This window comes from Coleofasciculus sp. G2-EDA-02, assembly GCF_040226375.1.
In the GTDB taxonomy this organism is placed as follows: Bacteria; Cyanobacteriota; Cyanobacteriia; order Cyanobacteriales; family Coleofasciculaceae; genus Coleofasciculus.
On record NZ_JAVKEW010000136.1, the window covers coordinates 57,672 to 114,413 of the forward strand.

Below are 56,742 nucleotides of genomic sequence, written 5' to 3' on the forward strand. Positions count from 1 at the left end.
GACGCGGGGACTACGTATTCATTAAATCCAAAGGTAACACCAGTAATAATAAAACTCAGTAATATTGCGGGTAGCACTAGGCGATAAATACTCACCCCACAGCTTCGCAAAGCAATCAATTCACTGTCACTAGAGAGACGGCTGTAGGTCAATAAAGTGGCTAAAAGGACAGATGTGGGAAAAGCATACGCCATGAACTGAGGTAAACTCAACAGCAGCACTTTCAGCACCAACGTAGCCGGTAGCCCTTCATCTACTGCTTTCCGCATCAAGTCAAATAAGCTACCAATGGTTACCCCCACCGATGAAAACATTCCCATACCAAATAAAAATGGGGGAATAAGTTCGGCGATAATATAACGATCCATCACCGATAAGCCAGGAATGAATGAGAAAAGAGGGAGAGATTTACGGACAGTCATGACTCCAGAAGTGTGCCAGACGCTTCAAAAGCGCGTCTGAGGATTATTGTTGAAACTCATCGCCCAAGTAATATTGCCGCACTAAGGGATTGTTGTAAAGTTCTTCAGCACTACCCGATGCCAGAATTTGTCCATCTCGCATGATATAGGCGCGATCGGTGATGGCTAGGGTTTCGCGAACATTATGATCTGTAATTAAAACTCCAATTTGGCGATCGCGCAATCGGGCAATAATTTTCTGAATCTCAGACACAGCAATCGGATCAACCCCCGCAAAGGGTTCATCTAAGAATAAAAACTTGGGTCCTTCTACGCCTGAAGCTAACGCTCTTGCCAATTCTGTGCGACGGCGTTCACCACCGGAGACACGTCTACCTATGGTATTCGCCGCTTTTTCTAAACCAAACTCTTCGATCAACGTTCGCAACCGCCAGCGCCATTCTTGACGCGGTACACCCGTCTGCTCTAGCACCAGTCGAATATTATCTCGAACCGTCAGATTACGAAAGATACTGGGTTCTTGTGCCAAATAGCCAATACCAAAACGCGCCCTCTGGTGCATCGGCTGCTTGGTGATGTCATTATCATCTAACCATACTGTCCCTTGATTGGGTTTTTCTATACCGATGGCAATGTAAAAGGTGGTCGTTTTTCCGGCACCATTGGGTCCTAGCAGCCCCACAACTTCCCCTTGTGCCACAGACAGATTGACACGGTTAACGATAGACTTCTTGTTATAGGATTTATGAATATTCTCTAAAACAATTTTCAAGAATAGCCACCTCATTTGGGGAGTTTTGATATGTACAGACGTAGCATGGTACCTCTGTAGGGGCGGGTTTGACTACTATCCTTTCTAATGACCCAGATGGAACTAAACCCGCCCCGATTAGTGTTCAGTTGAAGGGTACTGACTGGTATGCTGGTGGGCAATGCCAACCCTACGGTATCTCAAGGGTTTTGGCGCTAACGAATAACAAATTACAAATAACAATTATGGCTCACTTACTGGAGTTTTGAACACAGGTTTTGGATTAAAGGGAGGAGTTACAGGTGGTGAAACCGATTGGGTTGGGGCTTCTGGATCAGACACAAGATAGATTGATTCAACCTGTTGTTGGGTTTTCGGTAGGGCAACAAAGCGCCCTTCATCAATTAAATAGGTAATGGTTTCACCGCGCAGACTATTGCCTTGCTGCAAGACATAAACATTTCCCGTGAGCACAATGCGGCGTTCTCGACTAAAATATTGAGCTTGAGCCGCCGTTGCCTGAATTTGGCGAGCGGGATAATCAATCTGTACATTACCCCGTGCGGTGACAACACCAGTTTGGGAATTGGCTTCTTGAACATCTGCCCGAACCGTGATGGCACGTCCATCGCCAGTTTGGGCTTGGGCATCTTTGAGGGGAGTAGGAAGCGCCATCGCTCCCATAAGGCTAATTGGCAGTATCAGCGCTATGCCTAGACGCCGCTTCAGGTTAGCTATGTTAAATAAGCAGGACTTCATGGGTTTAGGAGTTAATAATACCAAAGTTCGCCATCTTGCTGTGGATAGTTTACGCCAAATATTCCTGGAAAGCCTAGAGGTTCTCCTGACTCGAAGACACCATCCTGGTTACGGAGGCGATTGGTCAACTCTGATGACGAGTCAGCACTCGTCAAAGTTTCAACTCTCTAGCTCAAAGCGTTGTAGCTTGATGCAGCTACCAGTGTTTTGTACTACCCACGTTCATCATATCGCCTCAGTTCATGCGATCGCCTTTGTGATTATACCAACTGGGTTGATTCCGGATTGAGCTACACTAATATGAAAAATCGGCTACAATTCGTTCTCCTGACTTAGTTGACAATATACAGCTTAAGCCTTTGCCGTTTATTATCTTAGTCTTTAGCCAGCGATGACAACTCAGCCTCATCGTCAAGATTCACCGTCACAGTCTCTTGATCCGTCTTTGCCCGTAGCTAATGTGCTGCAGTTTCCTCAGCCAGAGCCAACCTTTTACTACTTTGCCTATGGCTCCTGTATGTGTCCTGTTGATTTAAAGCGATCGCTAGGTGAAAGTACTCATGCTTTCGTCCTTGGTTCAGCCGTTCTCCAAGGATATCGACTGGGATTTAACCGCAAATCAGTACGGCGTAACTGTGGTGTACTCGATATCGTACCCGATGTTAACGCAACGGTTGAAGGAGTCTTATACCGCCTACCTGAGCGATTTAGTGATCCTCTAGATCACCGGGAAGAAGTACCCCATGGTGGCTATCGGCGAGAAACCGTAGAAGTTTCCTGTCAAGGGCGAGTCTATCCCGATGTCCGGACTTATGTAGTTGTGGAAAAATTAATGGAAGAATTAGCACCGAACGATTGGTATTTTAATGTTGTGCTTCGCGGAGCTATTACTTGTGGGCTCAGCGAAGCTTATTGCTGGCAACTTTTTAACCACATGCACCAGCTTCAACAGCGTCACTGGCAAACCCAATCCTTACGTTCTGCTTAGTCAGGCAATTCCTCACCTATAACTTACCCACAAAACCTGCCCCAGTGTCAAAAGTTATAACTTGACCCAATTAAGCGGGTTTAAGTTTAAATTAACTTTTCCTGGTAATCCCTCCAAAAAGAGACAGTTTCGCCTCAAGATGTTACCGTTTTTAAATAGGCGTACCCGACTACGTCTGTAACATCGCATTACTACTAGGCAAATCCCACTGTGATCGTCCTTCCAGGTTACCAGATTCTCGCCAAAATCTATGAAAGCTCTAATTCTCTAGTTTATCGGGGAATCCGACAGCTCGATACTCAACCTGTTATTCTGAAAGTCCTCAAATCCGACTACCCCACGTCTGAAGAACTGAACCGCTACAAAAGTGAATACGAAATTACTCATCACTGGCGATTAGAGGGCGTTATTCACTCATACGATTTACTCGCTTATCAGAATACCTGGGTTATCGTGTTTGAAGATATTGGCGGAGAATCATTAAAATTATTACTCAATAAAATAGAATTGTCTCTGTCCGATATTCTGGACATCGCGATTAAGATTACAGATGGCTTAGGTGAAATCCACGCCGCTAATACGATTCATAAAGATATTAACCCATCGAATATTATTTTTAATCCGGCGACTGGACAAATCAAAATTATTGATTTTGGTATTGCTATTCGCTTATCCAGAGAAAATTATCCGCCAAAACAATCGCCGAGTTTAGAGGGGACTTTAGCCTATTTATCACCAGAGCAAACTGGACGGATGGATTGTCCTCTCGATTACCGCACAGATTTTTATTCCTTAGGTGTCACTCTTTATGAACTATTAACCCATCATCTCCCTTTCGATAAAGATGAACCCATGGAGTTGATTTATTGCCATCTAGCTCAACAACCCCTCCCTCCTCATGTAACGTTGCAGTCAAAGGTAGTAGATGGGGAGGACAAGGGAGCAGAGGATCAGACGATCTGGGGAGCCGGGGAAGCCGAAAAAACTAACTTAAAACTCAAAACTCAAAACTTTCTCAATCGCCAATCTCTTTGTCCTAAAGCTATTTCCAATATTGTCATGAAACTCCTGGAAAAAATGCCACAAATGCGATACCAGAGTGCTACAGGACTCAAGGCTGATTTAGAGCATTGTCGAGAACAGTTAAAAACAACTGGAACAATTCAAGAATTCCCCCTTGGATGTCATGATCATGGAAAATCGTTGCCAATTTCCCAAAAACTTTATGGTCGAGAACGTGAGATTAAAACACTCCTCGCTGCTTTTTTTCGCCTAGCCTGTTTCCCCAAGAAGCAGGTATTAACGAATCACCCAAATAGACAACTTGAAATAATACTCCTCACTGGCTATGCTGGCGTTGGCAAATCATCCCTAGTTCATCAAGTACGTCGGGCTATTATCCAGCATGGAAGTTATTTTATTTCCGGAAAATTTGACCAATTTCAATGTAATATTCCTTACTCAGCTCTGGTTAATGCTTTTTCCAAATTAATTCGACAAATTTTAACTGAAAGTGAAGCAAAACTCAGACAATGGCGAGAGAAAATATTAGAATCCTTGGGTCGCAATGGAAAAATTATCATCGAGGTAATTCCGCAAGTCGAACTGATTATTGGGACTCAGCCTGAAGTCCCTGAATTAGGATTGGCTGAATCCCAAAATCGGTTTCATTTAGTATTTCAAGCCTTTATGGGGGTTTTTTGCCAACCTGAACATCCTCTAGTCATTTTTTTAGATGATTTACAATGGGCTGACGCGGCTACCCTCAAGTTGCTAGAATCCATTCTAACCGATGACCAAATCCACCATCTATTACTTATTGGTGCTTATCGAGACAATGAAGTTAATCCGAGTCATCCTTTAATGATCAGTTTGGATACAATTTGTAGTGTTGGCATTAGTATTAACCAGATTATCTTAAACCCCCTTAACCGAGAACAAGTTATCAGTTTAATTGCGGAAACATTACACCAGGATGAGCAAGATGTTACCCCTTTAGCTGAATTGGTATTGCGTAAAACCGCCGGAAATCCTTTTTTCATTAAAGAATTCATCAAAACCCTTGCCCAGGAAAATCTAATTTTATTTAGTCCTTCTCCCTGCGGAAAATCCGGTCAGTGGACTTGGGATATTGACCAGATTGAAGAAACAGCGATTACAGATAATGTAGTCAACTTGATGATTGAAAAGTTAAAAAAACTTCCTGAAACTACTCAGCAGGTTTTAGGTTTAGCCGCTTGTATGGGAAATTATTTTCCACTTGATTTAGTTGCCATAATTTATGAAAAAACACCCGATGAAACTTTTGGCGATTTAATTCCAGCACTTCATTTAGGATTAATTGAACCCAAGTCAAAGAATTCAGAAACAAATTTTAATTTAATTCAGTATTATAAATTCTCCCACGATCGCGTCCAACAGGCGGTCGATGCTTTAATGGATAAAGTGACGAAAGAAGCCGTCCATTGGAAAATTGGTCGGCTGTTGCTTGCTAATCTTTCCCCGTCTCAAAAGTATGAGCGAATTTTTGATATTGTCGATCATCTCAATTGGAAATGTCACGCTATCACCGATGATCAAGAAAGGCTTGAATTAACCCGGTTGAATTTAGCGGCTGCCAAAAAAGCTAAATTAGCAACAGCGTATATAGCTGCTAGAGATTATCTCAACTTAAGTCTACTGACTTTAACCAAAACGAGCTGGAATGACCAATACATATTAACATTTAAAATTCACAAAGAGTTGGCTGAAATTGAATATCTTAATGGCAACTTTGAACAGTCACATCATTTAATCAATCAAACCTTAATTAAAGCTTCTTCAACTGTTGAACAGGCTGAACTTTATAACCTACTCATTGTTCAGTATACCATGTTAGCTAACTATGAGGAAGCGATTAGAGTGGGAAGCCAAGCCCTAAAACAACTTGGAATTGATTTTCCAAGCGCCAACTGGAAAAGAGCCTTAGATAAAGAAGTCGCTGACTTAAAATTCTATTTAGGCGATCGCGAAATCGCTAGTTTAATTGATTTACCAGATATGACCGACGTCGTAAAAAAAGCGGCGGTAAAGCTACTGTTGAGTCTAGATCCTCCCACTTATTTCTTGGATCAAGATATTTATGCTTGGGTTACAGTAAAACTTGTTAATTTATCCCTCCAATATGGCAATGCTCCAGAATCCTCTAAAGGTTATTCTAATTATGGATTATTACTAGGTTCGCTTTGGGGAGATTATCAAGGGGGGTATGCCTTTGGCTTACTGGCTTGCCAATTAAGTAAAACCTATAATAATCCCGTTTATATAGGTCGAACTCATCATTTTATGGCGACATTTTTAAACGCCTGGATCAAGCCGATTCAATGTGCAGAATTCATTAATCGTGACGCTTATGAAGCGGGAATGGAAGCTGGGGATTTTCAATATGTTGGCTATACCTTAAACAATCAGTTGTATAATGCATTCAATCAGGGTTCAAACTTAACAAATGTACTCATTAAAACCCATAAAATTTTGCGCTTTAGCCGCAAAAGTCAAAACAAATGGGTAACGGATATGATTTTAGCCTGTCAACTACCTGTCTTTAACTTATCCGGAAAAACTGAAGATAAATGGGTATTTGATACGGATGAGATTAGTGAGGCACATTATTTAGACACCTGTCATACCCATCATACCTTTAGTGGTATTTGTACATTTTACAGTATTAAGGCTTGGGTTCTTTATTTATACAATACACCCGAAGCTGCGCTTACTTCTATTAAAAAAGCAGAAAAGTATCTGCCGTTTATTCTCGGCTTATTAACTCAAGCTGAATATAATTTTTATACATCACTGATCCTAACAGCACTCTATACCAAGGCTACGGATAGTCAGCAAACTGACTATTGGCAAACATTGATTGTCAATCAAAATCAGATGAGACACTGGGCAGAGAATTGCCCAGAAAACTTTTTGCATAAATATGTATTGATTGATGCAGAAATGGCACAGATTTCTGGTCAAACAGACAAAGCGATGGATCTTTATGATCGGGCTATTGCTTTAGCTAAAACCAATGGGTTTACTCACCATGAAGCCTTAGGAAATGAACTAGCCGCTAAGTTTTGGTTGAGCAAAGGCAAAGTAGACTTCGCTAAACTTTATATGCAAAAAGCCCGCCATGGGTATCAAAATTGGGGTGCCCAGCGAAAGGTTGAAGAGTTGGATAAAACCTATCCTCACTTGCTTACTGAAGCATTAGCCTCGGTTAAAATCAAAGACACGCTCACTCATTCACCTATGGACTCAGTTTCTGGGAATTATCTGGCAGCGGTGTTAGATGTTAGCACTATTGTGAAAACATTCCAAGCGCTTTCCAGTGAGATGGCGCTGGATAAATTGCTCAGTAGCTTAATGAAGATTTTAATAGAAAATGCTGGCGCTACCCAAGGTGTTTTAATATTGGATCGGGAGGAACAGTTACTGATTGAAGCAACCTATAGAGGGAATTTAGATAATATTACTGTCTTACAATCGATTCCCCTGGAAACTAGCCAAGATATTCCCACCGCGATTATTCATTATGTCAACCGGACTCAAGAACTGTTAGTGTTAAATGATGCCACCTCTGAGGATAAATTTATTACCGATGCCTACATTCAGCACAATCAACCGAAATCTCTAGTTTGTGCGCCACTGCTGAATCAAGGACAATTGATCGGACTCTTTTATCTAGAAAATAATTTAGCGACTGGTGCATTTACGCCAGAACGAGTTGAACTATTACATTTAATATCAGCCCAAGCTGCCATTTCGATTAAAAATGCTCGTCTGTGGCAAAAGCAAGCGGAACTCAATCGTTCATTACAGTCGGAAATTGCGGAACGGGAATGCACGGAAATAGCTTTACGCAAAAGTGAGGGACTTTATCGAACGCTGACGCGAAATTTTCCCAATGGCACGGTTTTATTATTTGATCAAAATTTACGCTTTTTGTTAGCAGAAGGGGAGGGGTTAAGGGCAGTCGGCTTTGAACCTGAACAGTTAAAAGGAAAAACTATTACAGACGTCTTATCCCCCGATGTTTGTAAAATAATCGAACCGCTGTATCAGTCAGCCTTAGCCGGAGAAACAAAGGTATCTGAAATGACGTTTGCCGATCGCACGCATCAATTGTATACTCTTCCGGTTAAAAATGAGCGGGGTGAAATTTTTGCTGGGATGGTGATGTCTCAAGATATAACCCTACAAAAACAAGCGGAACATGTCTTACAAAATGTGCGAGAAGAATTAGAACGGCAAGTTGAGGAACGAACCAAAGCCTTAATTGCCATGAATTCCGTCTTACAGGCGGAAATTGCTGAACGTCGCGATGCGGAAGTAAAACTCAAAGAACTGACTCAGGAATTGCAACGTTCTAATCAAGAATTGGAACAATTTGCCTATATCGCTTCTCACGATTTGCAAGAACCGTTACGCGCTGTGGCAAGTTACACACAACTATTACAACAAGACTACTTAGATCAACTCGATGAATCCGCCCAAGACTATATGGCGTTTATTATTGATGGCGCCACCCGAATGCGCCAGTTGATTCAAGCCTTGCTGATGTATTCTCGCCTAGGGACTCGTCCACCAGAGGGGAAACCCACAGACTGTAATGCTATACTACGTCAGGTAACTGAAAATTTGCAGGTCGCGATCGCAGAATGCCAAGCAACGATTACCTACGATTCTCTCCCCACGGTTCAGGCTGATCCGACTCAACTGATCCAACTGTTTCAAAATTTAATCGGAAATGCGATCAAATTCTGCCGCGAGTGCCCTCCCCACGTCCACATTGAGGCACAATTGATAGAGAATGCATGGCTGTTTCAGGTAAAGGATAATGGAATTGGGATTAAACCCAAATACCTCGACCGTATCTTTGTCATCTTCAAACGCCTCCATACCCGCCGCGAGTTTTCGGGTACGGGTATTGGTTTAGCCGTTTGTAAGAAAATTGTCGAACGCCACGGTGGACGGATTTGGGTGGAATCTCAGCCTGGAGTTGGTAGCACCTTTTTCTTTACCCTTCCCTGTTTGATATCCTCTAATGAGCAGCCGTTATAGATTTAGACCCATTCAAATTCTACTCGTTGAAGATTCCCCCAGTGACGCAAATCTCATCCGGATTAGCTTTAAGCAAGCTAAAATTGCCAACACCCTGCATTGGGTGGAAGATGGGGAAACCGCCCTAGAATACTTACTCCAGCAAGGGGATTATGAGAACACTCCCCGCCCGGATTTGATTGTGTTGGATCTCAATTTACCAGGAATGGATGGTCAAGAAGTATTAACCTCGGTCAAATCAGATCCCACGCTCAAACGGATTCCAGTGATTGTTCTCACCACCTCAGAGGATGAAGAGGATATACTCAAGTCTTATGAGCTTAATGCTAACTGCTATATTACCAAACCTATCGATATTCAACAGTTTATGCGAATGGTTCAGTTATTGGAAGAATTTTGGTTAGCGGCGGTTCAATTGCCCTCGGAGTGATACCAGTCCTATGGACAAACAACAAATTCATGTCCTATTAGTGGAGGATAGTCCCAGTGATGCTCGCTTGCAGCGTCACCGATTTTCACGCTTAAATCCGAACGAATGGCAACTGTATCATGTTGAACGACTGGCTGATGCAATTGAGAGTTGTACTAATCTTCCCATTGATGTGGTTTTGTTAGACCTGAATCTTCCTGATGCTGATGGCTTAGACACCGTTACTGAATTCCGAGAGGCGATTCCCCATCTTCCCATTGTTGTGTTAACGGGAAATAACGACGAAGAATTAGCTCTAGGGGCAATGGCGCATGGAGCGCAAGATTATTTGCTCAAGGATGATATTACGATTCCCCTATTAGTGAAAACAATTCGCTATGGGATTGAACGGGGACAAATTCTCAAAAAACTCCAGGACAGTGAACGACGTTTCCGGGGAATTTTTAATCAAACCTTTCAATCCATGATGTTGCTGACACCAGAAGGATTGATCGTGGATATTAATCAAACGGCATTAAATTCGAGTGGCTATAAATTAGATAATTTGCTAGGTTTACCCCTGTGGCAACTGGATTGTTGGAATCACTGTAAATCTCTACAACAGTGGTTGAAAACGGCGATAAAAAAGGCGGCTGACGGTGATTTGGTTCGCCAGGACATCCAGTTTCGGAAGCGGGAAAGCGTGATGGTTCGCATGGATGTTTCGCTTAAACCGTTAAAAGATGAGGAAGGAAGGGTTGTTTTAATCATTGCCGAAGGGCGATACATTAATGATTGACACTCGTCTTTCTAACATCTGTAGAGACGTAGCATGCTACGTCTCTACTTTGTTGGTGTTCTCGAAGATTCCCTGACCAGGAGTGAGGATATTTTGAGGATCAAGGGATGCTTTCTGCTGTTGAAACGCCTGCCAACTTTCGTCAAAATGTTGCACCCAGTCCTCTTTTGTAAATGGAAATGCACTAATTCGGTAGCTTTTACCTCCTTGGTTTCGTGCTTGTTCAAATAAAGCTCGGTTTGCGGTTACCATAGCATTCACCACAGTTGGATCGGGTGGAGCCGTCCGCAGAACACTAAAAAGATAAATGATATCGTCTTTGGGAGTTTTGATAAAAGGACGGGTTAACTTACTCCGGAGGAATGGATATAACAAAATTGGACCATTTACATCTGTGGGCGTTAGGTTTTGCAGTACGGCATTAATGTAAGATTTCACCTGGTTATTGGGAATGAAAAGATCAATCCAAGGATGGGGAAACTCCCAAACACCACTTGCTTGTAATTGCGCTACAACGGGTGCTAGGCGATTTTGCCAATCGAAATAGCTGAATTCACTAATTGTTGTGCCACTGTCAGGATTTAAGTTTTTGAGTAAGGCTGAATCACTGGGAACTTGAGGGGGTGTGTAGTAACTAGCCGCCTCAAGTAGATACGTCCATCCCGTACCTGATGGATTGGGAACTACTTGCCCCTCAAGATAGTTGAACTGACCCTCTTTCACAGCTCGATTTTGGTCGGTGAGATACTGGTTCAGGCTTGTATACGAGAGTTGATAAACTCTAGCATGGCTAGGGGCTGGAATCAGAGGTAAAGTGGCTTGTGTGATAATGCCAAACTGTCCCAAACCTCCAAGTAGTGAGTTAAAGAGACGAGGCTGTTTTGTTGAGGAACATACAGTCGGCAACCCTTTTCCTAGAATCGCCTGTACTTCTAATACATTATCGGCAAAAAAACCAAAATGTTGGGTGTGTCCTCCAATCCCGCCGACTTGCAAAAGCCCTCCTACAGATAGTCCCAAATAATCCGTAAATACCTTAAGAGTTAACCCTTGAGCTAAAGTCGCTTTCAAAAGATCGAGTAATAAGACTCCGGCATCAACAACGACTTTTTTTGAAGTAATGTGATGAATTTTGTTCAAGGTTTGGGAATCAATAACTACACCAGCCTTGACTTGAGCTTGACCATAGGTCGTATGACCTTGTCCTCGCATGGTAACGTTGATACCCATTCGATTGGCGTAACGGATTATTTTAGCGATATCCTCTTGGGAACGTGGTTTTAATACGGCAATAGGAGTTTTTTGAATGATATGCCCAAAGTCATCAGCTACAGCCGCTAAAGACTCAGGATCGAGTAAAAGTTGACCCTCTAAATTAGGAATGGCAATAGAATGATTTGACTGGGCTTTTGCGTCGGTAATCCATACTTTCCTCAACGGGTCAAAGGCGATAATTCCAATGTATGCAGCCGTTCCTACGAGTAGAGTTCGACGCTTGATGTTTCCCGGGTTCATACTTAATTAGCGTTTATAACGGGTAAAGGCAGACAGGATTAATGACAAATGATCAATTAGCAATGAGCCATAAAATCAAATAAGGCGTGGGCTAGCTCAAGTTTGTGGCACGGTTGAACCGACTTTTGACGTCCTTGTTTATCAATGAAAATAGCTTGATTCGTGTCGCTGGCGAATCCTACATTAGGCAGATCAATGGGATTAGCCGCGATCGCGTCTAAATTCTTGGCGTTTAATTTTTCTAAAGCAGGCTTGACAATATCGCCTGTTTGTGCTGCGAAGCCAATTAACTGTTGATGGGTTTGTTTACGCCGTCCGAGTTCTGCCAAAATATCGGGTACAGGTTCTAAATTTAAGGCAGTCGGAAGCTGGGCTTTGGGTAATTTCTCGGATGCATAATCGGCAGGTTTGACATCAGCTACGGCGGCTGCCATGATTACTAGATCGGCTTCTGGGAAATACGCTAATATTGCCTGACGCATTTCGGCAGCACTGACGACTGAAACTGCCTGAATATCCGGGGGAATAGGTTCAGTTAGGGGCGCATGGACTAAGGTAATGATCGCGCCGCGATCCTTGGCGGCTTGTGCCAATGCCAGTCCCATTTTACCCGTAGAGGGGTTACCAATGAAGCGCACGGGGTCTAAATGTTCTCTGGTGCCACCGGTACTAATTAAAACCTTTTTCCCGACTAAATCCCGCTTACCGCCTGTGTATAACAACGAATGAATGGAAGTAAGAATCTCTCTAGGTTCTGCCAATCGTCCTGCACCGACGCGATCGCACGCCAATCGTCCAGCACCGGGTCCTACGGTATGATACCTAGAATCGCTCAAAACTTCCTGCCAATTCCGCTGTACCGCCTGCTGTTCCCACATATCCGTATTCATTGCTGGGGCAAGGAGTATGGGACAATGAGAGGCGAGAACGGTATTGGTTAATAAATTATCGGCTAAACCGTGAGCTAACTTGCCCAAGGTGTTAGCGGTAAGCGGGGCGATCACGAATAAATCAGCCCATTCGCCCAACTCGATATGAACTGGGCGATCGTGAATTGGCTGCCAAAATACGCGATCGGTATAAGCCTGATGGCGCGATAGGGTGGAGATTGTCAGGGGTGTGATAAACTCTTCAGCCGCTTGGGTGAGAATAACCCGAACTTGCACCTGAGCCTGAAACAGAATAGAAATGACCTGACAAACTTTATAGGCGGCGATACCACCGCCTATACCTATCAATACTCGCCTAGACTCATTCACGCTTCATCATAGGCTTCTAGGTCTAGCAAGTAGAGGTAGGGTTCTGCTAACTCTGGACGTTGGAAGGCTAGCGCCCGCAGCAAATGCCAGTCATCTAGTCCCGCAAACGCATTGTCGTAATCGTCTCGTTCTAAACGTCCAGCTAATTCAGTAACATCCTGTTCCGTGAAAGCCGACAAATCACGCTGGGACATGGTTAACGTTGCCATTGCTCACGCCTCTCTTGAATCGGATTAATGTACAATGCGGAGAGCACTATTACTGCCGCGTTTCTATTATCGCCATTCAACAACAGAACTGGGGATTTTTTTTGTGAAGGCTTTGTAAGGTTTTTCGGATTGAATCATGAATCCCAAACCCAAGAATTAACCCTAGAGAAGTCAACGACCGCACCCACAAGGGGATGCGGCTTGCCTCTAGAGCCTAAGCTAAGCCCTGAAGCATCCGGCAGATTGACCGCTGCCTGTTCCACCGTCCCTATTTGGGTAGTGGAAAGAATGTAGTCGTCCCTGTGATTCTTCGCGGCATTCCAATCACAATGATCACGATTGCCACAGTTACGGCAGTGAAAACGAGACTTCGTGCGATTTGTTTTCCTGATGTGCTTACAGACATTGCACTTCTGGGATGTGTATCTCGGCTCTCCGAACGCTACACGCTTCCCTAGCGCCTCTGGATGGTACGCCAGAAACAAATCTTGCTGGTAGAACGACCAACTACCAAGCCATTTGTTCATCTTCTTTGGGCGCCTATTTTTGCCGATTCCAGACAAGTCTTCTAATACGAAAACAGCTACATCTGGAAGGCTTGCCAGTTTTTTCGTGACACAGTGATTCACATCGCCCATGAACCGCTTCTCACGTCCGCTCATCGCTTTGAGGCGACGTTTAGCAGAGCGAGTGCCTTTTTGCTGCAACGTTTTCCGGTTGTGTAAGTACCGTCGCTGTGTTGCACGAACCTGGCTACTTGAGAAGAATTTACCATCGGATGTCACAACCATGTGATACAACCCTCGGTCAATCCCCAAGACTTTACCCTGAGTTACTGTTTGCGGTGTTTGAGTCTCAAACACCAACCTCACCCAAAACTGTTTGCTGTGCTTTGAATAGGTTAGGGTAGCCGCGCAGAACTCCCAGGTCTCAAATATCTCTTTGAAGTGTTCCGGTACATTCAGAATGAGCTTTACCCGCTTGCCAATACATGAAAGGGTTAACTGATGCCCCCTCAGTGTCATGGTGCGTTTGTCATATCTCAATCCTGATGTCGGCTTCTTTTTGGGATGCCGCTTGAACTTAGTCGCCTTAACTGCCTCCATTGCGTTATCCCGAATCGTTTGCAACAGTGCTGATGGCACATCGGGATATTGCAGTCTGAGGTCGGCGTACAAAGCTTTGTGAGCCTTGTTTTTATTCCACGTCCGTTCCTTTAATGCCCAGTCAACGTGCTGATTGAAAATCTCAGCACAAAACCCCATGAGGGGCAAAAACCTCTCATGGGGTAAGTTGACGGGGATAGAAACAGTTCGCTTCATTTGAGATTGCTAAAACGATTAAGTCGATCTCTGCCGTTCAGATGTTTTGCGCGTTTCGTGACTTGAAGCATCGTAAGTTTTGGGGTTCTCGGATGTGGTTAGATGGCACTTACTATGGCAGTGTTGGACAGGTTTCAGAAGAAGCCGTTAGGAAGTACATCGAAACGCAAAAGCACAGAGGCTAACTGTCATCCCGATAGATTGTTGGAAGGCTCAGGGGTATTGAACCCCGTCGCATGCCTTGCCTCTCATCCCCACCCACTTTTGGGATGGGGTTTTACCGGCAAATTTTACAACATCTCTAGGGTCAACTTTTGCGATCGGAGCGGCGGGATTTGAACCCACGACCCCCACTACCCCAAAGTGGTGCGCTACCAAGCTGCGCTACGCCCCGCGAAACCTTTCCTAGATTATCATAAGATCTATCATTTTAACAACTTTAGATATTTTTCCCATTTATAGCCACGTCTAGAACCTCTCAAAATACTATTAGAGACTGAGCCGCTTGCAGTAAACCCGGAACAGCTGCGGCTTGCCAACTTCCCTCACAACGACGTTCCTGGTTCAAAATAAAGCGTAGCGTATAGGCACAAGGATAACCCTCCACTTCCATCCAGAGCCAATCACTTTCGGCTTCACAGGTGATTTTCTCCTCATCGACTAACTCATCAGCGATGTCTTCAATAGCTTGAGCAAGCTGTGCTAACAATCGACAAAAATCGTCTAACTCCGCCTGAGTCAGCTCAATTGCCCACTCATCGGTACCCACTAATCCCTGGTAGTGAGTTGCCTGAGGATTCCAACCTAGACGCCAACCTGATCCACTTTTGACAATTCGTTCCGTGGTCATTGGTCAAATATTCACAAAACGTAATATCCTTATCGGGAGCATCATTAGTTCCTTGGCGAATCTCGAATCATCTGAATTGTATAAGGAAATACACCCACCAACAGGGCAAAGGCTTCGTCAGGTATTTTGGCAATTGTTTCGGCATCAAAAAAGCCCTCAAACTGACTCAGAATCTTCTGGGCACGTTTGGCTGATGTGGGATGATTGGTTATCTGTATCGTTAGTTGCGCCCACTGGCGGCGAATTAAACAAGCACGTTTTCGCTCATCGGCTGATTCTGGAGTGAGCAACCTCATATCCCCCACAGGTATCACTAGCCGACAATCATGATCAAATATTCCACCGACGGCGGCACCAGGTCCAGCAAACTCGGCGTGATAACGTTTATAGATAATTAAACCATTCCGACGACACGGATCAACAATTGATAACTGATTATTTAACCCAAATTTTTCAGTCATTGATAATTTTGGCTTTTCGGATGGGATACCTAAAGCCGATGTCATTGATGATTTGGATGGTTCAGGCGAGACACCTGAATCTAATGTCTCTGTGCTTAGTTTGTCCGATTCCGGGGATAATTTAGGCGAATGATTCACTATCAAAGAATGATTGGAACTCTCCAGACCTGGATTTTTAGGCTGGTTCATTGTCACTAAGGCAGGGGTTTACTCCTGTTTTAACGCAATCGCCGTTGTGCTTATCTACAAACTCCTAATCGCTGCCAATTGAGCCAGGATTGCATCCTCAGTGTCATAGTCCAGCAATTCTGGTGCTGCTTCTGAGGAAACGGTTTCAGGCGGCTGAATTCTTTCCCACTCAATGGTACGCTGAGAGTGCTTTTGCTAAGAGGACTGGTTCTATATAATCCAATTCCTGGCGGATGCGGGTAGAATCGACCACCCAATACTGTTCTAAATTGTAGGGCAAACTCCAACTGTCTGGCATTAGGGATGGCGACGCAATCACGACTTCACCGTTCTATCCAGCCACTTGCCCAATGCGTCTAATCCGTTGTGCTTCCGTTGGAAATTGTGCCTCTGCTATATTGTAAACCTTACCAGTGGCTCGGTCATCGGTAATCGCCATGTATTGATTAACGAAGTATCAACATCAATGTGATAGCTGCCTCTTAAAAACTGTTCCCTGTTGTTTAAGGTAAATTTATAGTGGCATTTAGCACCCATTATCAACTATGCAACTGCTGTGCATCAGCAACGGTCACGGAGAAGATGTTATTGCTGTCCGAATTTTACAGGAACTCAACGCTCACTCAGATGCGCCGGAATTAGCAGCATTGCCATTAGTGGGTGAAGGTGCAGCCTATAGGCAATTGGATATTCCGATTGTCGGACCGGTGCAAACAATGCCCTCTGGTGGTTTTATCTATATGGAAGGGCGTCACCTGATGCGGGATTTGCAGAGTGGTTTGCTGCAATTGACATGGGCGCAATTGAAAGCTGTTCGCCGTTGGGCTAAACGCGGAGGGGTTATTTTAGCGGTGGGGGATATTGTACCGCTTTTGTTTGCCTGGTTGAGTGACGCCCCCTACGCCTTTGTCGGGACGGCTAAATCGGAGTATTATCTGCGGGATGAAGCGGGATGGTTACCGAATCGTCAGCGCCGGGAAGGATGGTCCGGTTCTGTGTATTTGCCGTGGGAACGTTGGTTGATGAGTCGCAAGCGCTGCAAGGCGGTGTTTCCTAGAGATAAACTAACGACAGAAATTTTGCAAAAATGGTCAATTCCGGCGTTGGATTTAGGGAACCCAATGATGGATGGGATTGAACCGGAACAGCCAGAACCGATATTCTATGAACTTGATGCTGAACGAAAAGAGATGCAGCGTCCTTTGGTGGTTACCTTATTGCCCGGTTCGAGAATGCCAGAGGCATACCAGAATTGGCAGAAAATCGCCCTAGCTGCGAATGGGTTATTAGATGCTTACCAGGAACGATCTGTGGTGTTTCTCGGCGCGATCGCACCTGCTTTAAGTCTTGAACCCCTACAAGAAACCTTGACAGGGTATGGCTGGCGTCAGCAGCCTATAGAAGACATAGAGGTGAACCTGAAGTTAAATGACCCAACCGCGATCGCGTTTACCCAAAAGAATGGCACATTGGTACTAACCCAAGAGGATTATAACCTTTGCCTGCTCAAAGCAGACTGCTGCATTGCCATGGCAGGAACCGCAACCGAACAATTTGTCGGATTAGGAAAACCTGCGATCGCGATTCCTGGAACGGGTCCTCAATACACCCCGGCTTTTGCCGAAGCCCAAACGCGACTATTAGGACCATCCTTAATTTTAGTCGAACAACCGGAGCGAGTTGTCCAAGTCCTACAGAAGTTGTTACGAGATCCTGATCGCTTGCAACTGATTGCTGAAAATGGACGCCGTCGTATGGGTCAATCTGGTGCAGCGCGGCGCATTGCTGATTGTTTGATGGAACGATTTGAGATATAATTCTAACCTTTGAAAGATGTGAGGTTGAGAGAAACTATTGTATCCCTGAACAGGAGATGCACTAAAAACACGATAAAACTCATGCCCAATCTCGTCGAGACTGCCATCAACGCTGGTTCGTTCAATACCCTAGTCAAGGCGGTTGAGGCTGCCAATTTAGTCGATATCCTCAAAAGTCCTGGTCCCTACACCGTTTTTGCACCTGTCGATGAGGCATTTGCTAAACTGCCAGAGGGAACCTTAGACACTCTATTGCAGGATATTCCCAAACTCAAGAAAATTCTTACCTATCATGTTGTCTCCGGAGATGTCAGAAGCGATAACCTGCTAGAGTTACAAGAAGTGCCAACTCTGGAAGGTTCAATATTAGTGATCGATACATCCAGTGGTTATAAAGTGAATCAGGCGATCGTGGTTAAACCGGATATCCTGGCGGATAACGGTGTCATTCATGTAATTGACTCAATCTTGATGCCAGCAATAATGTCCAGTTAATTTTTTTATGTTACGTACTCAGTCACTAATTTGTTAGCTTTAATACCCAAAACTATTCCTCAGTAAAGTTTTGGGTATCCTCTCAATATTTTCAGTTGTTATTAGTGGTGGTAAGCCGCCCTAATCTGCCTTCATTCGCTTACGTTTTGCCGCCAAGAAACCACCCAACCCAAATAGCCCTAATAATGTTGCAGGTTCTGGTACAGATGCGATATCAGATTCGTCACCAAATTCTCCCGGTGCAGCTATAGGCGGTTCTTCGGCAACAGGGGGTTCAGGATCAGGAGAGGGTTCAGAAGGTGCTTCTCCAACAGGGGGTTCAGGAGAGGGTTGTTCAGCAACAGGTGGTTCGGCTTCAAAATCAACAGGTAACAAAGCGATCGGTTCAGGTAAAGAGCCAATTGGAGTGATTGAAGTTTCTAAAGATACTAAACCTGGATCTACAGAACCGTCATCAACAATAGACATTGCTGTTTGGGTAAAACCGCCACTTACGCTCAGATTAACATCGCCAGGGAAAAGTACAGAGGCGGTGGTACTACCGTCAAACAGAATCCTACAGGTACTCTCTAGACAGCCTTGGATATCACCATAATTATAGTTACCTGCAACAATTTCATTATCCCGGAAAAAGATATCAAACTCAGATAGCAAATTGTTCTGGGAATCTAGAATAGAACCCTGCAGATTGATAAATGGTAAAAGGAAACTAGGTAGGAGTTCCTCCAAATAGTCCTCAACATGAGTAAGACCAAAAGTTAACTCTTCATCTTCGGCATCAGATAACCGACCATGGGCATTATCAACAATGATTGTACTCTCGAAATCTACCCTTTGTGGCTGAGCAATTAACTGTTGAAACTCTGGTGGTAAGAATTGTGATACAAATGGGTTAACGTTTACCTGAAAAGCCACAGATCCAGAAGAGTCTATTTGTGTCAAGCTAGCTGCCTCAGCGGGAGCCATTCCTACCACTCCGAGAGCGATAAATCCGGCTCCAGCAATTGCCATGGATAACTTGTTCATGTCGATTTTTTACTCTCCTGCTTAGATGTACGTGTTCCTTATTAATCTATGGGATGTAACAACTTATTTAGGTAAAGTTAACGTGAATGCATGTGAAGTTTTGATGAATATTATGGCGAGTCAAGTCCCTGTTAATGTGAAGACAACAAAAGAGCTAGATACAGCGCTTTTGGTAGTAAGTGAGCTACACAGACAGATCCCCAACTTCTTGGAGAAGTCGGGGATATTGCTTAGAAAATTGTACCTCATCAACCTGATATCTGCTGTAGCTCCCTTAAATGCCATATAATTTCTCTGATGAAAAATTTACTATTTTTTCTGCTTACGTTTGGCGGCAAACATTCCTCCCCCAGCTAATAAAGTTCCTAGTAAAAAGGAGGGTTCTGGAGCAGAGGGTACAGATGGAGGGTCTAGAGGGGTTGCTGTTTGGGTAACATTAAAATTCACACCAGCTAGCGCAACATTAGTCGAAATGGAACCTGTACCATTGATCATACATATACCATTCAGACAAGGTTTAATACGATTAAAGTCATAACCACCGATAATAACTTCATCCGTAACCTTATTGTAGGAGATGTCAAAACTAGAAAGGGATTGCTTCTGAATATCTAAAACTTCTCCGTTCAGGTTAATAGAACCGAGAGAAATTACTTGAGAAAATCTGGAAAACAAACCGGAAAAAATGTTAGACAAAGAGTTTTGGGCGTCGCTCAGGGGAAGGGTTAATTCAGTATCACCTGAGTCATGTAATCGACCACTGAGATTATCAATGATGATACTCTGTTCTACAGTGGCTGTAGCTTTGTTCTCATTAAACACAATACCCGGAAAACTGGGTAGTTCCCTCGCCAACAGTGGAATCACATTTGATTCCAAAGTGACCGTGCCACTATAATCAAGCCGTGTACAGTTAAGTTGAAGTTGTCTACAGGTATCAAGTGTCACTTGAGCTGCCTCAGCTGGAGCCGCACTAACTGCTCCGAGAGCCATAAATCCGGCTCCGATGATCGCCACGGATAACCTTGTCATATTGATTGTTCTCTAGCTGTAGATGTACGAACTCCCTCTTAATCTATGAGATGTTTATACCGGATCAGGTAAAGGAACCGTGAAGCTTATATGAAGTTTTGATGAAGTTTCTGGATCGTTACGTCGTGGGGAGGCGATCGCACAAAAAAAGAGGGACTTAACTCCCCCCAGATACGATACAAATCTTATAATTTGAGATTAACTATTTTTTCTGCTTGCGCTTGGCGGCAAACATTCCACCAGCCGCCAATAAGCTTCCTAGGACAAAGGAGGGTTCAGGTGCCTCTTCTACTTCTACATTAGTCGGTAGCTCAGGATCATATAGCCCTGTATGAGAGATCATATCCCCCTGCTCAATTAACCCAGATTCGGCGGCACTGAAGCTATAATGATACGAAGTCTCTCCATCATAGGTAATCTTGACCAGTTCAGCCGCCTGTACAGGTTTCCCTTGCAAGAAAACCGACAACAAATTTTTCTGTTGATCGGTTAAACCGTCAAAGATTAGGTCAACGGCATTAAAGTGCCCCGCTAGCCCAACTTCTAGAGATCCAGTCGTATCATTCATGTCAATGTAGGCAATATTTGGATCGCTGAATCGTTGAAATCCGCCGTTATCCCGGAATGCGTTGAAAAGATTCTCTTTACTATTGGGAATTTTGGGTATAAACAGGTTCGCTGTCCCTAACAGTTTATTATTGATACCATAGGACGTTAAAGCCGCCTCAAACCACTCATTCGCCAAATTCTTGGCTTTATAGCTAGTATTTAGGTCTTCCCCAAACCAATCCGTTGCCGTCAAACTGCTCAGGGTAATACTTTTGTCCCCAACATCACCCGTTAAGCTAGTAACCTTGTTGTAATTCAAAAATTCATCAAGGGATAGTCGTTCACTATTGGCAAATAATTCAACATTGCCCCCTGGTTCACCTTTTTTACAACTATTGCTGGGAATAAACGCTCCTCCAACCGAGCAACTTCCTTGCAGGACTGTTTCCAAATCGGCATCGTTGTTGAGTTTTGTAAAATCCGTGGTCGCTGTCAGATCTGGATTAGGGACGTATTCGTAGATCAAATAGTCCACTCCCTTCACGCCAGTCACTTTGGGGTTAGTCAGAGATGCCGCCAACGCTGGATTGGTGGCGCTCGCACTGACACCCATGGCAACGGATGCCCCGACGAGCAGTTTCTGGATATTAGTTTTCATTGCAGTATCTCCGTGACTTTATCGGTTGAGCCTTCTTTACAGCACATAGACAGGGTTAAGCTTTGGCTGACCCTCTTTTGGCTCTAATAACCTCTGGTCATCCCCTCACAGGCGATGTCTTTAGCCCTTAAGCTTTCATCGCTTGTACACAAATTTCCTCTTTTTAAAGTTTACATGAAGTTTCGCCAAAAATCGATAAAGTTTCGATGAAGTTGTAGTCATTTTGTTTTATATGTGCTAATAACCATTTAATTAAATATATATAAAAGAATCTATCAACCTGTATACCTTTGGTAACATTATGTAAACAACTGGTATGTTTCCACCGAAGTAGGGGTTTAAGGACTGTTTACAGAACTTAATATAGTTTGGTTTATTTCCACCAACCTACTGATGCGATCGCATAAATTCGGCTATTCGCGCCACGGCTGTTTCTAACACATCAGGTTCCCGCACCAAAGCAAAACGCACATATCCTTCCCCAGCCTTGCCAAAACCGGCTCCTGGTGATGCCGCCACTCCGGTTTGCTCAACTAACTGGGTGCAAAATTGGATCGAATTGTGATCCCAGGGTTCGGGTAATTTTGCCCAGACATACATAGTTGCTTGGGGAAGCGGCACCTGCCAACCGATATGGTGTAAAGCTTGCACAAAGGCATCCCGCCGTTTTTGAAACGTAGCCACCATGGTTTGAACACCATCTTGCTTCCCTTGCAGCGCCGCGATCGCACCGTTTAAAATTCCTCGGTACTGATTAAAATCCACCACCGCCTTGATTTGGCGCAACACCTTAATCAGTTGAGCATTTCCGATCGCATAACCAATGCGAAAGCCGCCCATATTATAGGATTTAGAAAAGGTAAAAAATTCAATCGAGATTTCTTTATGGGGGTCAGCTTGCAAAATTGAGGGTGCTAGGGCATTAAGATTGGCAGGTGCTGTACCGTTTTGGGAAAATACCAAATCAGCATAAGGGAAATCGTGAACCAGAACCAAGTCATGGTGGCGGCAAAAAGCAACCGCTTGCTGGAAAAAGGATAACGGTGCGATCGCGCTTGTGGGATTATGAGGATAGCTCAACACCATCATCCTAGCTTGGGCAAGGACAGAGGCGGGAATCTCTTCAAAAACAGGTAAAAACTGATTTTCTGCCAACAGAGGCATAGGATAAATTTGACCCCCCGCCAAGTAAACCCCACCCGCATGAGACGGATAACCTGGATCAAGCAATAAGGCAAAATCACCGGGGTTGAGAATCGCTAAGGGTAAATGCGCTGTTCCTTCTTGGGAACCAATCAGAGGCAGAACCTCCGTTTCTGGGTTCACTGGAATGCCAAATCGTTGGCTATACCAATTCGCTACAGCCTGACGAAACCCTTGCGTACCATGAAACAGTAAGTAACCATGAGTGCTAGGGTCATGTAGCGAGGTTTCAATAGCAGCAACGACATGATCAGATGCCGATAAATCAGAGGAACCTAAGGATAGGTCAATAATATCTTGACCCAAGGCTTTAGCTTTTGCCTTCGCCTGATCCATATCGGCAAACACATTGGCTTGCAGGGGTTGTAAACGTTGAGCAAACTGCATGGTTTAGTTAGTTGGAAAGCCGAGGTGTAGGGGCGAGTTTTACAGATAACATTTTGCCACAAACCAATAACTGGACTAAACCCGCCCTTCAATAATTCGTTAGAGAATAGGGAATTTAAAAACGTAATTTGTAATTCAGACGGGGCGGGTTTAGTGACATTTTGGCGGCAAAAAATGATAATGGTGAAACCCGCCCCTACCACCTTCAAGACTCAAAACTCTTGTCTATCATTTCTTGCAACTTTTGCTTACCAATAGCACCTTCGTATGATTGGGCAACCTCTCCATTTTTAAAGAGTAAGAGTGCGGGGACTCCTTCGACGTGATACTGCTTCACCGTAACGGGATTTGGATCAACTTCCATCTTGATCACTTTCAGGCGATCGCTATAATTTTGGGCGATCCAACTTACCGAGGGCGAGACGAGGCGGCAAGGTCCACACCAACTTGCCCACAGATACACTAGCACTGGCTTGTCGGCTTTTAAAACTTCGGTTTCAAATTCCTGATCGGTAATCTCAAGTACTTTGCTCACAACACCCTCCATAAACACAAATGACTACTTTATTATGTAGAGACGTTGCATGCAACGTCCCTACACGAGTCGGTAGTCTACCCAGATCTGGGGTAGCCGCGATCGGGCTGATCGACGGCTGATGCTTACAAATTGTCGATTTGCTTTCGCAGTTGTTCCAATTCGTCGTCAACTTCTGATTTTGGAGCAGTACCCGAGTCGGTTTTGTGCTCTGATACACCTTCTAAAACTGGCTGGGAGACGGAGCCTCCGGCTAACTGGGCTTTCATTGCTGTCAACTCATCATCAACATCACTGCCCGATTCCAGGGCGGCAAATTGATTTTCTAGGTCAGCACCACCCAACTCATGAGCCGCTTGGGAACGAGCTTCAAGTTCCAGCACTTTGTCTTCCATCCGCTCAAATGCCCCCATCGCCGAGCCAGTTCCCAAACGACCAATGGTGCTTTGTAACTGCTCATTTGCTTTGGCAGCGCTCACCCGTGCCTTGAGCATATCTTTCTTGGTCTTCGCCTCAGAAATTTTGCTTTCCAAGGCAATTAGGTTACGCTTCAGGGTTTGTACTTGAACTGTTTGCTGATCTAGCTGACCTTTGAGTACGGTTGCTGTTTCAGCGACTGTTTTCTTGCGCTGGAGTGCTTCCCGGGCTAGGTTTTCATCCCCTTTTTGCAGGGCAAGTTGGGCGCGTTGCTGCCAGGTATTGGCTTCGGATTGGTTTTTATTGTATTGTTGCTCGGTACGTTTTTGCGTAGCAATTGATCGGGCAACGGCTTGGCGCAGTTGTACCAGATCTTCTTGCATGTCAATAATGGCTTGCTCCAGAATTTTTTCTGGGTCTTCAGCCTTGCTAACCATATCATTGAGATTAGCTCTGACAACTCGGCTCAGGCGATCAAATAGTCCCATGACGCTGTTTATCCTCTCGGAATGTACAAACTAAGTATCAAGCAGGCTCTACGGTTGGGAATCTGCTTAGGGGGTCAACTTTATGGAATAGAGGCTCTCCTGCCTTTTGGAGAAAGCACTGCGTTAATGGAATCGAAACACTCATAACAATGGTATTCAGACAGGAGGCTTTTCATCTAGTGTAAAAACTTCTAGCGCAATATTGCTAGCTCTTGACATCCTCACCACGCCGTAGGGGGAAAGGTAACCAAACTCCTACGATCGCCGAATGGGGGTCACCGTTTTTGGTATTGGGGAGCGTGTTCAAGAAGTAGCAGGCTACTTCTTGGTGCAAGGGTTACAGAAACCGGAGGGTAGCACGCCCCGTGCGCCCGATTTAATCGCAAAATCTATTCCACCATTTTAGCTGTATCCCACCATTCCCCTAGTTTTTGACTGTTGACGCAAGCGCCAATTAGGATTTATCCAGATCCCAACGCAGTTTTTCCAATTCTGCCTCAATTTCCGCACTGCTACCCGATGCGGTTTGAGAGGAGGGTAATTTTGCCGATTCCGTTGTTGCACCTAGGTTTGCTTTCATCGAAGCTAATTCCATATCCACGTTATTGCCACTTGCTAGGGCATTAAATTTCTTTTCTAGTTCATCGCCACTAGAGAGTTCTGCGATCGCCTCTGATCGGGCTTCTAGTTCATGTACTCTGTCTTCCATGCGCTCAAAGGCACTCAGGGTACCGCCTGTGTTGAGATTTCCCAGCATCTGGTTAATTTTCTCTGAGGCTTGAGCCGAACGCGCTCTGGCAATATAAAGGTCTTTTTTCGTTTTTGCCTCCGAGATTTTACTCTCTAGAGTCAGCATGTCTTTTTTAAGTTTATTGACAATCTCACGTTGCTGCCCCAGTTGTGCTTGTAGAGCTTGAGCCGTTTGCTGATGAGTTTGTCGTCGAGTTAGGGCTTCTCGTGCCAAATTATCGTCCCCTTTTGACAGTGCCAGTTGAGCGCGTTTGTACCATTCTTGTGCCGTCGATTCAGCTTGGGAGGCTTGGCGTTCTGTACGTTTTTGGGACGCGATCGCTTGGGCGACAGCCTGCCGCATTTGGATTAAATCCTGCTGCATATCGTCCACAGCTTGTTCCAGAATTTTCTCTGGATCTTCGGCTTGTCCAATCAGGCTATTTAGGTTGGCGCGAATCACTCGCCCGATGCGCTCAATCAATCCCATAGCAGCTCTCCATTGTGGTTAGGGGTAGGGAAAACTTTATCACCATGGTATCTCAGGCTTCTTGGTCTTAGGTCTTAGATCTTATATCATTCTCTCTCTAGAGTTCCCCAATCACCGAGCCAGTTCATCGCCACTAGAGGGTTGTGCGATCGCCTCTAATCGAGCTTCCAGTTCCAGCAAGACGTTGCATGTAACGTCTCTACTAGATGTGTCCTAACCGCTATGGCGGTTGTTATATGTCATTCCCTGTTAAGAGTTCCCCAGTTACTAAGGGTTATAAATCGATGCAGAAAGTCCCTGTTGCTTAAGTTCCTCGACGAGGGTTTTGGCTTCCGACTCCCGTTTAAAAGCGCCCATAGCAATCCTTGTCCCTGCGGGTACATTCACCACGTAGGCGTCAGGGACGATAGTTTGGGCTTTCTCCAACACGCTACTATCGTTGGAGTTAATCAGCACGTAATAGAAACCCTTACTCAGGTTTGAGTTGGCGTTGTTTGAATTCGGTGCAGCCGAAGTCGGGGTTGATGGAGTGGGTGTGGATTTATTCGCCTGTTCTGAAGACTTGTTAGTCGATGATTCAGGTTGAGCGGGTGAGGAATTTGGTATCACCGATGGCGTAGCCATCTGAGGGGCGGTTCTGAGTGGGGTAGGAGGGGGTAAAAGGGCGGCTGGTAAATTTGAAGCCGGATTCGGTAACTGGGGTAAAGGAAATACTGAAGCCGTGGGTGGAGCCGCTTCTGGGAGAGGTGAATTGGGGATGGGGGCGATGGGTGAAATTGGATTGGGTGTTGGACTAGCTCTGAGTTCACTGAGGTTGTATATATTAATAGCTTCTGAGAATTCATCACTGGCGAGATTAGGTCTATTTACGCCGAGTAATTCATTTTCCCCGTTAACGGTTGTCGCTGCGGAATTCTCTGCCGTCGTGGGTGTCTCAGTCTCCAAGAAACGGTCAAGTCCTAGGCTAGTCCGAAAAATATAGGTCAATGTAGCACTAGAAACCAGCAACAGTAAAATCGAACCGACACCGAGGGGAGTGAGGATTCTATTGGTTAAGGGTTTTTGAGAATCCTTCGTTGTTTCTTGTTCGGCTAAAGTTTGACGTAGTTTTTCTGATGATTCTAAATAGTCTTCTGGTTGAGACTGATCAGTTGTCGGGACAACTAATTTCCCCTGCCTTTCTATGGATTCCTCTAGGTTTGGGAAGTCAGTAGGGTTTGGCTCCTGAGTCGTCGCCAAGGGCGCTTTCTGGCTAGGTAGGGGGGAAAACAAGGGTGGAGTGGGTTCAGTCTCTGTGGATTCCCTCTTTTCTGGTGTTGGAGAACCCCCCATTGGAGCGGATTGCTGATTTATGTCTACGGGAGGACTCGCCGGAGCGGCTGGGGCGATAGAAATATGAGATGCGGTTGTCGGCTCAAGCTGATTTACTGCGGGTTTGTGTCGGGGGTAATGTCCCGGCAGTTGGGGAGATGTGACAGAACGTCCCTGACGTTGGCGTCGATAGCGGGCTAATTCGGCTTCGAGTTGCACGTCTAGGCTTCCTAAAGCCGTCTGCAAAGCAGGGTTAATCGACAGGGGGGAGGAAGAAGTTGATGATTTAGCTGGGGTTTTCTGGCTCATGAAGGGAACTTCCGTTTAATCCGACTGGCTTGAGTGAGGCACTATCTGGGTGAGGACGAATGCAATAGCTTAGGATACTGTTTGTTTAAAATAGCTGTATAGGCACGCATAAATACTCATGCTGAAATCTCTTAATCATATAGTAACGGCGCTGGAAAATCAGTCATTTTGGCAAGGTCAACAGCAGTTTCAGTTGATCCGCGATTGTTGGACTGAAGTTGTGGGTGAAGATAGGGCGCAGCAGACAAGACCCCATTCCCTATCCCGGAATATTCTATATGTTGCCACGTCAAGTTCGGTTTGGACTCAAGAGCTGAGTTTAAATTGCCGTTCTATCTTGAAACAGATTAATGCTCGATTGTCAACCCCCATAGATAATATCCGCTTTTCGACAACGTGGTGGTACCAACACCAAACCTTACCCCAGACTGAGGAATCGGAACATCCTAGCCTTGTGGCTGAAGTGGAGGTTTCATCTCCTGCTGATCCGCCTATTGAAAAGCCTACACCCCAAACCACATTTGAACAGTGGGCGGCGAAAATTCAGGCGCGATCGCAGCATTTGCCCCTTTGTCCTCAATGTCATTGTCCCACACCCCTAGGAGAACTCAAACGCTGGCAAGTTTGTGGACTATGTGCGACCAAGCAGTGGCAAGGTTAGCTGTCCTGCTTATGAATGGTTTCCCGTCAGATCGGTTTAACTTATCATTCTCGTTTTAATTTCCCGATAAAATTTCGTATCTAACTATACATTGGCTTTCACTGTGGAGTTGATCCCCATGATGTTTCACAAAAAATTCACCAAGTTTTTGACCAAGCTTAACCGATTGTTTAGTTTCTTTACGAAAATGTGTTTATATATAAAGCAATTATAAAGAAATCATAAAATATTAATACTTTTAGTAAAAAATAATGGAAATTTAAAAAGTATAGACAGCTAATTAAAAGTTCATTTTTAATTACTCCAATGAAGACATTCAAATGCTCAACGTCCGCTTGTCAGTTTTGTCGCTATTACCAACTTGAAGGACGGCGCGGCGGTACGTGTCAGCAACTTGGCGTACCCGTTAAAGCCAATTGGAAAGCTTGTTCTTTAGCCCTCCCACCCTTTGCTCCCTCCTGGGAAAGTTTTGAGCAAATATGGCTTGATGATCAACACATGTTGAGAGAAGAGTTGGCTGTAACTTGCTCAAGGATCAATTCCCAGCCGACACACCAGGTAAAAGTCCCGGCATCAACGCCTGAAAAATTGACAACTCAAGTTGCTCTGGTGTGACTTCCCGTTTATAAAGCTCGGCTAGAAGGGCAGTTAATTACAGGTTACTTACAGCCTGCATCAATTTAACGCATTCAAATGAGTGAATGCATCAACCTTGCCCTTGAGTTTTATCGTTTTAGTGGATTCCTATTTAATTAATCTTTGATAACCAAATCTTAATCTTTGAGAAAATTTATGGAGGGGCGGGTTTTACCGTTATCGTTTCTGACCTCACCTAGATGCGACTAAACCCGCCTTTGTGTAGGGGCGGGTTTCACCATTATCGTTTCTGACCTCACAAAAGATGTGACTAAACCCGCCCCGACCGAGTGAAAGACCTAACAAACAGTGTCAAACTACGGTAACCAAGGATATTGACGGAAATCAGGAGGGCGCTTTTCCAGGAACGCTTGTTTCCCTTCTGCTCCCTCCTCAGTCATGTAATACAGTAACGTGGCATTTCCAGCCAGTTCTTGTAAACCCGCTTGACCATCACAGTCAGCGTTAAACGCCGCTTTTAAGCAACGGATAGCAATAGGACTTTTTTGTAAAATTTCTCTTGCCCATTGTATCCCCTCCGCTTCCAACTGGTCTACGGGGACAACAGTGTTCACCAAACCCATATCTAGCGCTTCTTGTGCCGTATACTGGCGACAGAGGAACCAAATTTCTCGGGCTTTCTTCTGACCCACGATTCTGGCGAGATAGCTAGCGCCAAATCCACCATCAAAGCTACCGACTTTGGGACCCGTTTGACCAAAGATGGCATTATCTGCTGCAATGGTTAGGTCACAGATAACGTGCAAGACATGACCGCCACCAATGGCATAACCTGCTACTAGAGCAATCACCACTTTGGGCATAGAACGAATCAGGCGTTGTAAGTCCAAGACATTTAAGCGAGGAACGCCATCATCGCCAACGTATCCCGCCTTATCCCGAACACTTTGATCCCCTCCAGAACAGAAGGCATATTTACCATCCGTGTGAGGACCCACCCCGGTTAATAAAACAACACCAATTCTTTGGTCTTCGCGGGCGTTACAAAAGGCGTCGTAGAGTTCAAAAACGGTTTTAGGGCGGAAGGCGTTGCGCTTGTGGGGGCGATTAATGGTGATTTTGGCGATACCGTCTGCTTTGTGATAAAGAATATCCTCATAGGTTTTGGCAGTTTGCCAGTCAATTGACATATCGGTATTTTCCCTTGGTTATAAAGACTCCAAGTACAACTTTGAGCTTGACATTACCTATCCTAAGACCCAATGGCACTAAAAATTTGCATTTTTGGATCGCCAAAACCATTGATATACCGTAGTACACTGGCAAGCTTAAAGTTGTGGGTAAAATTTTTTTGAATCGCTACTCTCACAAGGGTTTGGCGAAAATACTTGACCACCGTTTTAACCTTGCCGATGTAGTAGGGTGGGCAATGCCCACCCTACCCATTTAGATTGGCATTAAGGAATACCGCTAACGGTGGTGCAAAATTAAGTCAGATAGGGCGATTCCTGCACCGAGGACACCGCATCGTTTGAGAAACTCTCTGCGCTGGGGGTTGAGTGGGGAGTTATCACTGGCGGCTTTGTCGTAATCGGTGATCAACTTTTATCCGTTTACCATACTTTTAGTATGTTCAAAGACTCAGTTTTGCTCAACGACTGGCACGTTATTGCGGCGGCTGATAATGTTACTGCGGGTACGGTGCAGTCTATACGGTTGCTGGAACATGATTTAGTGATGTGGCATGATGGCGAAGATTTCGCGGTGGGGCAAGATCAGTGTCCGCACCGAGGGGCTGCTTTATCACGAGGAGTTGTTCGCTCAGGGAATTTGATCTGTCCTTATCACGGCTTGGCGTATGACCGAAAGGGAAACTGCATTCGCATTCCTGCTCATCCTCACCTGACACCACCAGCAAGCGCTAGTTTAACGACTTATCCCATTGTTAAACGTTACGGCTTAATTTGGACATCTCTGGGTCAACCCAAGGAGACACTTCCTTGTTTCCCAGAGTGGGATGACCCTAGTTATCGTAAAGTTCTCTGTGGTGCGTATTATTATCGCGCTAGCGCTTTTCGCGCCTTGGAAAATTTTCTGGATTTGGCTCATTTTCCCTTTGTCCATGAAGGATTACTGGGAGACGTGTGTCAAAGTGCGATCGCGGACTATCATGTCCAATCTACCCCAGATGAAATTATGATTAATAATATCCGCGTCTGGCAACCTGACCCCGATGGTACGGGTGAAGGCGGCTACGTAACCTATAATTATCGAATTTTGCGTCCGCTAACAGCTCATTTTATCAAAGAATCGACTCAAGGGAACTTGGCTATTTTTTTTACCGTCACGCCAGTCACGGAAACCGAATGTCTGGGCTGGATGGGGTTAGCGATGAATTATGCGTTTGATGTTCCTGAAGCTAAATTAAAAGCGTTTCAAGATCAAGTTGTGGCTCAAGATATTCCCATTGTTGAGTCACAACGTCCTCAATTATTGCCTTTAGATGTACAACGGGAGTGTCATTTCCCCAGTGATAAAGCCTCCCTAGCTTACCGTCGCTGGCTAAAACAAAAGAGGGTGACATTTGGCACGATATAAAGTAATACGTCCGTAGGGGCGGGTTTAGGGACAATTGTAGGGGCGGGTTTAGGGACAATTGTAGGGGCGGGTTTAGGGACAAAATTCAGATATTCACCGATAACGGAACAACTTGCACCCGCCCTCCCCACCGATAACGGAACAACTTGCACCCGCCCTCCCCACCGATAAATGAACAACTTGCACCCGCCCTCCCCACCGACAACGGAACAACTTGCACCCGCCCTCCCCACCGACAACGGAACAACTTGCACCCGCCCTCCCCACCGATAAATGAACAACTTGCACCCACCCTTTTCACTGAATAAATGAACAACAAAACCCGCCCTGATTCATAATTAATAAGTTCTACAGCCGTTTACCCCTGAATGAAGAACAAAAATTCATCTGTAATACCCCATTCCTCATCCTTGTTTTTCAGCGTTGTTATTCCCACATATAATCGCTTACCCATTCTACAAAAATGCCTAAAAGCCTTAGAACACCAACATCTCAGAGACAATACTGTTGTCGCTGGCTATGAAGTCGTCGTCGTGGATGATGGCTCAACAGATGGCACACTAGAGTGGCTAGATTCTCATCGTCATGAATTATCTAAAGTGCGATCGCTCTCTCAAAATCACCTGGGTCCAGCAGCAGCCCGTAATCTAGGCGTAGAGCAGGCTAAAGGTGATACGATTATCTTTATTGATAGCGATTTAGTCGTTACCGAGAATTTCCTGCAAGCCCATGCTGATGCATTGGTTCAGGGACAGCAGCAGTTAGGGAGCGATCGCGTCTTTACTTACGGCTGGGTGATTAATACCAACAATTTCGATAATCCCAGTTCAGAAGCCTATAAGATAACGGATTTCTCGGCGGCGTATTTTGCTACTGGGAATGTTGCGATCGCGCGGAAGTGGTTGGAGAAAGCGGGACTCTTTGACACGCGATTTCAACTCTATGGTTGGGAAGATTTAGAACTAGGTGTTCGCCTCAAACAATTAGGTTTAAAACTGATTAAATGTCCAGCGGCTGTTGGCTATCACTGGCATCCTCCGTTTAATTTAGACCAAATTCCCCAGATGATTGACAGAGAAATTCAACGGGGACGCATGGGGGTATTATTTTATCAAAAACATCCCACTTGGGACGTGCGGATGATGATTCAGATGACATGGCTGCACCGGATACTATGGGGAGTTCTTTCCGTGGGTGGGCGATTAAATGAACGAACCATGGCATCTTTTTTGCAATATTTGATTAATCGCGGGAAGCCACAGTTAGCCTTAGAAGTTGCCCGAATTTTCCTAAATTGGTATAACGTGCAGGGAGTTTATGCGGCTTATGCCGATATGGAAAAAAAGCGGTAAAACAAAAGAAAGAGTGTATTTAAAGTATGAGTCAATCGACATCGACTGAAAGCAACGACAAGGAAGTCCAGGGAATCACCAGGATTTCTGTACAAGGTTTTAAATCACTCTATGACGAGTGCAGTATTGAAATCCGTCCCTTAACCATTCTGGCGGGTGCGAATAGTTCCGGTAAATCCAGCATCATGCAACCATTATTGTTGATGAAGCAAACTCTGGAAGCACCCTATGACCCTGGTGCGTTATTACTGAATGGTCTGAATGTGCGATTTACTTCTGTAGAACAAATCTTATCTGACTTCCATAATTATAAATATAAAGATATTTTTTCGGCTAAGGTTGAGATCAAGAATAATCCATTCATTAAGCTTTGCTTTAAAAATGACATAAGCATGGGCTTTTCAATTAAAACTATGACTATTAAAACTAGAGAATCAGAATATGAAATATACCCTAGCATGCCTAGTCATGACATTGTATCTATACTACCAGATCTGCTGTGGGGGATTTATAAAACCATTGCTGAATTAGCTGTCATGCCCCTAAGCTTTCGCGTGATTCGCAATCGCTGCTTTTTGCATTTTGAAGCTAGAGATCGTTTAACTGAACAATCCTCTATGCCTTTTAACTTGGCAGCTTTTTTAGAGCCACATATACGCCAGTTGATTCATATTCCTGGGTTAAGGGGCAATCCCGAACGAAGTTACGATAATACTGCTGTAGGTATTGAATTTACTGGTACTTTTGAAAAGTATGTTGCTAGTGTTGTTCATTACTGGCAGAAGACTAAAGATAAAAGAATTAGCAATTTGGAAAATGCTCTTAAAATTATAGGATTAACCAGTAAAGTAGAGGCAAAGCAGCTTAACGATACACAGTTGGAACTACGGATAAGTCGTTTATCTGGTAGTAATCAAGCAAGAGATATGGTTAGTATTGCTGATGTCGGTATTGGTGTCTCTCAAATTTTACCAGTTTTAGTAGGACTTTTGGTAGCCAAACCAGGACAGTTAGTTTACATCGAGCAACCAGAACTTCACTTACATCCTCGCGCCCAAGTTGCTTTAGCCAATATACTAGCAGATGCAGCTAAACGAGGTGTGCGTGTTGTTATAGAAACTCACAGTGAATTGCTACTTTTAGCTGTTCAATCTCTAGTCGCAGAACGTCAACTCTCACCAGATTTAGTAAAATTGCACTGGTTTACACGGGGAGATGATGGGATGACAAAAATTAGTAGTGCTGATTTAGATGAAGCAGGTGCTTTTGGAGATTTTCCTGAAGATTTTAGCGATGTATCTCTAAAACTAGAAAGTCGCTATTTAAATGCGGCTGAATCTCGCTTATCGGAAGGTTCCAGTGGTAGCTAAAGGGGTTTCCAAGCAACTGGTAATTGATGCGTCAGTTGCCCGTTCATCTGGCGGAGAAGATGCGACTTATCCAACTTCAGTACACTGTCGGGATTTTTTACAAGCTGTTTTGGATATCTGTCACAAAGTTGTAATGACGCCAGATATTAAACAAGAGTGGGATAAGCATCAATCAACATTTGCTCTTAGATGGCGTCGTCGGATGGTGGCTAAAGGGAAGTTTGTCTTTTTAAATGTGCCATTGGACAAGGAGTTATGGGATAAAATTGACCAGATTGCTGCTACGAATAGACAGCGTGCAGAAATGTTCAAAGATTTACGATTATTGGAAGCAGCGATCGCGACAGATAAAACTGTGATATCGTTGGATGATAATACAGCCAGAACATTTTTTAGTCAGGCGGCTGTTGAAATTAACGCACTCAAAGAGATTGTGTGGGTAAATCCCGATAAAGTAGAAGAAGAGACACCGATTGAGTGGCTGGAAAGGGGTGCAAAACCTGAGTCTGATCGATTACTGGGAACCTGGCGCGATCGCGTACCATAGCTCCCATAGATCTAAGATTACACCAATTAGCTAAATAGAGTATGCAAATCACCATTGAAATTCCTGATGAAATCGCCCAACGACTCGACCAAACAAGGGGGAGTCTCTCCCGTCGGCTGCTCTAGAAGTTATTATTGCCGTCGCCCCTAAACTGAATTTCACTGACTCATATAGGAATATCGCTTAACTTATATAGCCGGGAAATAAATTTCCGGCTAATGGCTAAAGTAAGCTAAAGCTTACTGATATCAATTCCGTTTACATGCTCATCCTTACAGTACGATATTACAAGGGTTTGAGGCTCTTTTTACAATGACTACCTAAACGGACGTGATAGGATACCAAATCTCGGTTGATTACCCTTTTATAATCCTTACTTTTCACGGTATGTGGTGCAACGAATGGAGATAAGTTTTGACCCTTTGCTTCCCTCAATGGCAGGACGTGTGAGTGTGTAGGGGCGGGTTTAACAACTATCTTTTCGGTGTCACCCAGATATGACTAAACCCGCCCCGACTCAGGGTTCTAGACTGCCGTGAAAAGTCTGTTTGATCATCCAGTCTTTGCCTTGCGGACTACCCTTCAAGAAGGCTTCGCCTAGGTTTGTGTGGTTCCAGGATTTTAATCGCCGTGGCAAAAAGGGGGTGACATTGTGTCCACCTACTTAAGACATTGAAATTGATTTCAAGGCGGTGTAACAGCGTAGAAATCCAAAGCCAGGGGTTAAATCCCCTACCCGATAGAGGATGTAGCCACGGTGAATCAGCTTTAACATGATTATATTGAATATTTATCAACAGTCTCTCAAGCTGAACCGTTGCCATGTCTAAACGGCGGATTGCTATTTCCATTCAAAGTATCCTGCTCATTACCGCTACCGTTTTGCTGCTGCTGCTGCTGTGGCAACTCGGTAGTCTGTTGGTGATCCTAATGATCGCGGTTGTCCTCGCCGCCACCTTAGCCCCGATAATCAAGAGCGCCCAACAGTTGGGAATGCCTCGCTGGTTAGCTGTTGTGTTGGTCTATTTAGGCTTACTGACTATTTTAGTTGGAGTGGGCGTATTGATTGGACCTACCGTGGCGCAGCAAATTCAGCGCCTGTTTCGCCGACTCCCTGACTATCTAGAAGTGTTAGAATCCTTACTCGACCGTTTAGCAGTGCGCCTGGGTATTAGCGAACCCATCATTAGTCAAATTTTTGATACGCAAACCCTCGCCAATTGGACAATTCGTTCCAGTCAACAACTCGTTGTTCGATCTTATGGGGTAACGCGGGGGTTTCTGGGTGGTGTTCTCAGTGTGATTCTGGCGTTATTTCTATCGGGCTACATGCTCTCCGGTTCGGAACCCTTAATTAAAGGTATCGTAAGTTTATTCCCCAAACCTTGGGATCACCGCTTGGCGGCGCAGGTACAGCCAGTGAGTCGGCGCATGGGTAATTACATCCAGGGAAGAGTGTTAGTTTCGGGGATTCTAGGAATTGCAATTACCATTGGCTTGAAAGTTCTGGGGATTACCGAGTTTGCTTTAGGTTTGGGTGTGATTGCAGGGGTAACTAATCTAATTCCCTTTTTTGGTCCGGTGTTAGGGGCGATTCCGGCGTTGATTGTGGCAATTGCCCAAGGGGGGTGGACTTTTTTATGGGTATTTCTCCTGTTTGTGATTATTCAAAATGTGGAAACTTATGTGCTTGACCCCCTTTTAGTCGGTTCTTCGGTGAAAGTTCATCCCCTGTATCAGTTGTTAGCGGTAGTCGGTGGCGCACAGGTGTTGGGGATTATCGGGGCGTTAATTGTTCCCCCTTGGATAGCGGGGGCGTCTGTTTTGCTGGAAAATCTCTACTTGCAACCCAAACGACTGGCGGAACAGCAAGCCGCCGCCTTATCGCCACCGTCTGTGGAAGAAACTAAAAGCACTCTCTCGATGAAAGGCTAACATTGTTACAAAACCTTAATTTTAGAGTCAATGAAGTTTGTTTCTTTTGTCCGGGTGCGGATTTTTCGGACGCTAGTATTGGCATTTACGGTCGGTTGTTTACTCGCTGTTTTGCCTAGTTTAGCTCAAACCAATTCTAATCAAACCAATTCCAATCAAACCAATTCCACAGCATCCATTATGCTGGATGGGCGCAAGATATTTGAAGTGACTCCATCTGAACAGTACAGCGCCCAAGAACGAGCCGAGTATGTGAATCAAGTTCTCCAAGAACAGGTGAAAACGGCAGAATCTCCCATAAGCGTTGAAATCAAGGATCAACAAAAAATACCCGTAATTGAGATTAATGGGCAACATTTGGTTTCCGTAACTTCAGAAGATGCGCCCGAAGGAAGAACGACTCAAGAACAAGCTGAATTCTGGCGAAAAAAACTGCAAACGGTTATTCAAAAGGCACAATATGAGCGTACACCAATCTATCTGATTCAATCCATTGCGATCTCAATAGGTTGTGTATTTCTGGCGATCGCATTGAGTTGGGTACTTGGTAAGCTTTGGTGTAATTGGCTCAAACCCCAGTTGGAAAAAGACGCGGCGGAGTCAGCCCCCTTAGAAGGAGCTAAACAGCCGAACAGCCCGAAAATCGCCGGACAAGTTCTCCTAACAGTCATCCGCTGTGCAATCTGGATCTATGCGCTGATTTACATTACCAACCAGTTTCGCCAAACCCGACAATTAAGTCGCATCGTTACTGATACTTTAATTGCCAGTTTAACCTCAGACATGATTCCCTTAGGAGATAACTCCTATTCGGTATTGAATCTACTAATCCTTATCGGTTTATTTGTCGGGCTAATTATCCTGGCAAAAGTGATTAAACAAGGGTTGCGATCGCGGGTTTTACGGTTCACGGGTTTGAGCCGCTCGTCTCAGGAAACTATTGCGGTTATTTTAAATTATGCCTTTATTTCTATCACCAGCCTTGTCTTATTGCAGTTATGGGGTTTAGATATTAGTTCCCTCACCGTATTTGCTGGCGTTTTGGGGGTTGGTATTGGCTTGGGATTGCAGGGAATTGCTAAGGAGTTTATTAGCGGCTTGGTATTAATCTTTGAACGTCCAATTCAAGTTGGCGATTTCGTTGATGTGGGCGGCTTGATGGGAACTGTGGAATATATTAATGTTCGCAGTACCGAAGTCAAAACATTAGATGACATTACCATTATTATTCCTAATTCCAAATTTTTGGAATCGGAAGTTCTCAACTGGTCACATCACAGTTCTGTATCCCGGTTAAAGATACCTGTGGGCGTGGCTTACGGATCAAATCTAACTAATGTCAGATCGGCTTTAATTGATGCAGCAAAAGAACATACGGATGTTCTCGTACAACCCACACCCAGAGTCTTTTTTAAGGGATTTGGTGAGAGTTCTCTTAATTTTGATTTATTGGTTTGGATTAATGAACCCCGCAAGCAGTTCCAAATTAAAAGTGACCTTTATTTTCGGATTGAGGTAATTCTCCGCCATCGAGGTGTCGAAATTCCCTTCCCGCAACGGGATCTTCATGTTCGTTCAGGAAGCTTACCTGTAGACATTTCTCCTCAACTAGTGGAATCCTTGGCGCAGCTATCCCAGAGTTTGGCGAAGTGGTTAGATCAACAACCAACGGCTAATCCACCGCAAGATGGTAATGGTCATAAGTAGGTGGGACAATTAAATGTCATTCCTCATTCGTCATTCGTCTTATGGTTGATTGTTCAATGCTAAATAGGTCAGCGTTAAGATAAGAAAGAACACGTAGAACTAAAATCAACAATCAGTGGCAACCGACTCCCAAAATAATACACCCAAGCAAGTGCTAGTTTGTCAACATCGCTCCTGTCAAGCTGAAGGTTCCGCCGATGTTTTGGCGGCTTTTGAGGAAGCGGCTGAGGATACAGATTTTCAGGTAAAAGGGACAGGTTGTCAAGGACAATGTAGTTGTGGTCCCACGGTGCGAGTTGTACCCGAAGAAACCTGGTATTATCGGGTTCAACCTAGTGATATCCCCCAGATTGTGGAACAACACCTCAAAGACGGTAAGCGGGTTGAAGAAAAGCTGAATCCTCGGATTCATATGCGGTTTAGTTTTTGAGATTATTCCCGCAACACATAACCAACCCCCCGCACCGTTTGCACCAAGCGCTTCTCGCCATTGGCTTCCAGTTTCAGGCGCAAATAGCGCACGTAGACCTCGATAATATTGGAATCCCCCATAAAATCATACCCCCAGACTCGTTCTAGGATTTGGTCACGGGTGAGAACCTGGCGAGGATGGGAGAGGAGATAATCGAGTAAATCAAATTCCTTAGCCGTGAGTTCAATTAAGCGATCGCCCCGATAGACTTCACGGGTCGAATGGTTTAAGCTTAAATCAGCAAATTGTCGGGTATCTGGGTCTTCCTCCTGATTCCGTCGCAGATGTGCCCTGACTCTGGCTAATAATTCCTCCACACTAAACGGTTTAACCACATAGTCATCTGCACCCGCATCCAACCCCGCCACGCGATCGCTTACTTCATCTTTCGCGGTTAATAATATAATTGGCACCTTATCACCCGTACTCCGCAGGCGGCGACAAATTTCCACTCCCGATACTCCCGGTAACATCCAGTCGAGAATCAGCAAATCCGGCTGAGATTCCCGCGCTTTTACTAAACCAGCCAACCCATCCGGCGCCACGCTGACTTGATATCCTTCATATTGCAGTTCCAGTTCGATAAACTTGGCGAGTTTTGCCTCATCTTCCACAACTAAAATATGGTGCGTCATTGCTTGGAGATTCCGAAAATACAGAAGTTTTAACATATCTCGATCCAATTCCTCACCCGTCTACAGGGTGGGGATGGATCGCGAGTTTTTCTCTTTATGTGGTATATTGACCTAGATTTCTCATCACGATTGTCCAAAGGCTTATACAACCTGGATTGACTTTAGAATAAGGCTTTTAACACTCTGTCAAAAATGATTGAAACCTAATCTAGGTAAAGGTTCCGAGGACTACGATAGCAAAACTTGTGAGAAATGCGGGTTAATTCAGTGGCATTCTTATTAAGCAAGCCCTATATAGATACCAACTTATCCTAAAATTTACCATATAGATCATATAGATGAATTCCCTGGAAAAAATTTACCATAAAGTTGTCTTTGCTCTACTAACTGCACCTACTCTCAAGAGTTGGCTATTTAGCTTTTTACTGTTGTTTATAATTGCATTAATTTGCTTGCCCATAGGATTTCAGTCGGGACTTTTAGAATTTGAATTTTTGCACTTATCCTTTATCGGTATAATCAAAATTTTAGTAAGTCGCTTCTTTTTTCCCTCTTTTGCAGAAGAGCTGCTATTTCGCGTCCTCCTACTTCCCAGACCAACCCCTAATACTCCCGTCAATATCCAATTGACGATGGCTTTTACCAGCATAGTTCTTTATGTCATCGGTCATCCTATATTTGCCTTTTTATTTTACCAAAAAGCATTCTCAGTTTTTACCAATCCCGGTTTTCTGTTGTCAACGCTAATTCTGGGAATCACCTTGACGATTTCCTACTTGCACTCTCGCTCAATCTGGCCCCCCGTTGTAATTCATTGGATTGTTGTGATTGTTTGGCTACTTATATTTGATGGATATTCAAAATTAGATTTATAGTCAGGACTTACGCATAAACGCCACATATAGTAGGGACACGGCAGTGCCGTGCCCCTACAGGTAGCGCCTGTGCCGTCAATTTACGTAAGTCCTAATAGTGTCTGTAACACTATTCCGATTTAGGCACTCGCCAGAGTTTAATGGTTTTATCTGCACTCCCACTAACTAATGTTTCTCCATCTGGACTAATTACAATAGAATTAACTGAACTTAAATGACCCTTTAGCGTGCGAATTAATTGTCCTGTGGAAAGTTGCCAAAGTTTAATCGTCTTATCTGCACTCCCACTGGCTAAAACTTGACCATCTGGACTAATCGCTAAAGCATTCACAAAACTTGAATGTCCCGTCATTGTGCGAATTTCTTGTCCTGTGGCTAAATCCCAAAGTTTAATCGTTTTATCCGCACTTCCACTGACTAATGTTTTCCCATCCGGACTAATTTCTAGGGCGTTGACTGAACTTGAATGTCCCGTCAGCGTGCGAATTTCTTGTCCTGTGGCTAAATCCCAAAGTTTAATCGTTTTATCCGCACTCCCACTGACTAACGTCTTCCCATCTGGGCTAATTACCAGGTAGTTCACGGAACTTGAATGTCCCGTCAGCGTGCGAATTTCTTGTCCTGTGGCTAAATCCCAAAATTTAATCGTCTTATCCGCACTCCCACTAACTAAGGTTTTCCCATCCGGACTAATTACCAAATAATTGACAAAGCTAGAATGTCCCGTCAGGGTTTTAATTTTTTCCTGAGTAGCGAAATCCCAAACCTGAATTATCTTCTCCCCACTTCCCGTGACAATTTTATCCCCGTCTGAATTAATCGCAAAGTAATTAATGGGTTTAGCATAACCTGTGATTTTGCGAATTTCCTGACCCGATTTAAGATGCCATAACCGGATTGTTTTATCGGCATTCCCACTCACTAATGTCTCTCCATCCGGACTGATGATTAGGTAATTAATATAACTGGCATTGGCATTGATTGTTTGCACAAGTTCGATCGCTTGATAGGCAGCAATTTCAGCAGGAAATCGAGTATCAATTTTTCTAAACTGATAGATGAAAATGCCAAGAGCTAACGCCAAGGTTCCCAGCCAAACCCATTTGTTTTGAGAGATTAAACCTTGGCGTTGAGACATTATTGCCGATTCTTCTTGCGGCAAGGTTGCTGCTTGTATCCTTGTGTCATTGGGTAATTGCAAAGACGAAGATATGGCAGAGGCAATAGACGAAGATGAAATATTAGCTAATTCATCCATAATTTCCTGAGTCGTCTTATGTCGAGTCGCTGCTGTCGGCGCCATCAGCTTGTCAATTAGGTCGGCTAATGGTGTTGAGAGTCGAGAAACCTGTTCGCGCCAATTACAGCGATCGGTTAACGGATCATACATACTCGGATCAGTTACCGATTTTGCGGTTAACAAATAGACAAATGTTCGACCCAAGGCATAGAAATCTGACTGGGGAACTGCATAACCCTTTTCTTGTTCGGGTGGCGTGTAACCCGCAGAACTAATTTTGGTAACATTCCCCGCACCACCTACTTCCGCTAAGTAGGTATACGTCAATTCTCTAGCTGTACCGAAATCAATTAACACCAATTGACCCGTGGGGCGCAGCATAATATTTTCGGGTTTAATATCTCGATGGAAATAGTTTTTTTGATGAACTAGATGTAAAATTTCAACCAGTTGTTTTAACCAATTCAGTGCCTGTGATTCAGAAATAGGATGATTCCCCTGTTGTCGCATCCACTGCTTTAAATTCAGTCCATCAATTTTTTCCATGATGATGCAGTGCAGAGGTTCCCCAGCTTGAGGAATAAACTGAAAATACCCATCGGACTCAACTTGAGGAATACCGGGATGATTAAGTTGACTTAATACGGCGGCTTCTTGTTGAAATAATTCGATAACCTTAGGATTCTTATTGTGCTTAGGTTTGAGGGCTTTTAATATTTTTGGAATAGCTCCTAGGTAGGCTTCATACACCATACCGAATCCACTGGTATCACTAAGGAGACGCATCACCTGATAGCGCCCTTGGATTAACAACGGTGAACCACAATTACGACAAATTCGATTGTTGAGGTTACCTGGATCACTGGGTTCAGGACACCTGGGATTGATACAGTAGCTCATATCTCGCTACAGCCATGTAACAAAGGGTCTTTCCCTGATCTTAGGATGCGGGTAAGGATGCTGGGGTATATTCCTCGACGAACGATTAAAACTCCTATTGAAACTGCTAAAATGTAAAAAAATGTTTCAAGAAAAGCTTAACTGAGTAAAGTTTTATGAGTGGTGTTGCTGCCTACGACTGTCAATCACCGCCGTGCGATCGCTGTGACAGAAATAGCCCCTCTGTAGCGCCACTGACGGTTTTCTGCGACTTCGACGGACCGATTGTCGATGTCTCTAAGCGCTATTACACCACCTACAAGCTAGCGCTGGCTGATACTCAATCTGCCTATCAAGCCAAAGGAATCACATTACCCATTCAACAGCTTGAGAAACAGCAGTTTTGGCAGATGAAGCAAGACCGGGTGGCGGATGAAGAAATTGCTTTGCGATCGGGTTTACAGGGGGAAGCAATTAAATTTTTCCTAGCACGAGTGCTAGAAATTGTCAATCAGCCCTTGCTGTTGCATCTTGATAAACTACAACCTGGGGTACATTGGGCGTTAGCTACGCTGCACTCCCATGGTATTCGATTAATACTGGTGACCTTACGCTGTCAGAAACAAGCCGAGCAAATTTTGAGAAATTATGGATTGACCCGTCTATTTAGCGGTATTTATGGAACCTACGATCATCAAGCCGCCTATCGAAATAATGCTCAAGTTAAACAGCAACTTTTAGCCCAAGCCCTCACCGAACAAGATTTTTTTTCTCTTAATCCGCAATCCGTTTGGATGATTGGCGATACTGAAGCCGATCTCCTCGCCGCCCAATCGGTTTCCATTCCCACCGTTGCGCTTACTTGCGGGATTCGTTCCTACCGTTATCTGCAGCAATTCCAGCCTAATCATACTTGCTATGACCTGCTGACGGCGACTGATTATCTTTTGGACAAGATTAAACAAAAAAATAATCATTTGTAATGTAATTCGTCATTTGTCGGGGCTACTTTTAGCCACTCCGAACTTTATCTCATCAGCCATTTCACGACTGTTCAAGTAAGTGCATCTGTTCCCACCAACGACTGAGGGGATAGTAAACCACAGGTGCCCACAAACTACTGAGAATCGCCGAGGATAGGGCAATGCGCTGGTGATCCATCCAAATTTCCGTCAACGTGCGATCGCCGATAAAACTATACTGAATAGCCGTCACCGTCTCGGCGACAACCGCCATACCAAATACAATTAATGCCACTGAAATAAAATCTTCCTGAATATATCGCTGCTTCTGCATTCGAGCGGTTAAAATGCCCACTAACACTAGACTGAGGACATGAGTCGGTTCAGGAGCGGTCATCCCATCTTGAATCAAACCCAATGCTAACCCTGCCATCGCCCCCTGAAACGCTGTGCGTTTGATACTCCAAGCAACCACCCAAATTAACAACCAATTGGGGGCGATTCCCAGCAATTCCATCCCTGGTAACCGTGTTGGTAAAGCCATCACGCAGATGAGGACAGAACCCGCCGTTACCATCCAATTCATCAGTTGACGCACTTGGGGTGAAAACCGAGAAAGATTGAAAATGTTATTCAAGGGTTTCTTCTGTGCTGTCCTCAAGGAATTTTTCCTTTTTCTGACCTCCATTTCGCCGCCAAAGTGTCACATCTAGATTTTTGTTGATTATTGATTCTTGATGGGGGAATTGATCGGGGTAAATTTCTCAGTATAAAAACTTACTCAGAAATTTCCAACAATTCCAGCCATAAACTCGATTTTGCCAGTGAAAGATAAAGAATTTAGGGGATCACTTTTCCCAACTACCTACTCTCAGGGTTCATTATCAACCGTCTTTGATTGCGGATAAACAATCACCCACTCTAAGGCATCTAGAGGCGCTGTCAACTCAATAACAGCTTCGGGTGCTGGACTTTTATCGAGATTGACTGACTCGACACGTCCTAAAGGTAATCCAGGGGGAAACAGTTTACTCACTGGTGATGTTGAAACCACATCACCCTTGCGTACATCGGGTACTTTGTCAAAAAACTGAAGCACAGCCCGATGTGACCCTTGTCCTCGAATAAAACCCATGCTACGGCTACGGCTAATCACAGCCCCCACCCGGCTAGTCGCGTCGCTGATCAGTAGTACACGACTTGTATTGGGGGTCACATGGACAATCTGACCCACTAAACCACCTGGTGCCATAACAATTGAATCAACCTTAATCCCATCTCGACTCCCTCGACCCAAGGTAACATGTTGCCACCAGTGACCAGAACTACGCCCAATAATGGGGGCAAGAGTTCCTTGCTGTTGTTGGGTTTTAGAATAATCAAGCAGCTCTTTGAGTTTTTGATTTTGGCTTTCGAGTTCAACTAGACGCTGTTGCAGTTCCAGAACTTTGGCATTTGTCAGGCGCTCCTCTGGCGTAGGTTCTGATTGTAAGGGATGGGTTAATAACTGATAAGCCTCAAAGAGAGCTGCCCCCTGACTTTGGCGAATGAACCAAGCAAGGCTTAGAGTTAGTCCCCCCAGCACAACAGCGACTCCATGTTTGTCCCACCAACGACGCAATATATACATAACCTGTCTCGTATTCGTTCAGCTTTCGGCTGATGGCATCGAGTTGCAATAGTGCAGGTAAACGACTTATGCAGCTTGTGAACTAACCTTCTCCAGGCTGCTCTCTTTTGATACCATCATCTTAGATATGGCGAGAACGCCCACTAAACACCCGTTCTAGCTGTTTGAAATTCTCCAGAACACGACCTGTTCCTAAGACCACACAGCTTAGCGGATCGGCAGCTACATGAGTCACTATACCCGTTTCATGACTAATCAAAGTGTCTAGCCCTTTTAGTAAGGCACCGCCACCAGCTAACATGATGCCTCGATCAATAATATCGGCAGCGAGTTCTGGCGGTGTCCGCTCTAAGGTACGTTTTACCGCGTCAACGATGACTGATAGCGGTTCGGACATACTTTCGCGAATTTCTGGTCCTTTGATACTCACGGTTCGCGGTAAACCAGACAGCAAGTGTAAGCCCCGTACTTCCATTGAGAAATCATCGTCTTCATGGGTTGGGTAGGCTGAGCCAATCTGAATTTTGATTTCTTCAGCGGTTCGCTCCCCAATCACCAGGTTATGCACTTTTTTCATGTACTGGGTGATCGATTCACTCAGTTCATCACCAGCAATCCGTACAGATTCACTCAAAACGGTACCTTGTAAACTTAGCACCGCGACTTCTGTAGTACCACCACCGATATCGATAATCATATTACCCGTTGGCTCTGCCACTGGCAGCCCCGCACCAATGGCGGCAGCAACTGGCTCATCAATCAAGTAAACATCTCTAGCACCGGCTTGAGATGCGGCTTCCATGACTGCCCGCCGTTCCACACCGGTCACACCACTGGGAATACCAATGACGATTCGGGGTTGAACTAAGGTACGACCTTCGTGCACTCGCCGGATAAAATGCTTGAGCATGAGTTCGGCAGTATCGAAGTCGGCAATCACACCATCGCGTAGAGGACGCAGGGCGACCACGTTACCTGGAGTTCTGCCCAGCATTTTTTTGGCATCCTCTCCCACGGCTAGTGGAACTTTTTCATCTTGGTCCATGGCGACGACAGAAGGCTCTTGGAGTACAATGCCTTTGCCAGATACATATACTAAAGTATTAGCAGTACCTAAATCGATACCCATGTCCCGGGATAGGGAAAAGCGACTGAAAATACCCACTCGTTTATACGCCCCCAAAGTCGAATGTTTCTGTGTATAACAAACAAAGTATCTGAACTGTAACCGAGGTGGATTCTATTACGTTTTTTTGGCTGAGTCTAGTGAAGTTGAGCAAGTCATCCCTATTAATCGTTGAAAACCAAGCTGAAAGTATCATTCAGACGGCAAAATTGCTGATCCGGAGAAAGTATAGTTCACCCCTAGAGCGTGAATAACTGCAATTGGCGTTCCTCCAGTCCGGCTTTAGGGATTGTGGAAAACGGCATAAATTCGCTAAACTGATTGGCATAAGTACAAGGGTACTAAAAAAATGAGTCTCAATGTGGTTAATTTAGTTGGTCGGGTGGGTGCAGACCCAGATGTCAGGTATTTCGAGTCGGGCAGTGTTTTGTGTACATTATCACTGGCGGTGGATCGTCGCAGCCGCAACAGTGATAAGCCTGACTGGTTCAATCTAGAGCTTTGGGGCAAGACAGCGGAAGTGGCAGCTAACTACGTGCGTAAGGGGAGTTTGATTGGGGTTCAAGGGGCGCTGAAGATTGATCCCTTAACGACAAGGGATGGTCACAACTACCACAAGCCGGTAATCCGGGTGGATCGAATGGATTTATTAGGTTCCAAACGAGATAATGACCCCAACGCGGTGAATAGCTACAACGAGACAGAGTTCTAATTTTTAGTAGCTAATTTGCAGTGTGACGGATGCCTGTACTTCTTGATCGCCACCAATGATCGGTGTCGCCACATTTTGGGCAACGAACTCCGCCCTGTCCAGCATGGGCATGGGTGGAGGTGGTGTGGCACCATTAATTTGAATGTTAACAATATCTTGACGGGTGAGGTTCAAGGCATTCAACACCGCATCGGCTTGCTGTTGGGCATCCTGAGTGGCTTCCCTTAGCGCTTGTTTTTGAGCCGTGGAGACTGCACTCTCAGGGGCGGTAAAGCGAATGGAGTCGATGCGGGTAGCTCCGACGGCAACGGCATCATCCAAGAGCGTTCCCGCCTGTTCCGTGGGAATCCGGAAGCTCACCGTGTTACTGGCGGAATACCCGATCAGGCGTTGCTGGTTGTTCTCATAGCTATAGACAGGGTTGAGCTGGATGCTGGTGGTTTGGAGTTGTTCAACGTTGCGCGATCGCAGCAACTCCACCACAGCAGCTGACTTACGTGCCACCTCTTGTTGCACCTGAGCTGCTGTTTTTCCTTGTACCTCAACCCCTAACTGCACTTGGGTCAAGGTTGTGGGAATCCGCTCTATCCCTTGCCCTGTAACCGTTAGGGTTCTTAGTAGTCGTTCCTGCGCGATCGCGGGATTGATCCAGGCGAGCATCACGAAACCCAAAACCCCAGCCATCGCCTGTAACTGTTTTTGACTAAGGAAACTGGAGCATAGATATGTCATTTCGTCAATCCTCCAAATACAGACAGATAGATTAAGCTTTCACTTTGACACCATAGAGCATTATCATTTCTGGGGTTACAGTTTTTGTAACCCTTTAGTTTGATATATACAGCTTCTAACCCCCATCCGAGTTCCCTGTTCCCTGTTCCCTGTAGAATAGAACCCATGATTTTTTCTCAACCTATAGCTGATGCAACTGCCTGGGCGAGTTCCCTAACTCCCCCCTTTGGCTTTCCCTGGCTATCTGCACACCAATCTCTGATAGCTGCAGCCAGTGAAGCCACCACCAGCGAAGCCGAAAATAGTTCATTAATCTTCGCCGGAGTATTGCTAAGTTTAGTGGTCATTTACTTCGCTAGCAAACTGGGCGGCGAACTTTGTGCGCGGATAAACTTGCCACCTGTACTGGGGGAACTCGTCGGTGGGGTAGTTGTGGGAGTCTCGGCACTACATCTGCTAGTCTTTCCCGAAGCGGGGGCAGATAGCGCTAGCTCAATGATTGTCAGCTTTCTGGAGCGCACAGCCGGTCTGAATCCAATGGCGGCTGATTCTGTATTTCAGACTCAGAGTGAGGTGATCTCGGTTCTAGCCGAACTGGGTGTGGTGATTCTTCTGTTTGAAATTGGATTGGAATCGGATCTGCAAGAACTGATCCGAGTCGGTCCACAAGCAGCAGTCGTGGCAATTGTTGGGGTAATTGCCCCCTTTGCTGCAGGTACCGCTGGTTTGACCTACTTGTTCGATGTTCCGGCAGTACCGGCAATTTTTGCGGGGGCGGCGCTAACCGCTACCAGTATTGGGATTACCGCCAAAGTTTTAGCCGAAATCGGCAGTCTGAGTTCTAAAGAAGGTCAAATTATCATTGGTGCAGCGGTTTTAGACGACGTTTTAGGCATCATCGTGCTAGCGGTGGTGGCGAGTTTAGCAAAAACCGGGGAAATCGCGATCGCGAATGTTATTTATCTAATCATCAGTGCGGGTGTCTTTTTAGTCGGTTCCATTTTAGTGGGACGCTTTCTTGGTCCCTACTTCGTCGCCTTGGTAGATGAAATGAAGACAAGGGGTCAGGTATTACTCACCGCCCTAATTTTTGCCGCGATTCTGTCTTACATCGCCGCTGCGATTCAACTCGAAGCTATTTTAGGCGCATTTGCAGCGGGCTTAATTTTGGCAGAAACGGATAAACGCGGCGAATTAGAGGAACAGGTGTTACCCGTAGCCGATGTGCTCACCCCGATTTTCTTTGTGGTGGTTGGTGCCAAAACGGATTTAAGTGTACTCAACCCAGCCGTTCCCAGCAATCGGGAAGGGTTGATTTTGGCAGTGTTCCTGATCGTTGTGGCGATTATCGGTAAGGTAATCACAGGCTTTACCGTTTTTGGTCAACCGGGTATTAATCGTCTGGCAATTGGTGTGGGTATGATTCCCCGAGGCGAAGTGGGACTCGTTTTTGCCGGAGTCGGTTCAGCCAGTGGGGCGCTTTCGCCAGCAACTGAGGCAGCGATTATCATGATGGTGATTATAACTACCTTTGTGGCTCCTCCCTTATTACGATTAGTCTTAAAAGAACCCGAAACTGTCCCAGGAACAGAGCCAGTGGAAACCTTGTCAGATTCTAAACCAGAATGACTTAATCATCCCCAGTTCTCCTCTGTACAAGCAGGGGGAGCAATGTAGAGACGCGCCATGGCGCGTCTCTTAGCAGGGGGAGCAGTTGGGATTGTTCATCCGAAAAGGGACTATACTATTTTTTTTGAAACTTAAATTCGTTACTCTACGTCCCTGAAAGCTGAGTGTCTATAACAGCTAATCAACTCAACTTGGGTGAGTCACATTGGTTTAAGCCAGGGTGGAAACCAAAGCGAGCAGTTGGACTTCGGGATATAGGGTGAACCCGCTCAACCTCACTGAGTTCGGTTTGGAACTCAACAACTGCCTTTTGTGAAAAGCCACCCACCTAAATGCTGTATGCAGCACCGAGCTTTAAGTTAGGAGCAATAATTGTGAGATTTCGCTGGCTACTGTTACTCTCCAGCTTTTTGAGTGTTTTTCTCTATACATCGACAGCACAAGCGCGTCAACTGCTGTTTTGGCGTTTTGACCGCGATCAAAACCAGTTGGTATTTACAACCGATGAGGGAGTTCAGCCGAGGGCGCAACTGATTGCTGATCCGACTCGGCTAGTTATTGATTTGCCAGGAACTAGACTGGGACGCCCGACGGTGAATCAACGAGTGGGGGGCGCGATTCAAGAAATCCGAGTGGGGCAATTTGAAAACCAAACCACTCGGATTGTGGTTGAATTAGCCCCTGGTTATACCCTTGACCCCCAACAGGTGCAATTTAGAGGCATCTCGCCGACTCAGTGGACGGTCAATATACCCAATCCTCAACAAATATCAACCTCGCCCAGTCTGCCGCCCCCAGTAACTAATGTCCCCAATCGCCAATCTCCCCAACCGAGTCCGCCAACAACAGTGGAACGATCGGTGACGGTGGAAACATCGGCGACACAACTGGATAGTTTTCAGGTGACTCGGAATGGATTTTTTATCCGTACCGATGACAGAGCACCGGATGAGATTAAGGTGAAGCGGAGTCGCGATCGCCGCCAGATCGATATTGAGGTAGAGGGTTTGAATCTCTCCCGGAGTCTGGCTGAGCAAAAGCTGGACGTTAATCGCTACGGCGTCAGCCAAATCCAATTCCAGCAGATCAAAAATTCACCGCCTTTGGCTCGGATCACGTTAAATGTGAGCCGAGATAGTCCAGATTGGCAGGCACTATACAGCGATGTCGGCGGGATTGTGGTTATCCCTAGAGGTACCTCGGCATCGAGTTTAGAGAATCGCTCTAATGCTTCGAGTAATATCCTGGTTTCTTCTCCTTCGCGATCGGGAAACTCGAACCAACGAGCTAGCACCAATCAACTGGCGATGATTCAGTCGGTTGAACTGGGAAACAATCAGACTCAACTTTTGATTCAAGCGGATCGGAGCATCAGAGCCACAAGTCGTTGGGACGCGAATAATAATGCTTATCGGATTACTATCCCAGATGCCCAATTAGCTGATCAGGTTAGAGGACCTCAGCTTAATGCCAATAGTCCTCTATCACGGGTATTGCTGCGCCAGCAAGACTCCAGCACGGTGGTAATTTTGGTGCAGCCAAGTTCGGGAACTCAGATTGGCAGCCTTAACCAAATCAGCGATCGCCTGTTGGCGCTACCTGTACAACAAAGACAAGCAACATTACCTCCCCGTGAATCGATTCGGGTACCACCGCCGAGTTCATCCACACCCTCAACCTCATTGCCCACGGTTCCCAATAGTCGGGTGGTGGTTATGGTTGATCCGGGACATGGCGGTAAAGATCCTGGAGCCGTTGGCATTGGCGGATTACGGGAAAAGGACGTGATTTTACCCATTGCCCAAGAAGTGGCAGCTTTATTGGAAAAGCAGGGTGTGCAAGCCGTATTGACGCGCAATAGTGATTATTTCGTGGATCTAGCTCCCCGTGTGACCATGGCAGAGCGAGTCAATGCTAATCTATTTGTCAGTATTCATGCGAATGCCATCAGTCTCAGCCGACCGGATGTCAATGGATTGGAAACTTATTATTTCTCCAGTGGTCAACGTCTTGCCCAGACGATTCACAACAACATTTTACAGACGGTTCCGGTTCAGAATCGGGGAGTCCGCAACGCCCGGTTTTATGTCCTCAGAAAAAGCTCAATGCCAGCAGTTTTGGTGGAAGTGGGTTTTGTCACCGGTCGAGATGATGCGGCGAAATTAAATGATCCAAATCATCGTAGCCAGATGGCACAGGCGATCGCTCGTGGTATCCTTCAGTACATTCAGCAGAATTTTTAGCACAAGTGTGATCAGGGTTTTCCATAATCCCCTTGACCGAGTGCGAGAATTCTTTGACGAATGACGAATGACAAATGACATAAACAAATGACGAATGACGAATGACAAACGACCCGATTTTGACCTCAAGGGGAGACGCACAGCGCCGTCATATTGGTGTATTTGACAGTGGTGTTGGGGGACTTACTGTTCTCAGAGAACTCTATCGACAACTTCCCAATGAATCGATTCTTTATTTTGCCGATACAGCTCGACTCCCTTATGGAACCCGCTCGGCTAGGGAAATCGTGCAGTTTGGTCACGAGATTCTCACTTGGATGGTACAGCAAGATGTCAAAATGGTGGTTCTGGCTTGTAACACCAGTGACGCCTTAGCCCTAGACAGCTTACGGCGCGATTTTCAACTACCAATTTTGGGATTGATTTTGCCCGGATCTCGTGCCGCTGTACAAGTAGGGCGTCGGATTGGCGTGATTGCTACCCCCGCGACGGCGGCGAGTAATGCCTATCGACGCGCGTTGTTGGAAGTGGAACCCACGGTTCAGGTTTGGCAAGTCGGCTGTCCAGAGTTTGTCCCTTTAGTTGAGCAAAATCGTTTATACGAGCCCTATACCTCTGAAATCGCGTCCCAGTATCTGACGCCATTACTCCAGCAGCGAATTGATACGTTGATTTATGGGTGTACCCATTATCCGTTGTTAGCGCCTGTATTGCGACAAATTTTACCCGCGTCTGTACAATTGATTGATCCGGCTGAACATGTGGTGGCGGCGGCGGCGCAAGAGCTTGATTTAATGGGATTAAAAAATAGTTCACCACCGCTACCGACGCGATTTTGTGTCAGTGGTTGTCCGCAGCAGTTTGCTAAGTTATCGGTACAGTGGTTGGGGTGTACCCCAGTTGTGGAAAAAACCTATTTGCCAGATGCATCCCCTGTCTCTATGTCTGTGGAAGCGGTGGAGTAGGGGTTTCCCCATTGGTGTCAACTTAAGATTTTGTATGACTAGCGCCCAAAGTTTAGATCCCCCTAAATCCCCCATGAAAAAAAAGCTCCCGCATCCTCTGGTTCCCCCCGTGCAACAAAAAGCGAAGCATCCGCTGGTCTCCCACTTTTTAAGGGGGACGTGAGGGGGAGAATTCAAAGCCTCTCTCCTTGTAGGAGAGAGGTTTGGAGAGAGGTTTGGAGAGATCCCGACCAAAAGTAAGGTAGCTGCTGGGGGTGATTGGGGAAAAGGCAACAGGCAACAGATCAAAGCCGCTACTCGCCCATGGACAGGGCGACCCTAACGATTCAACTCTGGCTCATCCCAGTCGCCGTCTAAGCCGATGTGGTTAGTGTGGGTGGGTCAGTCCATGCCTACTATAAGCGAGATTTGGCGAAAATATTTACGTCGCGAGAGCTGTTGACCATTGGTATCGTTTTCTTAAAACTAGACTACATTGGACAATTCCCCAGCTTAGCACTCCCCAACAATGTGAACGGTGGAGTGATTTGATACGGTCGAAAAAAGCCTCTTAAATTCTAATTGTTTAGTAATTTTTCTTCCTTCTCAGCTTCAGGTTGTAGCTGGGTGAATTTTTCGTAGTCTAAAGTCCAGTTGATAGCCTCAAACCTGCGATTACTCACCTTCTGGCGACGGGAGACTCGTTTTTGAATTACCCGTAGGCGTTTTTGTGCCTTGCGATAGTGCTGAGGGATTGCTACGGTTTCACCTTCAGATGTAGTCAAGAAATCCTTCAAGCCTACGTCAATTCCTGTGATTGAGTCAGGGTTGAAATCGGGTTTAATTTCTGGGACTGTCTTATCTTTGCCCTTCCCGTTGCTGTCGCCTTTGAGAAAGCGGTCAAAAGTTAGCTTAACTCTCTATTGACTGGTTGTTGAGCTGTGCCGAAGCATGGTTGCTTGCGTCCCTACAGCAAAGAGCCTGTCCATCCCGACACCGAAGAGGTGTACCGCTTTCTTTGTTGGGCTTCCGGCGAAGAAAGCTAACGGTCATTTGTCAGGGAATAGGGAACAGGGTAAGGTAGAGTCTTGAGTTAACTCACAAAAGATTTTCCCTACACCCTGCACTCCTGCACTCCTACACCCTGCACTCCTGCACTCCTGCACCCCTGCACCCCTGCCTTAAACGAGAAAGTATAATCTGAGTAGCAACCACGTTGCCCCAGAAGAAGGTTAAGCTAGAGAAAAAAGGGTAATCTAGATAGCTGGCTTCGTACAGACCTCAAAAGGTAATAACTTTTAATCACCTTAACTTATTGTTTCTAACTAAAGCAGAAACCGGAGTAAACAGAATGAGTCAGGCAGATAAACTCAAATTATTGATAGTGGACGATGAGCCTGACAATTTAGATTTATTATATAGAACGTTTCGGCGAGAGTTCCGGGTTTATAAAGCCGATGGAGCAATGAGCGCTCTAAGCATTTTGGATGAACAGGGAGAAATGGCAATCATTATCTCTGATCAGCGGATGCCCCTGATGAATGGTACAGAATTCTTGGGGAAAACAGTTAATCGCTTCCCCGATACAATTCGTATTCTCTTAACGGGGTATACAGACGTTGAAGATTTAGTAGAAGCAATTAACTCGGGCAAAGTATTTAAGTATATTACCAAACCCTGGAATCCGGAAAGCCTGAAAGTCATCGTTCAACAAGCGGCGGATACCTATCGAGTCCTCAAACAAAGAACCAATGAACTGAGCCGCGCTTTACGTCGCGAAGAACTCTTTAATGTCGTGACAACAGCCATTCGCGAATCGCTAGACTATAGCAGTATGTTGCAAACTGTTGTCACCACGATTGGTCAAACGTTCGAGGCAACGAGTTGTATCCTGCAACCTGTCGATGGTAATCACCTGATTTCAGAATCATTCTCTTACCAAGCTGAGCCAACAAAAGATTCTGAATCGTTACCTGATGTTGAACCGATTGTGCAAAATGTGCTGGAGTTCCGGAAAACCCAGCTTATTCAACAGCTAAGTGATGGTAATCATTCGGTGCATCTAGTTGTTCCTCTGATTTGGCAACAACAGCTATTGGGAGTGTTATCCCTTTATAAACAACAGTGTGATCAGCCTTGGATGTCAGAGGACATTCAACTCATTGAAGCTGTTGCTGAACAGGCAGCTTTAGCAATTTCTCAGGCAAAACTTTACCAACGCACCCAGTTACAAGCCGAACAGATGCGGGCTGAATTGGAGGTGGCTCGCCAGATTCAAAATAATTTGTTACGCCAAAGTTTACCCGAGGTGGAAGGGGTTAGAGTACAAGCCCACTGCTACCCAGCACGAGAAGTTGGCGGTGATTTTTTTGAAGTATACGTGCATCCCCAGGGAGATGTTTGGCTAGCCGTTGGTGATGTGTCGGGAAAGGGAGTGCCGGCTGCTTTATTTATGGCAAGTGCGATTTCTATTTTGCGCCGAGAATTGGCTCAAGAAATCTCTCCAGAACCTGAGGTGGTAATGGGAAACCTTAACAGCATTATGTCAGATGATCTGTTCAGTACCAACTGTTTTATCACGATGGTTTTAGCACGATATACGCCAACCTCGCGGCAGCTTGTCTATGCTAACGCAGGTCACATTTATCCTTTGGTTTGGGCTCATCGTTTAGTTGCCCAACAGCAATCAGCACCGGAATCATCTGTAACAGTAGAACCGGATTACCTACAAGCTAGGGGGATTCCTTTGGGTATTCTACCTGAATGGCAGGCAAGGGCTGGAACTTTGACGTTACATACAGGTGATGTTTTACTGCTGATCAGTGATGGTATTACAGAAGCAACGGTGAAGGAGGTTAAGCATTGCTCCGATTCTCAAAACCATAAATCTAGTAAATCTCTGACGAATTCAATGCTGGGAACATTAGGTCTTTGGCAACTTCTGCTTCAGGAGCCAGCTCCCTTTAATCTACCCCATTTATTAGTTCGCATCCGCGAGGAGACTAACAATGTTCAGGAAGATGATCAAACGATTCTCTCGATGGAGGTTTTATAGTTGATGAAAACGGAGCTGCATGTACCAAGTGACTTGAAGTTTTTGACCATTGTCGAAAGCTGGTTACTGGGAAGTTTGGAAGTGGAATTAGGAGATTCAGTGGATTGGCAATGTCAATCGAGTCGGTTAAGACTGGCGTTAGTGGAAGCCTATTCCAATGTTGTGCGTCATGCTCATCGCGATCAACCCAATTTACCCATTTTGATTCGCTTGGAACTCAAAGAGCGAGACATTGCTTTGGAAATTTGGGATCACGGCAAAGGGTATGACATCACTAACTATAATCAACCCTCTCCAGAAGCTAAACAGGAAAGCGGATATGGCTGGCTGATTATGCAAAAGCTTATGGATAGAGTCGAGTATCGCTTGCAGATCAACGGTCGCAACTGTCTCAAGATGGAAACGAGCTTGCCTAAAGCTGACGAATGATTGCTGATTGCTCCTATTTTTGTTAAACATAAAATTGTAACACTTTATCGAATGTGGGGCAGTAATTGTTACAAGAATTTACAAAAAAGCCGATATTTCTAATGAAATCTATAAGGTTTGTTAAATTTGCTTGATTTAGATATCTTAATCTATAGGATTTTAAATAGTTAAGTCTCAAGAGCGACTTGACCTATCTGTTTAAGGATGCCCCTTGTTCTCTTGCTGGTGAGCATTTTTAAACGAGAGTTAGCCGTTAAGTTTAGTGCAATCAAAAATTTTGTTCCTATGACACAGCCGTTTATCTTGTCTCCCCGCTACCGACTAGATGACGATTCCCCATGGTTGGAAGGAATTGATCCATCACGCCACTACTGGATTGCCATCAATGGTGATCCGGATATCCAGGTAGCGATTCCAGGATTAACGGTGTCATCACTCAAGGAATGGAAGCAAAGCATTCGGCGGTTCCGAAGTCTTCAACCGGGCGCTCGCATGGAAGTAGTGCGAATTGCCAATACCTTGACCATTGAGTGTATCAGCGCCAACTGCTACGCGATCGCGACTGAAATTGACGGCGCAGGGGTCTGGCATTTATTTGACCAAGAAGCATTAGAGAGTTTGTTGATGACAGCTCATCCCGATTGGCTTTGTGCACCCAGAGATATTGAGTTGGGGCGTCAACGGCTAGCTCGTTCCTGGGAGCAAGTGGCGGCTTAATTAGTCATTAGTCATTGGTTGATCGTCATTCGTTGATCGTCTGAAGCTGAGGAGTTGTTGAGGTGACGCTAACAGCTTAATTCTGACCGAAAATTGGGGATACAAGCCCCGTCCTTATAGGGCGGCTTTTTATTTGATAAATCGTCCTGTTATTTTGTCAAACAGTTGTATAATGGTGTTAGGAGGTGATGCAATTGTTTAATTTAACCTACGAGTTCAAACT

52 protein-coding genes, 1 tRNA gene and 2 pseudogenes (1 of these 55 cut by a window edge) are annotated in these 56,742 nt (G+C 45.1%); 27 read left to right on the top strand and 28 right to left on the bottom strand.

Features of this window, described 5'->3' with window-relative positions; all coding sequences use genetic code 11:
* The 3 genes from RLO19_RS15610 to RLO19_RS15620 all read right to left on the bottom strand — a co-directional run.
* Positions 1–422, bottom strand: partial view of an LptF/LptG family permease gene (locus RLO19_RS15610; protein WP_446357785.1) — the 5' portion only. Its footprint begins 745 nt before the window's first position; the window shows 422 of its 1,167 coding nt (coding positions 1–422); its start codon is at positions 420–422; its stop codon lies beyond the left edge, outside the window.
* Between the two features lie 43 nt (positions 423–465).
* The gene (lptB, locus tag RLO19_RS15615) at positions 466–1,194 is read right to left on the bottom strand and encodes an LPS export ABC transporter ATP-binding protein (RefSeq protein WP_446335122.1); all 729 of its coding nucleotides are present in this window, start codon (positions 1,192–1,194) and stop codon (positions 466–468) included.
* Between the two features lie 222 nt (positions 1,195–1,416).
* Positions 1,417–1,932: an LptA/OstA family protein gene (locus tag RLO19_RS15620; RefSeq protein WP_446357788.1), complete on the bottom strand. Its 516-nt coding sequence runs from the start codon at positions 1,930–1,932 to the stop codon at positions 1,417–1,419.
* Between RLO19_RS15620 and RLO19_RS15625 the strand changes: the two genes are divergently transcribed.
* The 5 genes from RLO19_RS15625 (at position 1,910) to RLO19_RS15645 (ending at position 10,221) form a co-directional block, all read left to right on the top strand.
* Positions 1,910–2,221, top strand: coding sequence for a hypothetical protein (locus RLO19_RS15625; protein ID WP_446357789.1), 312 nt, complete (start codon positions 1,910–1,912; stop codon positions 2,219–2,221). The two genes, RLO19_RS15620 and RLO19_RS15625, sit on opposite strands and share 23 nt — an antisense overlap.
* A 102-nt stretch (positions 2,222–2,323) precedes the next feature.
* Positions 2,324–2,920: a gamma-glutamylcyclotransferase gene (locus RLO19_RS15630; protein WP_446357791.1), complete on the top strand. Its 597-nt coding sequence runs from the start codon at positions 2,324–2,326 to the stop codon at positions 2,918–2,920.
* Positions 2,921–3,130: 210 nt separating this feature from the next.
* Positions 3,131–9,013, top strand: coding sequence for an AAA family ATPase (locus RLO19_RS15635; protein WP_446357793.1), 5,883 nt, complete (start codon positions 3,131–3,133; stop codon positions 9,011–9,013).
* Positions 8,997–9,443: a response regulator gene (locus RLO19_RS15640; protein ID WP_446357795.1), complete on the top strand. Its 447-nt coding sequence runs from the start codon at positions 8,997–8,999 to the stop codon at positions 9,441–9,443. Before RLO19_RS15635 ends, RLO19_RS15640 begins: the two co-directional genes overlap by 17 nt.
* 10 nt (positions 9,444–9,453) lie before the next feature.
* Positions 9,454–10,221, top strand: coding sequence for a response regulator (locus tag RLO19_RS15645; protein WP_446357797.1), 768 nt, complete (start codon positions 9,454–9,456; stop codon positions 10,219–10,221).
* 36 nt (positions 10,222–10,257) lie between these two features.
* Here the strand turns inward: RLO19_RS15645 and RLO19_RS15650 are convergent, their stop codons facing one another.
* The 4 genes from RLO19_RS15650 to RLO19_RS15665 all read right to left on the bottom strand — a co-directional run bounded on the left by RLO19_RS15650 (position 10,258) and on the right by RLO19_RS15665 (position 14,526).
* A complete protein-coding gene (locus RLO19_RS15650) occupies positions 10,258–11,736 on the bottom strand; it encodes an FAD-binding protein (RefSeq protein ID WP_446357799.1) in 1,479 nt (492 codons plus the stop codon).
* A 56-nt stretch (positions 11,737–11,792) separates the two neighbouring features.
* Positions 11,793–12,995: a bifunctional phosphopantothenoylcysteine decarboxylase/phosphopantothenate--cysteine ligase CoaBC gene (coaBC, locus tag RLO19_RS15655; protein ID WP_446357801.1), complete on the bottom strand. Its 1,203-nt coding sequence runs from the start codon at positions 12,993–12,995 to the stop codon at positions 11,793–11,795.
* Positions 12,992–13,204 carry a protein IsiD gene (gene isiD / locus RLO19_RS15660; protein ID WP_446335130.1) on the bottom strand — a complete coding sequence of 71 codons (213 nt, stop codon included), beginning with the start codon at positions 13,202–13,204 and terminating at the stop codon, positions 12,992–12,994. The genes coaBC and isiD overlap by 4 nt, the downstream gene beginning before the upstream one ends.
* Before the next feature lie 134 nt (positions 13,205–13,338).
* On the bottom strand, positions 13,339–14,526 hold the full coding sequence (locus RLO19_RS15665) for an RNA-guided endonuclease InsQ/TnpB family protein (RefSeq protein WP_446357803.1): 1,188 nt from the start codon (positions 14,524–14,526) through the stop codon (positions 13,339–13,341).
* Positions 14,527–14,531: 5 nt separating this feature from the next.
* Between RLO19_RS15665 and RLO19_RS15670 the strand changes: the two genes are divergently transcribed.
* Positions 14,532–14,711: a transposase gene (locus tag RLO19_RS15670; protein WP_446357880.1), complete on the top strand. Its 180-nt coding sequence runs from the start codon at positions 14,532–14,534 to the stop codon at positions 14,709–14,711.
* 135 nt (positions 14,712–14,846) lie between these two features.
* Here RLO19_RS15670 and RLO19_RS15675 read toward each other — a convergent pair.
* From RLO19_RS15675 to RLO19_RS15685, 3 genes are all read right to left on the bottom strand, one after another.
* Positions 14,847–14,920: transfer RNA gene (locus RLO19_RS15675), tRNA-Pro, on the bottom strand.
* Between the two features lie 84 nt (positions 14,921–15,004).
* On the bottom strand, positions 15,005–15,376 hold the full coding sequence (locus tag RLO19_RS15680) for a DUF1818 family protein (protein ID WP_446357804.1): 372 nt from the start codon (positions 15,374–15,376) through the stop codon (positions 15,005–15,007).
* 44 nt (positions 15,377–15,420) lie between these two features.
* Complete coding sequence (locus RLO19_RS15685) at positions 15,421–15,837, bottom strand: hypothetical protein (RefSeq protein WP_446357806.1); 417 nt, start codon at positions 15,835–15,837, stop codon at positions 15,421–15,423.
* A 734-nt stretch (positions 15,838–16,571) separates the two neighbouring features.
* On the opposite strand from RLO19_RS15685, the gene RLO19_RS15690 reads away from it, so the two are divergent.
* Together RLO19_RS15690 and RLO19_RS15695 are read left to right on the top strand one after the other, a co-directional pair.
* Positions 16,572–17,843, top strand: coding sequence for a lipid-A-disaccharide synthase-related protein (locus tag RLO19_RS15690; protein ID WP_446357808.1), 1,272 nt, complete (start codon positions 16,572–16,574; stop codon positions 17,841–17,843).
* Positions 17,844–17,924: 81 nt separating this feature from the next.
* Positions 17,925–18,338, top strand: a complete 414-nt coding sequence (locus tag RLO19_RS15695; protein WP_446357810.1) for a fasciclin domain-containing protein — start codon at positions 17,925–17,927, stop codon at positions 18,336–18,338.
* 120 nt (positions 18,339–18,458) lie between these two features.
* On the opposite strand, the gene RLO19_RS15700 is transcribed toward RLO19_RS15695, so the two are convergent.
* The 8 genes from RLO19_RS15700 to RLO19_RS15735 form a co-directional block, all read right to left on the bottom strand.
* Complete coding sequence (locus RLO19_RS15700; RefSeq protein ID WP_446357812.1) at positions 18,459–19,364, bottom strand: PEP-CTERM sorting domain-containing protein; 906 nt, start codon at positions 19,362–19,364, stop codon at positions 18,459–18,461.
* 309 nt (positions 19,365–19,673) lie between these two features.
* Positions 19,674–20,396: a PEP-CTERM sorting domain-containing protein gene (locus RLO19_RS15705; RefSeq protein WP_446357814.1), complete on the bottom strand. Its 723-nt coding sequence runs from the start codon at positions 20,394–20,396 to the stop codon at positions 19,674–19,676.
* 202 nt (positions 20,397–20,598) lie between these two features.
* Positions 20,599–21,603 carry an NF038130 family PEP-CTERM protein gene (locus tag RLO19_RS15710; RefSeq protein WP_446357816.1) on the bottom strand — a complete coding sequence of 335 codons (1,005 nt, stop codon included), beginning with the start codon at positions 21,601–21,603 and terminating at the stop codon, positions 20,599–20,601.
* Between the two features lie 387 nt (positions 21,604–21,990).
* Entirely contained in the window at positions 21,991–23,193 is a 1,203-nt protein-coding gene (locus tag RLO19_RS15715; RefSeq protein WP_446357818.1) for an LL-diaminopimelate aminotransferase, read from the bottom strand.
* Positions 23,194–23,398: 205 nt separating this feature from the next.
* Positions 23,399–23,728, bottom strand: a complete 330-nt coding sequence (gene trxA, locus RLO19_RS15720) for a thioredoxin (protein WP_446357820.1) — start codon at positions 23,726–23,728, stop codon at positions 23,399–23,401.
* A gap of 125 nt (positions 23,729–23,853) precedes the next feature.
* Entirely contained in the window at positions 23,854–24,633 is a 780-nt protein-coding gene (locus RLO19_RS15725; RefSeq protein WP_446357822.1) for a PspA/IM30 family protein, read from the bottom strand.
* Positions 24,634–25,087: 454 nt separating this feature from the next.
* Positions 25,088–25,852, bottom strand: a complete 765-nt coding sequence (locus RLO19_RS15730) for a PspA/IM30 family protein (protein WP_446357824.1) — start codon at positions 25,850–25,852, stop codon at positions 25,088–25,090.
* A 267-nt stretch (positions 25,853–26,119) separates the two neighbouring features.
* The gene (locus RLO19_RS15735) at positions 26,120–27,472 is read right to left on the bottom strand and encodes a hypothetical protein (RefSeq protein ID WP_446357826.1); all 1,353 of its coding nucleotides are present in this window, start codon (positions 27,470–27,472) and stop codon (positions 26,120–26,122) included.
* Positions 27,473–27,590: 118 nt separating this feature from the next.
* Between RLO19_RS15735 and RLO19_RS15740 the strand changes: the two genes are divergently transcribed.
* Positions 27,591–28,133, top strand: coding sequence for a DUF721 domain-containing protein (locus RLO19_RS15740; protein ID WP_446357828.1), 543 nt, complete (start codon positions 27,591–27,593; stop codon positions 28,131–28,133).
* 306 nt (positions 28,134–28,439) lie between these two features.
* Positions 28,440–28,748, top strand: a complete 309-nt coding sequence (locus RLO19_RS15745; RefSeq protein ID WP_446357830.1) for a hypothetical protein — start codon at positions 28,440–28,442, stop codon at positions 28,746–28,748.
* Positions 28,749–29,086: 338 nt separating this feature from the next.
* Here RLO19_RS15745 and menB read toward each other — a convergent pair whose 3' ends face one another.
* Positions 29,087–29,920, bottom strand: coding sequence for a 1,4-dihydroxy-2-naphthoyl-CoA synthase (gene menB, locus RLO19_RS15750; protein ID WP_446357832.1), 834 nt, complete (start codon positions 29,918–29,920; stop codon positions 29,087–29,089).
* 280 nt (positions 29,921–30,200) lie between these two features.
* Entirely contained in the window at positions 30,201–30,332 is a 132-nt protein-coding gene (locus RLO19_RS15755) for a twin-arginine translocation signal domain-containing protein (RefSeq protein ID WP_446357834.1), read from the bottom strand.
* 27 nt (positions 30,333–30,359) lie between these two features.
* Here RLO19_RS15755 and RLO19_RS15760 point away from each other — a divergent pair, with 27 nt between their 5' ends.
* Complete coding sequence (locus RLO19_RS15760; RefSeq protein ID WP_446357836.1) at positions 30,360–31,328, top strand: Rieske 2Fe-2S domain-containing protein; 969 nt, start codon at positions 30,360–30,362, stop codon at positions 31,326–31,328.
* On the opposite strand, the gene RLO19_RS15765 is transcribed toward RLO19_RS15760, so the two are convergent.
* The gene (locus RLO19_RS15765; RefSeq protein ID WP_446357838.1) at positions 31,280–31,582 is read right to left on the bottom strand and encodes a hypothetical protein; all 303 of its coding nucleotides are present in this window, start codon (positions 31,580–31,582) and stop codon (positions 31,280–31,282) included. The genes RLO19_RS15760 and RLO19_RS15765 overlap by 49 nt on opposite strands.
* Positions 31,583–31,696: 114 nt before the next feature.
* On the opposite strand from RLO19_RS15765, the gene RLO19_RS15770 reads away from it, so the two are divergent.
* The 6 genes from RLO19_RS15770 (at position 31,697) to RLO19_RS15795 (ending at position 38,669) form a co-directional block, all read left to right on the top strand.
* The gene (locus RLO19_RS15770) at positions 31,697–32,680 is read left to right on the top strand and encodes a glycosyltransferase family 2 protein (protein ID WP_446357840.1); all 984 of its coding nucleotides are present in this window, start codon (positions 31,697–31,699) and stop codon (positions 32,678–32,680) included.
* Positions 32,681–32,706: 26 nt separating this feature from the next.
* Entirely contained in the window at positions 32,707–34,050 is a 1,344-nt protein-coding gene (locus RLO19_RS15775) for an AAA family ATPase (RefSeq protein WP_446357842.1), read from the top strand.
* A complete protein-coding gene (locus tag RLO19_RS15780; protein ID WP_446357844.1) occupies positions 34,040–34,597 on the top strand; it encodes a hypothetical protein in 558 nt (185 codons plus the stop codon). The genes RLO19_RS15775 and RLO19_RS15780 overlap by 11 nt, the downstream gene beginning before the upstream one ends.
* Before the next feature lie 822 nt (positions 34,598–35,419).
* Positions 35,420–36,532, top strand: a complete 1,113-nt coding sequence (locus RLO19_RS15785; protein WP_446357846.1) for an AI-2E family transporter — start codon at positions 35,420–35,422, stop codon at positions 36,530–36,532.
* Positions 36,533–36,562: 30 nt separating this feature from the next.
* Entirely contained in the window at positions 36,563–38,239 is a 1,677-nt protein-coding gene (locus RLO19_RS15790; RefSeq protein ID WP_446357848.1) for a mechanosensitive ion channel family protein, read from the top strand.
* 115 nt (positions 38,240–38,354) lie between these two features.
* Complete coding sequence (locus tag RLO19_RS15795) at positions 38,355–38,669, top strand: (2Fe-2S) ferredoxin domain-containing protein (RefSeq protein ID WP_446357850.1); 315 nt, start codon at positions 38,355–38,357, stop codon at positions 38,667–38,669.
* Positions 38,670–38,671: 2 nt separating this feature from the next.
* On the opposite strand, the gene RLO19_RS15800 is transcribed toward RLO19_RS15795, so the two are convergent.
* A complete protein-coding gene (locus RLO19_RS15800; protein WP_446357882.1) occupies positions 38,672–39,346 on the bottom strand; it encodes a response regulator transcription factor in 675 nt (224 codons plus the stop codon).
* Positions 39,347–39,684: 338 nt separating this feature from the next.
* On the opposite strand from RLO19_RS15800, the gene RLO19_RS15805 reads away from it, so the two are divergent.
* Complete coding sequence (locus tag RLO19_RS15805; RefSeq protein WP_446357852.1) at positions 39,685–40,221, top strand: CPBP family glutamic-type intramembrane protease; 537 nt, start codon at positions 39,685–39,687, stop codon at positions 40,219–40,221.
* A 109-nt stretch (positions 40,222–40,330) separates the two neighbouring features.
* Here the strand turns inward: RLO19_RS15805 and RLO19_RS15810 are convergent, their stop codons facing one another.
* The gene (locus RLO19_RS15810) at positions 40,331–42,361 is read right to left on the bottom strand and encodes a protein kinase domain-containing protein (RefSeq protein WP_446357854.1); all 2,031 of its coding nucleotides are present in this window, start codon (positions 42,359–42,361) and stop codon (positions 40,331–40,333) included.
* A gap of 155 nt (positions 42,362–42,516) precedes the next feature.
* On the opposite strand from RLO19_RS15810, the gene RLO19_RS15815 reads away from it, so the two are divergent.
* Positions 42,517–43,323, top strand: a complete 807-nt coding sequence (locus RLO19_RS15815; protein WP_446357856.1) for an HAD family hydrolase — start codon at positions 42,517–42,519, stop codon at positions 43,321–43,323.
* A 61-nt stretch (positions 43,324–43,384) separates the two neighbouring features.
* On the opposite strand, the gene mreD is transcribed toward RLO19_RS15815, so the two are convergent.
* From mreD to RLO19_RS15830, 3 genes are all read right to left on the bottom strand, one after another.
* On the bottom strand, positions 43,385–43,990 hold the full coding sequence (gene mreD, locus RLO19_RS15820; protein WP_446335189.1) for a rod shape-determining protein MreD: 606 nt from the start codon (positions 43,988–43,990) through the stop codon (positions 43,385–43,387).
* Positions 43,991–44,173: 183 nt separating this feature from the next.
* Positions 44,174–44,932: a rod shape-determining protein MreC gene (gene mreC / locus RLO19_RS15825; RefSeq protein ID WP_446357858.1), complete on the bottom strand. Its 759-nt coding sequence runs from the start codon at positions 44,930–44,932 to the stop codon at positions 44,174–44,176.
* 121 nt (positions 44,933–45,053) lie between these two features.
* The gene (locus tag RLO19_RS15830) at positions 45,054–46,061 is read right to left on the bottom strand and encodes a rod shape-determining protein (RefSeq protein WP_446335205.1); all 1,008 of its coding nucleotides are present in this window, start codon (positions 46,059–46,061) and stop codon (positions 45,054–45,056) included.
* 346 nt (positions 46,062–46,407) lie between these two features.
* On the opposite strand from RLO19_RS15830, the gene RLO19_RS15835 reads away from it, so the two are divergent.
* Positions 46,408–46,770: a single-stranded DNA-binding protein gene (locus RLO19_RS15835; RefSeq protein WP_446357860.1), complete on the top strand. Its 363-nt coding sequence runs from the start codon at positions 46,408–46,410 to the stop codon at positions 46,768–46,770.
* Between the two features lie 3 nt (positions 46,771–46,773).
* On the opposite strand, the gene RLO19_RS15840 is transcribed toward RLO19_RS15835, so the two are convergent.
* Positions 46,774–47,502: an SIMPL domain-containing protein gene (locus RLO19_RS15840; protein WP_446357862.1), complete on the bottom strand. Its 729-nt coding sequence runs from the start codon at positions 47,500–47,502 to the stop codon at positions 46,774–46,776.
* A gap of 165 nt (positions 47,503–47,667) precedes the next feature.
* Between RLO19_RS15840 and RLO19_RS15845 the strand changes: the two genes are divergently transcribed.
* The 4 genes and pseudogenes from RLO19_RS15845 to RLO19_RS15860 form a co-directional block, all read left to right on the top strand.
* Positions 47,668–49,131 (top strand): cation:proton antiporter, encoded by a 1,464-nt coding sequence (locus RLO19_RS15845; RefSeq protein ID WP_446357864.1) that lies wholly within the window; start codon positions 47,668–47,670, stop codon positions 49,129–49,131.
* Between the two features lie 374 nt (positions 49,132–49,505).
* A complete protein-coding gene (locus tag RLO19_RS15850) occupies positions 49,506–51,374 on the top strand; it encodes an N-acetylmuramoyl-L-alanine amidase (RefSeq protein ID WP_446357866.1) in 1,869 nt (622 codons plus the stop codon).
* Between the two features lie 101 nt (positions 51,375–51,475).
* On the top strand, positions 51,476–52,339 hold the full coding sequence (murI, locus tag RLO19_RS15855; protein ID WP_446357868.1) for a glutamate racemase: 864 nt from the start codon (positions 51,476–51,478) through the stop codon (positions 52,337–52,339).
* A gap of 346 nt (positions 52,340–52,685) precedes the next feature.
* Positions 52,686–52,872: pseudogene (locus RLO19_RS15860) on the top strand (NF041680 family putative transposase); the annotation flags it as partial.
* 102 nt (positions 52,873–52,974) lie between these two features.
* On the opposite strand, the pseudogene RLO19_RS15865 reads toward RLO19_RS15860, so the two are convergent.
* Positions 52,975–53,184 (bottom strand): annotated as a pseudogene (locus RLO19_RS15865) (transposase); the annotation flags it as partial.
* A 485-nt stretch (positions 53,185–53,669) separates the two neighbouring features.
* Between RLO19_RS15865 and RLO19_RS15870 the strand changes: the two are divergent.
* The 3 genes from RLO19_RS15870 (at position 53,670) to RLO19_RS15880 (ending at position 56,519) form a co-directional block, all read left to right on the top strand.
* Positions 53,670–55,373 (top strand): SpoIIE family protein phosphatase, encoded by a 1,704-nt coding sequence (locus RLO19_RS15870; RefSeq protein WP_446357870.1) that lies wholly within the window; start codon positions 53,670–53,672, stop codon positions 55,371–55,373.
* A gap of 3 nt (positions 55,374–55,376) precedes the next feature.
* Positions 55,377–55,802, top strand: a complete 426-nt coding sequence (locus tag RLO19_RS15875; RefSeq protein WP_446357872.1) for an ATP-binding protein — start codon at positions 55,377–55,379, stop codon at positions 55,800–55,802.
* A gap of 285 nt (positions 55,803–56,087) precedes the next feature.
* Positions 56,088–56,519 carry a hypothetical protein gene (locus RLO19_RS15880; RefSeq protein ID WP_446357884.1) on the top strand — a complete coding sequence of 144 codons (432 nt, stop codon included), beginning with the start codon at positions 56,088–56,090 and terminating at the stop codon, positions 56,517–56,519.
* The last annotated feature ends 223 nt before the right edge of the window (positions 56,520–56,742 follow it).

What these genes read in the sequence shown, in the direction of transcription:
- RLO19_RS15785 (WP_446357846.1), top strand. Translation starts at nt 35,420, where the DNA reads ATGTCTAAACGGCGGATTGCTATTTCCATTCAAAGTATCCTGCTCATT.
- RLO19_RS15620 (WP_446357788.1), bottom strand. Translation starts at nt 1,932, where the DNA reads ATGAAGTCCTGCTTATTTAACATAGCTAACCTGAAGCGGCGTCTAGGC.
- RLO19_RS15775 (WP_446357842.1), top strand. Translation starts at nt 32,707, where the DNA reads ATGAGTCAATCGACATCGACTGAAAGCAACGACAAGGAAGTCCAGGGA.
- RLO19_RS15700 (WP_446357812.1), bottom strand. Translation starts at nt 19,364, where the DNA reads ATGAACAAGTTATCCATGGCAATTGCTGGAGCCGGATTTATCGCTCTC.
- mreD (WP_446335189.1), bottom strand. Translation starts at nt 43,990, where the DNA reads ATGGAGGTCAGAAAAAGGAAAAATTCCTTGAGGACAGCACAGAAGAAA.
- RLO19_RS15840 (WP_446357862.1), bottom strand. Translation starts at nt 47,502, where the DNA reads ATGACATATCTATGCTCCAGTTTCCTTAGTCAAAAACAGTTACAGGCG.
- RLO19_RS15640 (WP_446357795.1), top strand. Translation starts at nt 8,997, where the DNA reads ATGAGCAGCCGTTATAGATTTAGACCCATTCAAATTCTACTCGTTGAA.
- RLO19_RS15870 (WP_446357870.1), top strand. Translation starts at nt 53,670, where the DNA reads ATGAGTCAGGCAGATAAACTCAAATTATTGATAGTGGACGATGAGCCT.
- RLO19_RS15680 (WP_446357804.1), bottom strand. Translation starts at nt 15,376, where the DNA reads ATGACCACGGAACGAATTGTCAAAAGTGGATCAGGTTGGCGTCTAGGT.
- RLO19_RS15650 (WP_446357799.1), bottom strand. Translation starts at nt 11,736, where the DNA reads ATGAACCCGGGAAACATCAAGCGTCGAACTCTACTCGTAGGAACGGCT.
- RLO19_RS15695 (WP_446357810.1), top strand. Translation starts at nt 17,925, where the DNA reads ATGCCCAATCTCGTCGAGACTGCCATCAACGCTGGTTCGTTCAATACC.
- RLO19_RS15730 (WP_446357824.1), bottom strand. Translation starts at nt 25,852, where the DNA reads ATGGGATTGATTGAGCGCATCGGGCGAGTGATTCGCGCCAACCTAAAT.
- RLO19_RS15815 (WP_446357856.1), top strand. Translation starts at nt 42,517, where the DNA reads ATGAGTGGTGTTGCTGCCTACGACTGTCAATCACCGCCGTGCGATCGC.
- RLO19_RS15735 (WP_446357826.1), bottom strand. Translation starts at nt 27,472, where the DNA reads ATGAGCCAGAAAACCCCAGCTAAATCATCAACTTCTTCCTCCCCCCTG.
- murI (WP_446357868.1), top strand. Translation starts at nt 51,476, where the DNA reads ATGACAAACGACCCGATTTTGACCTCAAGGGGAGACGCACAGCGCCGT.
- RLO19_RS15665 (WP_446357803.1), bottom strand. Translation starts at nt 14,526, where the DNA reads ATGAAGCGAACTGTTTCTATCCCCGTCAACTTACCCCATGAGAGGTTT.
- RLO19_RS15835 (WP_446357860.1), top strand. Translation starts at nt 46,408, where the DNA reads ATGAGTCTCAATGTGGTTAATTTAGTTGGTCGGGTGGGTGCAGACCCA.
- RLO19_RS15875 (WP_446357872.1), top strand. Translation starts at nt 55,377, where the DNA reads ATGAAAACGGAGCTGCATGTACCAAGTGACTTGAAGTTTTTGACCATT.
- RLO19_RS15800 (WP_446357882.1), bottom strand. Translation starts at nt 39,346, where the DNA reads ATGACGCACCATATTTTAGTTGTGGAAGATGAGGCAAAACTCGCCAAG.
- RLO19_RS15625 (WP_446357789.1), top strand. Translation starts at nt 1,910, where the DNA reads ATGTTAAATAAGCAGGACTTCATGGGTTTAGGAGTTAATAATACCAAA.
- RLO19_RS15810 (WP_446357854.1), bottom strand. Translation starts at nt 42,361, where the DNA reads ATGAGCTACTGTATCAATCCCAGGTGTCCTGAACCCAGTGATCCAGGT.
- RLO19_RS15845 (WP_446357864.1), top strand. Translation starts at nt 47,668, where the DNA reads ATGATTTTTTCTCAACCTATAGCTGATGCAACTGCCTGGGCGAGTTCC.
- RLO19_RS15880 (WP_446357884.1), top strand. Translation starts at nt 56,088, where the DNA reads ATGACACAGCCGTTTATCTTGTCTCCCCGCTACCGACTAGATGACGAT.
- RLO19_RS15715 (WP_446357818.1), bottom strand. Translation starts at nt 23,193, where the DNA reads ATGCAGTTTGCTCAACGTTTACAACCCCTGCAAGCCAATGTGTTTGCC.
- menB (WP_446357832.1), bottom strand. Translation starts at nt 29,920, where the DNA reads ATGTCAATTGACTGGCAAACTGCCAAAACCTATGAGGATATTCTTTAT.
- RLO19_RS15630 (WP_446357791.1), top strand. Translation starts at nt 2,324, where the DNA reads ATGACAACTCAGCCTCATCGTCAAGATTCACCGTCACAGTCTCTTGAT.
- RLO19_RS15725 (WP_446357822.1), bottom strand. Translation starts at nt 24,633, where the DNA reads ATGGGACTATTTGATCGCCTGAGCCGAGTTGTCAGAGCTAATCTCAAT.
- RLO19_RS15710 (WP_446357816.1), bottom strand. Translation starts at nt 21,603, where the DNA reads ATGAAAACTAATATCCAGAAACTGCTCGTCGGGGCATCCGTTGCCATG.
- mreC (WP_446357858.1), bottom strand. Translation starts at nt 44,932, where the DNA reads ATGTATATATTGCGTCGTTGGTGGGACAAACATGGAGTCGCTGTTGTG.
- RLO19_RS15760 (WP_446357836.1), top strand. Translation starts at nt 30,360, where the DNA reads ATGTTCAAAGACTCAGTTTTGCTCAACGACTGGCACGTTATTGCGGCG.
- RLO19_RS15770 (WP_446357840.1), top strand. Translation starts at nt 31,697, where the DNA reads ATGAAGAACAAAAATTCATCTGTAATACCCCATTCCTCATCCTTGTTT.
- RLO19_RS15685 (WP_446357806.1), bottom strand. Translation starts at nt 15,837, where the DNA reads ATGACTGAAAAATTTGGGTTAAATAATCAGTTATCAATTGTTGATCCG.
- RLO19_RS15790 (WP_446357848.1), top strand. Translation starts at nt 36,563, where the DNA reads ATGAAGTTTGTTTCTTTTGTCCGGGTGCGGATTTTTCGGACGCTAGTA.
- RLO19_RS15830 (WP_446335205.1), bottom strand. Translation starts at nt 46,061, where the DNA reads ATGGGTATCGATTTAGGTACTGCTAATACTTTAGTATATGTATCTGGC.
- RLO19_RS15705 (WP_446357814.1), bottom strand. Translation starts at nt 20,396, where the DNA reads ATGACAAGGTTATCCGTGGCGATCATCGGAGCCGGATTTATGGCTCTC.
- RLO19_RS15690 (WP_446357808.1), top strand. Translation starts at nt 16,572, where the DNA reads ATGCAACTGCTGTGCATCAGCAACGGTCACGGAGAAGATGTTATTGCT.
- RLO19_RS15745 (WP_446357830.1), top strand. Translation starts at nt 28,440, where the DNA reads ATGAAGACATTCAAATGCTCAACGTCCGCTTGTCAGTTTTGTCGCTAT.
- RLO19_RS15645 (WP_446357797.1), top strand. Translation starts at nt 9,454, where the DNA reads ATGGACAAACAACAAATTCATGTCCTATTAGTGGAGGATAGTCCCAGT.
- isiD (WP_446335130.1), bottom strand. Translation starts at nt 13,204, where the DNA reads ATGGCAACGTTAACCATGTCCCAGCGTGATTTGTCGGCTTTCACGGAA.
- RLO19_RS15805 (WP_446357852.1), top strand. Translation starts at nt 39,685, where the DNA reads ATGAATTCCCTGGAAAAAATTTACCATAAAGTTGTCTTTGCTCTACTA.
- RLO19_RS15740 (WP_446357828.1), top strand. Translation starts at nt 27,591, where the DNA reads ATGCTGAAATCTCTTAATCATATAGTAACGGCGCTGGAAAATCAGTCA.